Source organism: Corynebacterium gerontici (assembly GCF_003813985.1).
Lineage (GTDB): Bacteria > Actinomycetota > Actinomycetes > Mycobacteriales > Mycobacteriaceae > Corynebacterium > Corynebacterium gerontici.
This window is the reverse complement of the sequence record NZ_CP033897.1, coordinates 1,379,438-1,437,108: the sequence shown is the minus strand read 5'-3', so window position 1 is coordinate 1,437,108 and position 57,671 is coordinate 1,379,438. Positions and strand designations below refer to the sequence as shown.

Genomic DNA, 57,671 nt, shown 5'->3' with positions numbered 1-57,671 from the left:
CAGCTCGATCTCCTTGCGGATGTGATAGAGCGGCGCGTGGACGTAGACAAGCTCTTGGACGAATTAGCTAGCTAAAGTCTAGGCCCAGCAACGCGTTCTCAGTGAGCTCGGGCAATGCCGGGTGGATCCAGTACTCATCCTTGGCCAGCTGCTCGGCGTTGATGCCAAAGTTCATGGCGGTGATGATTTGCTGGATGAGCGTAGACGCCTGTGGGCCCATGAAGTGCGCGCCGAGGATCTGCTTGCTGTGCTTATCGGCAATGATCTTGGCAAAGCTCGTCTCATCCTCCATGGCCCAGCCATACGCCACATCGCCGTAGCGCTGCACCTTCACGGTGATGTCCAGACCCTGCTCGCGGGCTTCATCCTCAGTGATACCCACAGAGGCGATCTGCGGATTAGTGAACACTGCGGCGGGGACGTGCTCGTGGGGGAGCTTTTGCAGGTCATCGGGGTGCTCAAGGTTGTGCTTGATCGTGCGCATCTCTGCGTTGGCAACGTGCTTGAGCTGGTAGGGGGAGGACACATCGCCCAGAGCCCAAACGCCGTCGACATTGGTGCGCCCGTACTCGTCCACTTTGATGCGGCCGCCGTCCATCTCGATGCCGGCGCGGTCAAGATCCATCTGGTCGCCATTGCGGGTGCGGCCGGTGGCAACGAGCAGCAGATCAGCTTGGACCTTGGTGCCGTTTTCCAGCGTGACCTCAACGCCCTCTTGTGCGTTCTCGCCCTTACCTGCGCCTGCGCCTGAGCCCACAGCGGCAACCGATGCCACATTCGAACCCAGATGAGTTTCCATGGCTTGCTTGGTCAGTTCGGTGAAGGCATCAGAGACCTCGGAGTCCAAATGGCGCAGTAGCTTTTCGGAGCGGTTGACGATCTTGACCTCAACGCCGAGTGCATCGAACATGTGCGCAAACTCCATGGCAATATAGCCACCGCCGTAGACGATCATCGACTTCGGCAACGCCTCTAAACGCATGATGTTTTCGTTGGTGTAGTATTCCACGCCCGATTCCAGCACCGCCTCCGGGATGAAGGGGCGTGCGCCGGTGGCAATCACGATCTCGTCGCCACTAATTTCCACTTCCTTGGAACCCTGGCCGGTGAGAATCGTCTTCGGGCCAACAAAGCGGGCGTGCTGGTCGTAGACGTCAATGTTGGGAGTCTTGGGCCCGCGTCGGTATTCCTCGCCGCCCTCAGCAATGGGATCGACGCGCTTATCGAACACACGGGAGACAATCGAGGGCCAGTCAATGTGCTCAATCTTGGCGCTGATGCCGTATTTTTTGGCTTCCTTGATCGTGCGTGCGACCTCTGCTGCGTAGACGAACATTTTGGTGGGGATGCAGCCAACGTTGAGGCATGTGCCACCAAAGCGTCCCTTTTCAACGATGGCAATGGATTTATCGTGATTTTCCACGCCGGGGATCGAATTGCCCGATCCGGTGCCGATGATGATGAGGTCGTAATGCTTGCTCAAGGATGCTCCTTCTTACAGCTTTATTGGTGCGTTCTTCAGGCCAGTGTGCCAAACTTTGCCGAGCTTAGGCAGGCAGCGTTTTCTTCAACCAATTAAGGCACGCTTTTATTGCCTCCTCGCGCGGTTGGGGTTGTGACAGGAACACGTCATGCACCGCATTATCGATGGCCACGACCGTGACGTCTTGGCCCAAAAGTGGTGCGCGACGGCTGATTTGTTCCACGTCAAGGACAGTATCGGCGGTCTTCGCTGCTTCCGCATAGCGCGGCTTGAGAAATGATCTACGCGCATGCAGCGTGAGCACAGGCTTTTCGACGTCCACCGCCCCCTCATGGATCCGTCGCTGAGAGGAGTCAACAGTTTTCAACCACTCGGGATACTTTTTGTGGCCCCGGATCGGTTTGAGGGAGAGGTCATAATCCCATTCACCCTCGGCGCTGGCGTGCAGCGATCGACCATAGTTGCTAGGTAGCCTGCCACCGATTCCTTTGCGCAGCAGCGCATGGCCAGCACGCGAGTGCAGCAGTGCCCTCAACCCCTTGACCAGTGGGGTGGGGAATTGCATATCCAGCCAGGGCGAGTTGAGGATAAGCCCCGCGATCGCATCCGCAAACTCCGGCTTTTCGCGGTTGAGTTCATCCAGCCAGAGCGCTGCAATCAAACCGCCGGTTGAGTGGGCAACGGGAACGAGTGCTGGGTGGTCGTCTGCCAAGAAGAAGGCAACGGCGTTGAGTTCCTGGAAATACAGCCGAAGATCACTGACGTAATGCCAACGCTGACCGGCGATGTGGGCGCGTCCAGATTTGCGCAGATCGATGCCGTAGACCGCGTAGCCTTCCTCATGGAAGTGGTGCGCAATGTGCTGGTGAAAGAAGTAATCCGTCATGCCGTGGATGAACAGCAGTGCTGGGCGCTGCTGCCAATCGGAGCAGGCGGGTTGATAGCGAACCAATACTGCAGCAACATCACCTTCGCCATCTGGGTCGGTGCCCAAATGGAGCGTGCTTGCTTCGAAATCGTCGCCCAAGGCGTCGGGCTGCCAATCGAGGTGATGAGGTGTTGAGTGATTGCCGCTATTGCTCATGGCAGCCCATGTTAGCGCCTTGCTGCTGGTTAGGGATGGGGGCGTGGGCGTCGAAAAGCCTCCCCAAATGGGGGTAAGGGGTGTGGATCTTGTTCTTCCTTATCAGCAAAGGAAACGCGCTCATGCGCCGAAACTGCGGTGGGCGGGTGCCCTCGCGAAAGTAAATGAGGGGTAAACTAAGGCAGCGATAAACGTCCACGCATCCCGCTGGCGCAGTTTCCTACGGCCAAGTGGCTCAGCGCTTGGGGTGCGTGGACGTTTGAGAGAAGTTCGGGATTACCCAGGCCGTACGCGGTTTCGAATACGCAAAGAGTTCAAGGAAGTTTGAAGATGTCAGTTTCCAAGAAGACCACCCCTAAGGTGAGCGACGAAGTCGACGTTGTCCTCATCGGCGCCGGCGTGATGAGCGCGACGCTGGGCGCCATGCTGCGTACCCTGCAGCCCGATTGGTCCCAGATCGTATTTGAGCGCCTCGATCGCCCGGCCGAGGAATCCTCCTCACCGTGGAACAACGCCGGCACCGGCCACTCCGCGCTGTGCGAGCTGAACTACACCCCTGAGGTCAACGGCAAGATTGACATCTCAAAGGCCATCGGTGTGAATGAGAAGTTCCAGGCCTCGCGCCAGTTCTGGTCCTACCAGGTCAAGCAAGGCGTACTGCCCAGCCCACGCGAGTGGATCAACCCGGTGCCGCACGTGTCCTTCGCCCGCGGTGAGGATCAGGTTGCCTACCTGAAGAAGCGCTACGAGGCACTCGCCGGCCATCCGCTGTTCCCCGGCATGCAGTACACCGAAGATCGCCAGAAGTTTGAAGAGATGCTGCCGCTGATGGCCGAAGGACGCCCCGCTGATGAGAAGGTAGCGGTGAGCTGGACCGATGTGGGCACCGACATTAACTATGGCGCGCTGACCAAGCAGTTCCTCAAGGACGCTGAATCGAAGGGCACCGAGCTTCGCTACGGCCACGAAGTTCGCGACATCAAGCGCGACGGCTCCGGCTGGAAGGTGGAAGTCAAGAACGTCCACACTGGCGATACCCAGGTGGTTCGCGCGAACTTCGTCTTCGTTGGCGCAGGTGGCATGGCGCTGCCGCTGCTGCAAAAGTCCGGCATTCGCGAGATCCGCGGCTGGGGCGGATTCCCTGTCTCCGGCGAGTGGCTGCGCTGCACCAATCCTGAGATCATCGAGCGCCACGCCGCCAAGGTGTATGGCAAGGCCTCGGTGGGAGCGCCCCCAATGTCCGTGCCTCACCTGGATACCCGCGTGATCGACGGTGAAAAGGGTCTGCTCTTTGGCCCCTACGCCGGTTGGACCCCGAAGTTCTTGAAGCAGGGCTCCTGGTTTGATCTGCTGAAGTCCATTAAGCCCACGAATTTGCTGTCCTACATTGGTGTGGGCGTGCAAGAAATGGCGCTGACCAAGTACCTGGTCACCGAGGTGCTCAAGGGCCGTGAGGCACGCATGGAATCTCTGCGCGAGTTCATGCCCGATGCGCGCGATGAGGATTGGGAGCTGGTTACCGCTGGTCAGCGCGTTCAGGCGATCCAGCCAGTGGTTGGCCCGAGCTTCTCTAAGCTCGCATTCGGCACCTCCCTGATTAACTCCGCCGATGGTTCCATCGCCGGCCTGCTGGGCGCGTCACCGGGCGCTTCCATCGCTCCCGCCGCGATGCTTGAGCTGCTGGAGCGTTGCTTCGGCGATCACATGGTGGAGTGGGGAGACAAGATCAAGGAAATGGTGCCGTCCTACGGCGTTAAGCTTGCCACCGACCCCAAGCTCTTCAATGAGATGTGGGAGTACACTCAAAAGACGCTGCAGCTCGACCAAGACTAAAGCGTTTGGCCGGTTGCGTTTGACCCGTACTCGACCAAGGAGCCCGCACTCGTGGCAGACTCGCGCACACTCTTTCCCTTCTCAGCAGTAGTGGGGCAGGACCGCCTACAATTGGCGCTCATCCTCACCGCGATCCAACCCCGCATTGGTGGGGTGGTGATCAGAGGCGAAAAAGGCACCGCGAAAACAACCACGGTGCGGGCTTTCGCGCGCTTGCTTTTCGACGCCCCCCTGATCAATCTCCCCATCGGCGCCACCGAGGACCGCGTGGTGGGGTCCATCGATATGGAAACGGTGCTCACCACCGGGCGCGCCGAGTATCAACCGGGTCTCATGGCCGCGGCCGATGGCGGCGTGCTGTACGTGGATGAAGTCAATCTGTTGGCCGACCACCTCGTGGACGCCTTGCTCGACGCCGCAGCCACGGGTGTGGTGAGCGTGGAGCGCGACGGTGTTTCTTATAGCTCGCCCGCCAATTTTGTGCTGGTGGGCACGATGAACCCGGAGGAAGGGGAGCTGCGCCCCCAATTGCTGGATCGCTTCGGTTTGGCCGTGGATGTTGCCGCTTCGCGCGATGTGGAAGTGCGCGCGGAAATCATGCGCCGCAGGCTCGCCTTTGAGGACGCGCCCGAGCACTACGCAGCGCAGTGGCAGACGCGGGACCAGGCGCTGGCGGAACAGATCGTTGCTGCACGCGAGCGCCTGGGGGCATTGGCACTGTCGGAGGTAAACCTGGCGCGTATTGCGCACTTGTGCGCTACCTTCGACGTCGACGGCATGCGAGCAGACCTCGTGATTGCCCGCACGGCACTCGCTCATGCTGCGTGGCGTGGCGCTTCCCAGGTGGAGGACGAAGATATTCGCGTGGCCGCCGAACTCGCCCTGCCGCACCGCAAACGGCGCAATCCCTTCGACGAGCCCGGCCTCGATCAAGATCAGCTCGACGATGCCATGGATCAAGCACAACAAGAACACCCCGATCCGCAGGAATCTGATACGGAGCAGCAACCGCAGCAGCAGGATTCACCGCAGCCGAATGAGCCGGGTGACACCCCCACGCAAGACGGCAAGGAGGACAGCGCCGCCACGGGCGCCCCCTTTCGCCCCTAAGGTGTTTCAACGCCGAGGCCTCGGGGAAGAGGGGATCCCGGGCCGGCGCTCCAGGGCGTACTCCGCACAAGGTACGAGTGTGCGCGCGATCAAGGGAGGACACGGCCTTCACCTGGTGGGCACAGTGCGTGCGGCAGCAGAACGCGGCGCGGTCATCGACGGGGAGATGCTGCGCTTGCAGGCCCGGGATCTGCGCGGGCAGTTGCGTCGTGGCATGGAGTCGAACTTGATCGTCTTTGTGGTCGACGCCTCTGGCTCCATGGCGGCACGCGATCGCCTGGAATCGGTGACCGGCGCGGTGGTGTCGATGTTGCAGGACGCCTATCAACGCCGCGACAAAGTGGCGGTGATTTCTGTACGTGGCGCACAACCGGAAGTGGTGCTGCCGCCCACCGGCTCTATCGACGTCGCAGTGCGCCGCTTGGAAGGGCTGAAAACAGGTGGCCGAACACCGCTTGGCGAAGGCCTCATGCTCGCCCACGAGATGATACAGCGCGAGCACCGCAAGGAGCCGGGCCGCAGGGCGCTGTTGGTGGTGCTCTCCGATGGTCGCGCCACCGGTGCCGCTGGGCTGGATGGCTCTCGCAATGCCGCAGCATTGATTCAACAGCGCGGTTTGGCGGGCAGTGTGGTGATTGACGCCGAACAGGGCAAGCGCATCAAGCTCGGTTTGGCCAAGGAACTCGCTTGGCAGCTTGGCGGCATTTGTGTGCAACTCGAGCACCTCAGTGCCGATGCACTCAGTGAAGTAGTGGCTGCCGTTTAGCCTCGCTGAACTGGGCTCACGGGCGCCTCGGGGGGCGTCCCCTATACTTTCGAAGCGTGGAAGAAAAGCCCCTGAAAGAACAGTCCAAAGCACCCCTGGAGCACGGTGAGGAGCAGCGGCGTGGGGCGTCGGCAAGCGAGGAAAACCCGCTGGCGATGCTCACCGCCAACCCAACCAAGGCCGACTATTGGTGTTTAGGGCTCATGCTTGTGGCGGGTGTCTATGGTCTGGCGATCATGCCGCTGCGCGCTTGGATGCTCGCAGAACTTTCACGCCTGCCGTGGCTCGTAGCGCTTACGGGCTCGGGAACTGGTACTGCGGCGCTCGGCTCTGCCATCAAGGTGGGCGAGAATTTGCCGGTGCTATGGCCGATCGTGTTGGGCGCTCTCATGTTGATCAAGTTCAACTTTGTGTACTGTTGGGCTGGCAAGCTGTGGGGCCGCAAGATCATCAACATGTGGGCGAGCTCTTCCAAACGCTCCGCGCGAAACTATGCCCGTGCTGAACGCGTAGTGGACAAGGTGGGGCCTTTCGGTTTCTTCCTGGCGTACCTGCCCATTCCGCTGCCCATTGGGCTGGTGGTATTCACGGTGGCCGGTATCCGAGGGATGAAGCTCTGGTGGTTCATGGTGCTCAACTACATTTCGGCACTGCTGTGGCGCGGGGCGTATTTCTGGTTCGGCTACGCCGTGGGTGAACCGGCCGTTGATCTGCTGAAACAATACGCAGAGATTTCAAACTACGTGGTGATCGCTATCGTGGTGTTCGTGATTTGGTCCGCCCGGAAGAACCCAGCGGGCGGCATGAAAACAACAGGCGCACAGTAGGCGCAGGAGGAACCGTGGCACAAGGCAAACTCGATCCAGCAAACATTCCAGATGACGGCCTGACCACCCGCCAACGTCGCAATCTTCCCATCACTGCGGTGCACACCGGTCCTGGCAAGGGCAAGTCCACAGCAGCGTTCGGCATGGCAATGCGCGCCTGGAATCAAGGGCTGAATGTGGGAGTATTTCAGTTTGTGAAGTCCGCCAAGTGGCGCGTGGGCGAAGAAAGTGTGTTCAAGCGCTTAGGGGAGCTGCATGAACTGACCGGCGAAGGCGGTGCCGTGGAGTGGCACAAGATGGGCGAGGGGTGGTCCTGGTCCAAGAAACAGGGCTCCGAGGAAGATCATGCGCGCGATGCCGCCGAAGGCTGGGAGGAGATCAAACGCCGCCTGGCCCAGGAAGCACACGACATCTACGTGTTGGATGAGTTCACCTATCCCATCAAGTGGGGCTGGATTGACGTTGATGATGTGGTGGAAACCCTCAAAGACCGCCCCGGTAAGCAGCATGTGGTGATGACGGGGCGCGATGCTGACCCAAAGCTCGTGGAGATCGCCGACCTCGTTACCGAAATGACCAAGATCAAACATCCCTTTGATGCCGGACGCAAAGGCCAAAAGGGGATCGAATGGTAGTTGCTGCACCTGATTGGAAACATGGAGCGGCGACCGGCGTGGTGATTGCGGCGACCAGTTCCGGCTCGGGCAAAACCACCATCGCAACAGGGCTGATCGCCGCTCTAGCCAAACGCATGCAGGTGGCGCCGTTCAAAGTGGGCCCCGACTACATTGACCCCGGCTATCACGGTATGGCCGCCGGGAGGCGAGGTCGCAACCTAGACACCGTGATGTGTGGCCGAGAGCTTGTCCAAGGGCTCTACGCCCACGGTTCCTCCGGTCTCGACATTGCGGTGGTTGAAGGGGTGATGGGGCTTTTCGACGGCCGCATCACCGCCAATCCCACCCACACCGAGGCCCTCGCTGAAGGCTCCACCGCCGAGGTGGCAGCGCTTTTAGGGTTGCCGGTGGTGCTGGTGGTGGACGTGCGCGGCACCAGTCAATCAGTGGGCGCTATTGTGCGTGGCTTTGCTACCGCAGAAGATTCGGTGCGTATCGCCGGGGTGATCCTGAACAAGGTGGGCACGTCGCGCCACGCCGAAGTCTGCCGCCAGGCGGTTGAGGCGCAAGGAGTACCGGTGCTTGGGGCGATACCTCGCGTGGACCATGCCGAAGTGCCTTCGCGGCACCTTGGCCTCGTAACTTCCGGTGAGCTTGCCCAAGCGCGTGAGGCCATCGACGCCATGGCGCAGATGGTCGAGCAATATGTGGATATTGATGCCGTGGTGCAACTTGCCCGGCGGCCTCATGTGGAGGCTATGTGGGAGCCCGGCGCTGCTGCTGTCACGCAGCGGCCGGTCATTGCTATGACGGGCGGACCTGCGTTTTCCTTCACCTACGCCGAGCACGTTGAGATGCTGCAGGCAATGGGCGCGCAGGTGGTGGATTTCGACCCCCTCCATGAGGATCTACCCGCGTGCGCTGCACTCATTATTCCCGGTGGTTTCCCCGAGGAGCACTGCGCTGCGCTGGCGTCTCGAACGGCGCTTCGCGAGCAGGTTCGCGCAGCGATCGAGGCAGGCATGCCGGTGCATGCGGAATGCGCTGGATTGTTGTGGTTGCTGGATTCGCTCGGCGATCACGAGATGCTCGGGGTGATCGGCACTTCTGCTGCGATGGGCCGCAGGCTCACCCTCGGCTACCGCGAAGCGGTGGCGTTGTCAGATTCGCTGCTGTTTCGCGCAGGCGAGCGCGTGATGGGCCACGAGTTCCATCACACGCAGCTCGAATCTCAATCAGTTCCGGGTTTTGCACCTGCTTGGGGCTGGCGATTGTGGGATGGCAAGGCTGCTCAGGAGGGATTTGTGCGCGCTCATGTGCATGCGTCCTATCTGCATGTCCACCCGGCGGCGATCCCAGAGGCGATGCGCAGATTTGTGCAAGCCGCCGCTGATTTCCACGCCCGAACGGCCGCGAAAGTTTAGGTGCCGCAGTAGGTGACGTAAGGCGCGGGATCCTTCGGCGGGGATGCCACCGGTGCGTTGAACGGGTCGCGCGCATATGCGAGCTGCTGGTGAACGAAGCCCCAGTCATCGGCGAGCCCGGCCTGGATAACCTCCTCAACGATGTGGTTGCGGGGAAACCAGTTTGGGAAGTGCTCTCGCATGAGTTCGAGGTCGGGTTCCATCGCGCGCCAGCTACGCAACCACGGCTCCTGCCAATTGGAGGATCGCATCGGATCGACACGCAGACCACGAATCAGCCCGTAGTAGTCCGGCTTGTGTTCTTGGAGTATCTCAAGCAGATCGTCGAGCAACGTCTCTACTTCCGGCGAAGGCTGCAACCCGATTGCCGGTGCCATTACCTCAACCCAAGCGCGACGGTAGAGAGCGGGAAATTCCTGAACCAAGCCGTTGAGGGTGTCCACATCCACGATGCCTACGAAACATTCGGCGAGGCGCACCATGTTCCAGGCAGCCATCTGGGGTTGATTGCGATAACGGTAGCGCCCCTGGTGGTCAATGGAGGAAAACACTGCGTCACCATCGAAATCGTCGAGGAAGGCGCACGGGCCGTAGTCGAGCGTTTCGCCCGTGATGGAACAGTTATCGGTATTCATCACCCCGTGCACAAAGCCCATGCGCATCCACTTGGCCACTAGCGTCGCCTGGGAGTGCATCACGCGGCGCAGGAATTGCTCAGCGAGCGCCTCTTCGGTTTCCGCCTCCAGCCCAAGCACTCCCGCCGAATATCGAAGCGCTGCGAGAACATGCTCACGCCCGCGCGTTGCCGCAAGCTGGAAGGTGCCCACCCGCAGGTGCGAATCAGCCCCACGCACCAAGGCCGCGCCGGGTTGCACTTGCTGGCGCGCGATCTTTTCTCCCGTAGTGATAACCGCCAGCCCGCGTGTGGTAGGCACGCCGATGGCGTGCATGAATTCGCTGATGAAGTACTCCCGCAGCACTGGGCCAAGCTGCGCTTTGCCGTCCCCGCCGCGCGAGAAGGGAGTGGGCCCGGCGCCTTTGACGTGCACCTCTTTCAAGCCCTCGGGCGTATTCATGGCGCCAAGGAGCACCGCGCGTCCGTCGCCGAGCATCGGCACGAATTGGCCGAACTGGTGGCCCGCGTACGCCTGCGCGTGTCCGGGGCGGGAAAGGATGTGGAGCAGGGTGCCGTCGGCAAGCTGAAAATCAGGGTTGAGCAGCTTGATATCCGGATCTGGCCACGCCTCAACGCGCCAGGGAGTTGCGAATTGTGGCAGGGCGTCGGCGAATGTGTGGGAGAGCATGACAGCCAGCCTAAGCCAGCGCGTTAGAATTACAACCTATGAACGATCCATTGCAGCCCATCCATCCCGTGGTACTCATCGGCGGCGGTCCCGGCGCCTGGGACCTCATCACGGTGCGTGGAATGCGCAGGCTGCAAGACGCTGAGGTGATCCTCGCCGACCACCTCGGTCCCACGGCTGAGCTTTCCCAGCTTGTCGACGTCACCACGAAGCACATCATCGACGTATCCAAGCTGCCCTACGGCAAGCAAGTGGCGCAGGAACGCATCAACGAGCTGCTGATTGAACACGCCCGGGCGGGTAAGAAAGTGGCGCGCTTGAAAGGCGGCGATCCATACATTTTCGGGCGCGGCTTTGAGGAACTGCAAGCGTGTGCAGAAGCCGGAGTGCCCTGCGAAGTGGTGCCGGGTGTCACCAGCGCCGTGTCGGTACCAGCGCTTGCCGGAGTGCCCGTGACGCAGCGAGGCGTGGTGCATAACTTCACCGTCATTTCCGGGCACCTGCCCCCAAGGCATGAAAAGAGCCTGAATGATTGGGAGGCGCTGGCGCGCACCGGCGGCACCCTGAGCGTGATCATGGGCGTGAAGAACGCACCGAAGATCGCCGATGCGCTCATGCAAGCAGGACGCGATGCCGAGACACCAGCGGTGGTTATTCAGGAAGGTTCCACCGAAGCCGAACGCGTGGTGCGCTGCACGCTGGGAACTCTTGGGGCGACGATGCGTGAGCACGAGATCAAGCCGCCTGCCGTGTACGTGATTGGGGAGGTCGCGGGGTTGTAGTTGGGGCTTCGTGCGGCTAGCACCCATGGGATATTGCTGCCTTGCTAGCTAGAATGACCATAGACACCCCAGACCGCGAAGATCCCGAAGAAGGAGGAATTGATGCACCGCGAGAGCACAGCCCTGTTGGTGGTGGATGTTCAGGCAGGATTCATCAGCCCTTATACGCAGCGCGCACTTCCTCGAATCCATGAATTGATCGAAAGCGATGCTTTTGATCTTGTGATTGCGACGAGATTCCATAACCCTGAGGGGTCTCCCTATCGCAAATTCATCAAATGGGATCGCCTTTCTACGCCCGAAGAGATCGCCCTGGATCCAAAGGTCGAACAAAGCGCGGACGTCGTTATCGACAAAGCGACGTATATGGCCGGAGACGAGATCGCAGCTTCCCTCAAAGCCTTCGGTATAGCAAAGGTGTTAGTCGTAGGAATCGACACGGATGTATGCGTCTTGCAAAACGCTGCCTACCTATTCGACCACGGCTTTGAGGTCTCCATTGATCTTGAAGGATGCGCGACCAATGGCGGTGCCGAAGCAGATGCCGCGGCCGTCAGGCTGTTGGAGCGCACCATCGGCAGGGACCACGTATTGGGGTCTCAACACCAAACGCTGGCTTCCACAGGCTAGGGCCACCAATGGTGGGGCAGGTGGTGTATCGCTATGAGTTCGCGCCTTTTGATTTAGGCTCGAGTCTCAACCTTGAGCGTAATAGGAAGAAAATCAAAACCACGGCTCGAGATCTGGGGTGGGTGGATGCGAGCGAACATTTTGCTGGCCGCGATATCTCCCACATCATCCCCAACCACGTCGCGCTGCTTGAAGCCGACGATGTATTGGTCTACATTCCTGAATCCGGATTCGGAGTAGCGCGATACCGATTCGAGCACCGCGGTGGCACAAGTGATGACGTGGTTGCCGATGCTTTGCTTGCACGCCGGGAATTTCAAAAAGAAATTGACGAAGGCTCTTTTGAACAAAACGCTGTTGACAGCAACACCCGCGTTGCGTTTTTAGTTGCAACGTTGCGCGAAGAGCTTCAACGGGGAAACAATCCCGAGAAACGCCTGCTGATCCCGCATAAAAATCTGCACTTCTACTCCTTAAGCGTGTTTGCGGTGCCGGACCATCTACCTGATTGGCTCGGTTGGTGTTTGCTGCAACCTCGTGCTTTGGGATGCTCGGTAAGCACCGATCAGCCGCCCACCAGAGAAGCACTGGGTGAAGCCATCAAGGGGTGTCGCGATGCGGAGTTGACCTTGACCGAAATACAAGAAGATATTGCTGCTGCAGACGGCGTGTTTTCGAGTTGGTCGGCTGTGCTGGTGGATGCAACAGCAATGAACGACAACCTGGACTTAGTCACACTGTGCGAGTTTCGTGTTCAATCAACCTGGTACGCAGCGAATTGCGCCTCTGAGATCGCCGCGCTGTCACCGGAAACTTCCAATCTGAACCGGCGCAGAATGATGATTCGCTTGTCTCAGTCAGCCTTTGAACGCACGCGTTGGCTCACCGAACGCCGCCTTGGAGCGAACGACCCGGAGAAGCCGAAACAGATCCTAGACCAAATCAGTGCCACCAGCGACGTACAACGAGAAGTGGAAAACGCCGAGGCAGCGCTGAGCCAAGCACTTGCTCATGCGGAGCTGGAAATCGAACGTCGCAGCGCATACGGAAGAAAGCTGCTCCAGGTGTTTAGCCTGATATTCGCCTCGGCAGGCCTAGCCCAAGTGATGCTGCCTTTGCCCATTACCTCGGAAGTGTTCCAAGAGCATCTCCTTGCGATCCTGATATGGCTTGGAATGACGCTGCTTGGTGCAGTCCTTGTGATCAGGCAAGAACGCTAGGCGCTATAAGCTAGCCTTTCACCACCATGGTGAGTTCCAGTGGTTTCTTTTCGTTTTCTTCGATCACAAAGCCGGCATCCCGCGCCGCGACAGCCACCTCGGAAACATTTTGAGGCTGCGCATCAGACAATGCCAGCTCCCTAGCTAAAAGCCCTTTGTAGTGCTTATTAAAGTGGCTGACCACCTTGCGCGAGCCATCGGCTTGTACGGATTCCACACGCACGGTCACAGCGCCCGGTACGCGACCAAGTTGCTGATAGGTGCCTGAACGTAAATCCAAGATCAGTTCCTCAGATGCCTGCAGCGCCTTAGTGATTGCTTTACCCCAGCGCTTCTTCATAGTGGGTAGTTGCCCGTCTGAGGTGGGCAACTTCGTGCCCCCGGAAAGTCGATACTTGGGGATCATGTCCTGAGCACCCACCACACCAAACAGCGCCGAACCAATAGCGAGGCGTACCCAAGATTGCTCGGGTAGGGAAGGGGCATCGAGGGCGTCGAAAAGCACCCCGGTGTATCGCAGGATTGCGGGCATGGTTGGGGCGCTCATGAGTACGCGATTAGCTTCGGCCTCGGGGCGAAGTTTTTCTGAAATGCCCAAGACTTCCAAGGCCTGATCAACGGGAAGCGCGGCGAGGTCGCGGGCGATTGCGCGGCGGGTTTGGTTCAGGCTTGAAAAGGAAAGCGACTCGAAATCCAGAGGTGCGCCTTCGCCACCGGAGGCCTTGGTTTCTGAGGGAGGAAGGACGATGAGCATGCCACCACAATAATTGCCTGCTTCAGGGGTGCTGTGAGCAAGGCATCTTCTCAGTGGTCGAGCCAAGCAGACCAGCACCTTAGCGTCGGGTAGAATTCCCAACCATGATTACACGCCTTTCTAACCTGTTTCTGCGCACGTTGCGCGAGGATCCCGCAGACGCTGAAGTTCTAAGCCACAAGCTGCTGGTTCGCGCTGGTTACATTCGCCGTGTCGCCCCAGGCGTGTACACCCTCCTGCCGCTCGGTCTGCGCACAGTGCGCAACATCGAAAACGTTGTCCGCGAGGAGATGGATCGCTTCGGTGCCCAGGAGCTACTCTTCCCTGCGCTTCTGCCCCGCGAGCCCTATGAGAAGACCAACCGTTGGACGGAGTACGGGCCGAACCTTTTCCGTCTGAAGGATCGCAAGGACGCTGACTACCTGCTCGGCCCCACGCACGAGGAGATGTTCACCACCGCGGTGAAGGACATGTATTCCTCCTACAAGGATTTCCCGGTCACCCTGTACCAGATCCAGACCAAGTATCGCGATGAAGAGCGGCCCCGCGCCGGCATCCTCCGTGGCCGCGAGTTCGTGATGAAGGATTCCTATTCCTTCGACATGACCGATGAGGGCCTCGAGCAGTCTTATCAGAACCACCGCAAGGCGTACCAGGCGATTTTCGATCGCCTTGGCGTGAACTACGCCATTTGCTTTGCGACGTCCGGCGCCATGGGTGGCAGCGCCTCGGAGGAATTCTTGGCGATCTCGCCTAATGGTGAAGACACCTTTGTGCGCGCCACCGAGGGCGATTACGCGGCCAATGTGGAGGCTGTGGTGACGCAGCCCGGTGTTGAGCGCGATCCCGCTGAGGCACCCGAGGCCGTGGAGCACGACACTCCGCAGTCCGAGACAATTGCTGCCTTGGTTGAGTGGGCCAACAATGTTGGCGTGCAGGTGGAAGGCCGCGCCGTCGAGGCTTCTGACACCCTGAAGTGCATCGTGGTGAAAATCAAGCAGCCTGGCGCCGAGGAGTGGGAACTCGCGGGTGTGCTGCTGCCCGGTGATAGGGAAGTGGATATGAAGCGCCTGGAGGCATCCCTTGAGCCCGCTGAGGTGGAGCTCGCCTCCGAGGCTGACTTTGCCAAGAACGACTTCCTGGTCAAGGGCTACGTTGGCCCAAGGGCGCTGGCTGCTAACGAGGCGAAGGTGTACGCAGATCCTCGCGTTGTGCGTGGAACTTCGTGGATCACCGGCGCTGACGCACCGCAGCTCCACGTGGTTGGCTTGACCGTTGGCCGCGACTTCGAGATCGACGAGTACATCGAGGCCGCCGAGGTTAAGGAAGGTGACCCGGCACCCGAAGGCCAGGGCGTGCTCACCCTGGAACGTGGCATCGAGATCGGTCACATCTTCCAGCTTGGCCGCAAGTACACTGAGGCCTTTGACGTGCAGATTCTGGACGAAAACGGCAAGCGCGCCGTGCCCACCATGGGGTCCTACGGCATCGGCGTGACCCGGCTGCTGGGTGTGCTGGCCGAACAGCACGCCGACGAGAAGGGCTTGAATTGGCCCGTTGAGGTTGCGCCCTACAAGGTGCACGTGGTGGTGGCCAACAAAGACCCCGAGGCTGCTGAGGCTGCGGAGAAGCTGGTTGCCGAGCTTGATCAGGCCGGCATCGACGTTTTGTTTGACGATCGTCCGAAGGTGAGCCCCGGCGTGAAATTCAAGGACGCCGAGCTGCTCGGCATGCCCTATGTGGTTGTGTTTGGCCGCGCCTTCAAGGAAAGCAAGGTAGAGGTGCGCCGAGCGGGGCAGGAGGCTGAGGAGCTGCCGGCGGATAAACTGCCCCAGGCAGTAATTGACCTAGTGAAGTAGGAAAACGGTGGCGGTGCTTTATAAGCCACCGCCATTTTCTTTTTCACCACTGCTGGCGGTTTCAGGTCTATATGTAAACGCGCTGTGAGGATGGTTGATCACCAGCGGTAATAGATCACGACGTGATGTGGTGATGTTCACTGCGACGGCGCGACGCAAACCAAACGCCCACGAGTGAAAGCAGACCCAAGGCGGCGAGATAGACCGGAATCGGCCACCAATGGCCACCGGATGAATCCACCATCCAGACGGCGAGCATTGGTGCGGTGCCACTGAAAAGCGCAGCACCAATTTGATAGCCGAGCGTAATGCCGGTGTAGCGCACCTCTGCTCTAAACAGCTCGGACATCATCGTGCCAAGAGTTGCTGTGACAAACGACCACGCGATACCCAGGGCCAGCACCGAGGCGATGATGAGGCCAACTACGCTGGACTCTGCCAGCAAGAAGTAGGGGCCCGAAACAGCAATCAGGAGTATGACTCCAAAGGAGTACACGCGCTGGCGCCCAAAGCTCTCCGAGAGTGCACTCGCGAGGGGAATCATGAGTGAGGCGACGACCGCGCCCACCATGATCGCGGCGAGTGTGGTGTTGCTGGAATAGCCGAGGTTTGACTTGGCGTAGGAGATCATAAATGCCGCGTAGATGTAGAAGGGAGCGGTTTCAACTGCCTTCACCACAATAGCGACGAGCACCTCGCGCCAGTGCTTGCGCAACGTGGCACCGAGGGGGTTTTTCTGCACATTGCCAGATGCTTGTACCTCGCGGAAGGCCGGCGTTTCATCGAGTTCTTTACGGATATAAAGGCCGACGAAGATGAGAACGAACGACAGAATGAAGGGGATGCGCCAGGCAAACGACTCGAAAAGTGCGGGGCCTGAAACCAACATCGCAGCAATCAGTGCAAGATTGCCGAGAATTAAGCCGAAAGTCACACCAGTTTGCGGCACCGCACCGAAAAATCCTCGTTTTTCTTTCGGAGCGTATTCGTAGGCTAGCAGCAGTGCCCCTCCCCATTCACCGCCTACCGCGAGGCCCTGGGCGATGCGACAGCCAAAAAGCAGGATTGGAGCCCACACCCCGATCTGCGCGTACGTGGGCAACAACCCGATGGCCATGGTACCAATACCCATCGTCGCCAGGGTGACTACAAGCGTTTTCTTGCGTCCCATTCGATCGCCAATGTGTGCGAAGAAGATACCGCCGAACGGGCGGATCAAGAACGTGAGTGCGTGTCCAAAATATGCCAGAAGCACGGCCACCACTGGATCCGATTGAGGAAAGAATTGCGGTGCGAACACGATTGGCGCTACGGAGGCGTAGAGCAAGAAGTCGTACCACTCAATGGTGGAACCTGCCAGAGAACCCAATAATGCTCGGCGTTGAATCTGTCGCTGAGATGCAGCATTTGATGGATGGGGCACGTGCACAACCTTTCCTTGCTGAGGGAGCACATCACTTGGTTTGACGAGCAAGCGGTAGGTGATTTCAATCGCTCTAACTCACTGGTTGTGATTTCGGCAAAGAAATATTTCAGCCGGTTGGCCAAGGAGGGATCAAATCGTCAACACCAACATCCACTCGCAAGACTCAGTGAGCTTGCAGCAAAGATAGTTGTAATACTGGTCATCTTTGCCAAGGTACCGTGGTGTAAGCTCGCGATGATAAAGGCAAAATCCGTCGTTGTCAGTTCCCATCGATAAGACACCGCTTTTCGTCTGAGTCGAGTGGCGTCTGCCGCAGGCAGCTTCGGCGGCTATATCTGTGTACTTGTAGGAACCGTGAAGTTGAGCCACTGTTCTTCATGCTTCCCGCTAGAGTGCGAACAGCGATAAGCCACATCGTGCCTGCTCAGAAGATTCAAGACGCCGCAAGCGTCGAAAAGCTATTTCTTGGCGTGTACACCCAGCCCCTTGGAAAAGCGCAGGCGTTCCATTACCAGCGCAATCCATGAGCAGATGAGCAACGGTTGCACTGCCAGGTTGATGTTCTCGGGGGAGAGCACAATGTTGAAGATTTGTTGTGAGGTCTCGGATGCAACCAATTCCTTCGCTACGTCTTTGATGCCGTCGAACATGAACTGATACACCGCCAGGTAAATCGTGGACCACTGGATCAGGTATTCGTTGATCACGTATTCATCGGCGTTGAAGTGGAAGAGTAGGCGGCGTTTGAGCAGCGTTTCGCGGAAGCGGAAGTGGAGGATCGCGGCCACAAAGATAATGACGAAGATGAAAAAGAGCATTTCGGTGCCGTCGATGCGTCCAAGCAGTTCTTCTTGAGAGAAGCTGTGGATAGTTACATCCAAAATTGCCAGCGTTGCCAAGATGAGAAAGATCACGAGCAGCAGGAAAATTGCGCTGGTTACGCCCATGATAATGAAGTTTGCCAACACCTTGAGGAAAGTGGTGGGGTTCAAATCACGCTGACCACGGTAGACCAGCAGATCGATGAGATAAAAGATAATGGCGATCGTGGCGATCGCAAATAACGCCATCACTGCTTTTAGGCTCGTTTCTCGTTCAATAATTGGTTTCGGCGTTCGAGTGTAGCTGCCAGTCGTTGGGTAGTAACTGGCATGCTACCTGGGCCGGCAAGAGCACCCTGTGGCAGGCCTGTGTCAGGGGCGGTGAAGCAGTGTTAGCCGCGGGGTTGGATGATGTCTTCGAGCTTCTTGACCTCCACGAACGGGCGGTCTTCGCTCGCGCCTTCAGTGTTCTGCTGGGCCTTATCCTCGGCGTTGGCGGCGTCAGACTTCTCGGCCTTCGCCTCTGCGCGCTTGCCGGCTTCCTTCTCGGTGGGCGCACGATGCAGCGTGACCGTTTGCTCACCTTCGGGAGTGTTGTCCTTGTCGGCTTTCTCGCCTGCAGCTTTTTCCTCGCTGATGGCCGCGTAGTAGGTGCCGTATTCGCTGCCACGAACCTCCACGGCACCAAAGCCGTAGTAGCGCATCTTCGGGTGAAGCAGTTGGATGAGGTGCTCGTTGTCGGAGTTCCAAGCGCCCTTGTTCTTCTTCAATGCCTTGAGTTCGCTTTCGCCCCACGTCTTCAGGATGGCCTCGGATAGGGAATCGACGTCGGCGGCAAGCGATTCGTTCTTCGATCCGTGGCCATCGATCGTGGCGGTGTCGATGCCGCTGCCGTCGGGACGCTTGTGCGCGAAGACTTCGGATGCCTCATAAGCGCGTTGAATCGCGATCCAGGTGTAGTCGGCGTCGATGGTGACGTCCATATATTGCGCTTTGGTGTAGATGCCCTCTTTGAACGCAGCGGCGCGCAGGTCATTGTCATACCCTTCGTAGCCGTAGCCACGGAATGCGGGGTTTTTGTCCCACATTTCGCCGCGCAATTCGCGAAGCGCTTCGAGTCCTTCGGTACGCGCCAGGGAGGGGTCGAAGCTGGCTTTGCTGCTCTCGAACAGCTCTTTATCCGAGTTGATCTGAACGTGGGTGGTCGGCTCCGGGGCTGCGTGCGCAATGCCGGTGGGTAGAACCATCGTGGTCGCGACCATTCCGACGAGCCATTTCTTTGCGTTCAAGGGCATACTCCAAACTTCTCCTGGCACAAGTGCCTCACAATCTTAACCTCTTTTGCGGGGCATTGCTCGACACGACGCAGATCTTGCTTTTCGACGCCCCATCAGCATCATTGGTAACGTCAGCAACGCAAAAACCCGCCCTCGGCGGATGCGCCTGGGCGGGTTGAACTGCTTGTGAAGAACTAGCGCAGATCGTTGTTGAGGTTGCTGGTCGGAGTCTGTTCGGCAATCACGGTGTGGCCTTCAGGCTGCGGTGCGGTGGTGCGGTGCACCGGCTGAGTGGGCTGCACAGGTTCAGTGTGCTGCACGTGCTCAGTGGGCTGAGCGGTGTGCTGCGTGGTCACCTGCTGAGCAGCGGCGCTGTCAGCAGGCAGGGTGACGGAACCGTCTGCGTGCTGGACTGCAATGCCCTTCTCGTTGGCCTCTTCGATGCGCTTATTCTGGCGACGCTTACGCATGGGGCCTGCGATGAGCTGGTCGATGCTGATGCGGCCAGCGCCAGCAGCGGAGATGGCCAGACCTGCTGCAGCGATAACGCCCACAAGCTCCCAGCCAGCCTCGTCGATGAAGACGCCGTTGCCGCGGTGGGCGAACCAGTAGGCGCCGATCATTTGCACCAAGAGAACCGGGCCGACGAAACGAACCAGGAAGCCCAGAATTAACAGAGCGCCGGCGACGAGTTCAAAGTAGGTGGAAAAGGTAGCGGCAATCTCAGGGCTCGGCACGCCCATCCCGCGGAAAGCTTCGGTGGTGCCTGCAATTCCCCAGGTGTTGAACTTCTGCCACCCGTGGGCGATGAGCACGACGCCCAGCAGAAGGCGGGAAATCAAAAGAGCGATATCGCGTAAAGTTGTCATGTCCACTCACGCTACCGGTTGCTAAGTGTAAGTGCATATTTATATGTGGAATTGTGTTGAATACGCTGTACATTTCTTTAAGTGAAGCACGTCACTTACCTTGCTTATTGGCAATGGGCTGGCCGCGGTGGCGTCGAAAAGCAAAAGGCCCAGCAGGCGTGCAATGCTGCACGTCACTGGGCCATTGTGCTCGAAAACTTCGAGGCGCTACTGCTTCTTGCGTCGCGCTGTTACGAGGGCGAAGCCGAGAGCGATCAGGGCCGAACCGGCGATGAACAAACCGAGTACGGATGCGCCGGTATTAGCGAGGCTACGGCTGCTTGAGCTGGAGCTGCTCGAGCTTGATCCGCCATAACCGCCATTGCTGCCAGCAACCGCGTTGGAGGTCGAGGACTCCGACGATTCTGGCGCATCAGAGGATTGAGTCTCAGAAGCATCGCTTGAGGAGCTTGGCGCCTCAGAAGCGCTCACCTCGACGGAAGCGCTCACGCTCACCGAAGGCTTGGCGGGAACTGTGGTTTCCTCGGAAGTTTCCGGATCCGTGGGGTCGGTGGTTTCCTCGGAAGTCTCCGGATCCGTGGAGTCGGTGGTTTCCGTGTCTGTAGGGTCGGAAGGCTCGGTGGGCTGGCATTCCTTGCCGTCGGTAGTTTGATCCAGGATCGCGATGTTGCGGTCGCTCATACGAACCACGTGCTGCTTTGCGGGATCAGTGACAACATTTGCGGTGTCAATCGAAAGACTCCGGGAGTCCTCGTCGAAATTGACCTTGCCGCCTTCGTAAATATTCCATTCAGCACCCAAACCGTCGCGTTCGAACACGTAATTGGTGCTATCCACGGCGTAGCCGGTGGGCGCCTGAACCTCGTGGAACTGGATAATCTCATGTTCCACATCGGGGGTCAAAAGGATGTCGCGGGTGTAGAACCTGCCGTCGCCAGTCATTTCAATGATGTCGCCGCCGGGGTTGGTGAGCTTCCAGTTGCCATCGGCATCCTGGAGGTATTGCTCGAAGTACCAATAAGAACCGGACAGCACGCGCGAATTGTCGCGACCAACTTTGAAGATGGGTACGATCATGTCTTCTTCGCGGCTGCTGTAACGGTAATTGGGGTCATGCTGGGTTACGAGTCCATCATCGGCATCGCAGATCGGCACTGGCTTGCAATCGGTGGGGATCGCGTAGACGGGGTTTTCGGCGTCGCCAATCGGTCGAGTACCCATCTCGTAAACGCCTGCGCCGTATACGGAGGTGGTGCCGGTATCGCCGTCGTACTTGTACCACACTGGTTCGGTGATGAGCTCACAGTTGGGGGCGGCCTGCCTATTGCGCAGCTCAATTTTCATCTTGTCTTTGGTCGTTGGGTTTACCAATTCAAGGTTTTGATGTAACCACAGGCCGTCAGTCCGCATGGGCAAATCGTAGTAATCTAGACTCTCGCAGACGACTTCTCCGCTTCCTTCTGGGGCAACACAGCTCTCGCCGCCCCAGAAGGAACCGCCGATGACTTCACCGGTGGCTCGATCCACATTGACAAAAAGGGGAGAGACCCATCGGTCGCTTGTGGGGGCTTATCCTCGGTTCCGGCAACGCGGTCGGCTGGTGAGTCTTGCTCCATCTCGATCACGAATTGGTTGGGTGCGATCTCCTTGATTGCGCCGGTGGCATCCCAGCCGTTGTCGGTGGCCTTGATGGAACCGCTGGAGTTCTCCGGCGCCTTATAGCCAGCAGGTGCATTCACCACCTTGATATCGAAGACATCGACGGGCTCACCGTTTGATTTCCCATCGGGGTAGTTGAAAATGAGCTCCCGAGCGAGCTGGGCGCCATGATCTTCGATTACGAGCTGGTTCATTTCCTCGCTCGCGCCCGTAGAAGTATCGGTGACCGTCACGCTCGCGGTGCCGCCTGGCAGAGCTTTGCCCGTCTTGGCGTCGACATAGTAGAAGGATGGGTAGTCGATCGCGGGAGCCGCGCTCGAGACAGCGGACTCCTGTGGGGCATCATCTTCGCTGCTCGAGGGTGTCGCTGATGTAGTGGGCTCGTCAGGCTCGGCATCCTGGGCTTCTGCGGCTGGCTTGGCCGTAGCCGTTGGATCTGCAGTAGCGGATTCCACTGCATCCGTGTTGCCAGAATCCTCGGACTGTTCTGGCTCCGATTCAGTGGTGCTCGTTGGTGCAAGCTGTGATTCTGAGGTTGGGGTGGCCTCAACGGTTGGGTCGTTGGGGGCCGCGTGAGCAGTTGCTGGGAGCAAGGCTGCGGCGAGGGTGCCGGCGCATAGGGCCGCACTCAGACGATGCTTCATACATTCCTTCTTGTTGGAAAAACAAAAACGTTTTGGGCGTATATGGTTTATATCTCGACCGTCTGGAATGTTACAACGAAAAGCTAGCAGGCACTTTTCCTATGCAATGCTTCTCGCTTTTCATTGCGAAAACGTTGTACTTGCCTCCCCGTTTGCCCCATGATCTCCAAAGCAATCGATCTTTCATCCCCGGCAGCCTCAGCTCACGTCTCCGAGCCGCGACCTCACCCAACGCAAAAAGCGGGACACCTGAGCGTCCCGCCTTGGCTGCAATTCCTACATTGCCGCGATAATCGCGTCAGCCATACGTGCCTGGCCAACGCCCGTTGGGTGGAAGCCAACCGCGTTCTCCGTAACACCCAGCAGCGAGGTGGATTCGGTGCACATGTCACCGTCGGTAAGTGCAGCCACAAAAGTTGCGCCGGTAGCTGCGGCGGCTGCTGCAAGCTGCTTGTTCAGCGAGCCGATGAAATCCGCGATGAACTCGCGGTCGGCAGCGCGGGTGGGGACGTTGGGGAAGCATTGCACATTGGCGTTGGTGAGCTCGTAGTAGCCGGCGACCATCACTTTGGCGTGGGGTGCGCGAGCTTGCACGTCGCGGATCACGGCTTCAACTTTGCCTCCGATGGTGCTCACCGCCTGCTCGACGGGGGTGGCAACTAAGTCCTTACAGGTGGGGCCTGCGCCTGCCACGAAAGTGCCCATGCAGGCCGCGAGGTACTTGTCGGCAAAGTTGTCGTTTCCACCGAATGTGAGCGTGACCAGATCAGTGTCTGCTGTTACTGCCACCTGCTGTGCTTGTAGTGCGGTGGCGGGTAGTGGATGTTGTTGCGGGCCCCAATTATCTTCGGTGGTGGCCCATCCGCAGGTGACATCGTTGAGTTCCGGACCCAACTTTTCTGCCACGACGTGTGCGTAGTTGTTCTTTGCTTGCCCGCACATCACGCTCGGGGGCACTTGAATTTCAGTGAGGCTGCCAACTGCTGCGAAGGAATCACCAAGCGCTACATACTTTGCGCCCGGTGCGATGGCGGCGTTGGCGGCGGGAGCCAGTTGGACGAATGCGCATGCAAGGGTGCCGGCAATGGCGACACCCGCACGGAGGGAGTGCTTCATGTTGAGGTCCTAAGGGCTTCGGGGGGGGGGGACAAAAGCAAACCTATTGTAAGCCCTGAAGTTGCTACAAGAAACTCGTTATCCTTGACAAAACCACTGCTCAGATGCCTTTTTCTGCAAGTGTAGAATCGATATTCATGAAATCCCATGTTCTTCAATCCTCCGCTTTCGCGGCAATGTCTGCCCTTCACTTTCTTAAGCCTGAGCCTTTCGACGCCATCATTCCGCCCTTCATGCCGGGTGACCGCAGAACCTGGACTTACGCCAGTGGGGTTGCGGAAGGCGTGGTGGCGGCCCTCATTGCCAACCCTGAGACCCGCAAATTGGGTGGGCGAAGTGCAGTGGCGCTGTTGTTGGCCGTCTGGCCGGCGAACTTTGAAATGGCGCGTCAGGCACTTCAGGGAGATGGCAAAAAGCGGCAGATCATCAGCGTGTTGCGTCTTCCTTTGCAACTTCCGCTCATGATGGCTGCCGCCAAGTTGGGAAAATAAGGCCTTAGAGGTTCTCGAGCTCGTCCTCGGTGACCCACTTGTGGTTGGTGTAGTGCTGACCGTTGGCGTCGAAATCGATCATGTATACGTTGGTGGTTTCGGCGTCTTCGACGGTGCCCTTTGCGCCCTTCATGCCCTTCATGTGATCGGCGTTAATGACGATGGGGGTGTCGTCGCGAAGCGGGGCGTCGCCAGGATTGTCGAGTTCTTCGTGCACGACCCACTTGTGATCCTCAACTCGAGGGGATCCATCGGTGGGCTCGTAATTGACCTCATAAGCGGTGGTGGCGTAAGCGCCCTTAATGGTGCCGATGGCGTCTTCCATGCCTGGCATGTGCTCAGCGTCGATGCGCACTTTGTCGCCCACGTTGAACTTTGGATTCACTGCGTCATTCATTCCGGCGGGAGCTTCACCACCGTCGGTGTTGTGCTGCATCGCTGCGTGATCATGATGAGCGTCGTGATCTTCGGTCTCAACCACGGTGGTGTCGGTGGAACCATCGTTGGCGGTGGTGGTAACTACGACTTCGTCCTCGTCCTTGTCGTCGCCACAAGCAGTCAGTGCGAGTGAAGCGACTGCGGCGATAGCGATAGCGGTGCGGCTAAAACGGCGCATATCCTAAATCCCTTTCAAATTGGTGAATAAAGCTCGTAGAAGTATAAGGAATTTATAGTAAGTAACTCAAAGGGAGCAGCACCTGGCGGTATTGGCGCTGCATGAAAAAACCCGACCCAGAACATGGGCCGGGATATGAAACTAGTGATCCTTCTGATCGTCGTGATCGTCGTGATCGTTTTGATCATCGCGTTCATTCAGATCGTCGCGATCGTTTTGATTATCGCGATCATTCAAGTCATCGCGATCGTTTTGATCGACACGGTCGTCACGGTCGTCACGGTCGTCGCGGTCATCGGTCTCGATCACGGTGGTGTCGGTAGAACCGTCGTTGTTAGTGGTGGAAACAACCACTTCGTCTTCATCTTTGTCGTCACCGCAGGCGGTCAGCGCCAAGGAGCTGGCGGCTGCGATCACGAGTGCTGCACGGGTAAAACGGCGCATTGAAAGGTCTTCCCTCCAGTTGGTTACTCAAACGTCCGGAACTATATGCAATTGTGCATATTTCGCGCAATCGGCGGGGGTACCCGCCCTAGGCTGCGGGCGCGTGGCGTCGAAAAGCTTCTTTGACGAAAGCAAGCTCACACACCATTCTCAGGTTGCGCGACCAACATATGTGGGGTGTGGGTCTAGGATTGGCTGAGAATAAGACTTCCTAATGATTCGGAGCATGACTATTGAGCAGCACAAATGAAGCTGTGGCAGGGATGGGTGCCATCCCGCTCAACAAGGAAAACGGCAAGGGCTACGCCTTCCGTGTCTGGGCGCCCAACGCAGACGCCGTTTCGGTGGTGGGAGATTTCAATGACTGGGACGCAAACGCCAATCCTTTGGAAAGAGAAGGTGAATCCGGCAACTTCTACGGTGAAGTTGCGGACGCAACAACCGGGCAGGAGTATCAATTCTCCATCACCAACGGTGAACAAACCTTCATGCGCATCGATCCCCGCGCCACAAAAGTTACGAACTCCGTAGGCAACGGCGTACTTTACAATCACGCGGATTTTGACTGGTCTGGCGATGAATTTGCCACCCCCAACCAGCACGAGCTCGTGATTTATGAAACCCACATCGGCTCCTTTGTTGACAACGGCGACGATAACGCTCCCGCCAACTTGGAGGACCTCACCAAGAAGCTCGACTACCTGGTAGGACTCAACATCAACTGCGTGGAACTCATGCCATTGATGGAGTTTGCTGGAGACTACTCGTGGGGATACAACCCCGCGAACATTTTCGCGGTGGAGTCTTCTTACGGGGGACCGGATGCGCTCAAGCACTTCATCAAAGAAGCGCATGCCCGTGGCATCGCCGTGATTATCGACGTGGTGTACAACCACTTCGGTCCATCTGATTTGTCGCTTTGGCAGTTCGACGGCTGGCAGGAAAACGACAAGGGCGGCATCTACTTCTACCAAGACTGGCGCAGCTCCACCCCCTGGGGCGACACTCGCCCCGACTATGGGCGCCAGGAAGTTCGCGACTTCATCTCGGACAATGCGCGCATGTGGTTGCGTGACTATCATGCCGACGGATTACGCCTGGACATGACGCCCTATATGCGCTCAAAGGATGGCTTTTCCGACGACATCCCAGAGGGCTGGACTATGATGCACGAGGTGGGGCGCGTGGTGCGTGAAGAATTCCCCGGACGCGTCGCGATTGCGGAGGATCTGCACAATCTCGCCGCCGTGTCCTCAACTGAGCCAGACGGTGGCAACATGCACGCCCAGTGGGACTCTCAGTTCGTGCACCCCGTGCGTGAAGCGCTCATCACCAACGATGACGCTTCCCGCAACGTTGACTCAGTGGCCAACGCCGTGACCCACGAGTACCTCAATCCTTTTGATCGAGTGATCTATACAGAGTCCCACGATGAGGTGGCCAATGGCTCGGCTCGAGTGACCACCGAAGTCGCCGGCGACAACCCCGACGGCTGGGATGCCCAAAAGCGAGCAACTTTGGGTGCGGCGTTGGTGCTCACCGCACCGGGTATGCCCATGCTCTTCCAAGGACAAGAATTCTTGGAAGACGAGTGGTTCCGTGACACCGTGCCGCTGGATTGGGGCCAGGCGTGGGCCTTCCGCGACATTGCAAGAATGTTTTCTGACCTTATTGGCCTGCGTCGCAACCTCGACGGCACCACACCCGGCCTTCAGGGGCCGGTGACCCGCGTGCATCATCAGGACAACGAATCGAAATTGCTCGTGTTTAGCCGCGAAACGCTCGACGGCAACGCTGTGCTCGTAGCAGTGAACTTCTCCCGCTACGAGTGCGCAGCCAACGTTCACATTCCTGAAGGGCATTGGCGAGTGCGGTTCAACTCCGACGCCAACACCTACTCCGCGCTCTTTGGCAATCACGAGACCTCCGACATGGAAGGGCCGGACGCTTACCTGTCAGTTGGGCCGTTCTCCGCTGTGATCTTCACTCGCGCATAACCTGAGCACGAGAAAGCCCCCGCACCACGTAGATTCGCTGTGGGTCGGGGGCTTTGCTGTTAGGAGGAGCGATTGGTTGGCTGAGCGGGCCACCAGAACTTTTGCCCAAGCACCATCATGACTGCTGGTAGCAGGATGGTTCGCACAATCAAGGTGTCGAGCAGAACACCGAGGAAAATGACCACACCGATCTGCGCAAGGGCCACTAGCGGCAGTACGCCTAGCGCAGCAAACACCGCGGCCAGCAAAATACCTGCAGAAGTGATCACACCACCAGTGGTTGATAGCGCGGTGCGAACATGGCCTTCCATGCCTGCACTAGGGTTGCGCTCTGCTTCTTCCTTAGCCCTAGTGACCAGGAAGATGTTGTAATCCACGCCCAGAGCCACCAAGAATACGAAGGCGTAAAGCGGAGTCAATTCGGCGAGCGAATCGAAGCCAAGCACGTGCTGGAAAACCCACCAGCCCAGTCCCATCGCGGCCACGTTGGTGAGCAGCACGGTTGCCACCATGATCAACGGTGCCACCACGCTTCGTAGCAGGAGCATCAAGGCAACGAGCACGATGGCGAGTACAGCAGGGAAGATCTTCATGCGATCCTTGGCCGCGAAGTCCGCCTGATCATACAGCTCTGCATCCGGACCACCGACGAGGGCAGCAAGCGATTCTTGCTGGACGGTTTCACGCAACGTCTCGGTATCCAATCCGGAGGCGTAGACCACTGCCACGCCGTCTTCCACTGGACCCGGGCGGACAGTGGCTCCCGCCTGCTTGAGCGCCGCGGTCGTGGCGTCACCCTGTGCAGGATCTTCGATGAGGACGGTGGCAGGTGTTGCAGCCTGATCCGGGAAGTGTTCGTTCAGCGTGTCAGTTGCGGCAATGGATTCCGGGGTGTCAATGAATTGCTCAGCTTGCCCCAGACCGATCTTCATGTTGAGCGAACCAGCACATGCGATGCCAAGAATTACCAGCGAGCCCACGATTACCGCGAGCTTCTTCGAAGCGACGAAAGCCCCGATCTTGTCCCAGAGCTTGTGCTCGGGTTTTGTACCAACCTTCGGCGCTTTTGGCCAGAAGATCCAGCGGTCGAACGTCACCAACGCACCCGGTAAGACGAACAGTGCAAACAGCAACGCGATGGCCACACCAACCATCGAGGCCACACCCAAGCCGCGGGTGTTGGGCGCTGCCGAAAGCAGAAGACACAAAACGCCAAGTGCTACCGTACTGGCGCTAGCTGCGCAGGCTCGGGCCGTTGGCTTCCATGCTTTCGCCATAGCGCTGAAGCGGTCAGAGTCTTCACGCAGCTCATCCCTGTAGCGGGAGATCAACAGCAGTGCGTAGTTGGTGCCTGCGCCAAAGACCAGGACGGACAAAATACCCGCGGTGGACTCATCCCAGCTCATGCCCAAACCACTGAGCACCCAGGTGAAGACGGTTGCGGCGAGGCGGTCCGCCACGGCGATTACCAAAAGCGGAATGAGCCACAAGACGGGGGAGCGGTAGGTGATGATCAACAGTACTGCAACGATGAGCGCAGTGACGCCGAGCAGGAGGAAGTTGGCACCATCAAACACATTCGCAAGATCAGCCTGGATGGCCGCTGGGCCGGTGACCTCGACGGTGGTGTTTGCCGGTGCATTGCTTTGGAGCTGGGTGCGGATCGCGTCAACTTGGTTAGCAACCTCGGTGCTCGTACCACCTTCGATGGTGGTCAAGAGCAGGGCCGCCTTGCCGTCCTCAGACGGTACCGCTTGACCGCCGAGATCTTGGGCGAGCGGCTGGATCGCCTTGAGGTTGATTCCCTGCTCATTGGAAAAAACAGCGATGGCAGTGTTGTCAGACTGCTCGTCTTCGAAGCCTTGCACGGCTTCCGCCACCGCTCTTGATTCTGAGCCCTCGGGTAGATTGCCGAAGGTGTTGGAGGGAATGTCTTTGTCGCCGAGGCTCATCAGCGTGATGCCAACGATGAGGAGCAACAACGCAAGCCATCTTGATCGACGCATTGTGTGAGCTGGAGCTTTGCTCGAGGAAGCTGTCATGGCCGCTACCTTACAGGATGGGCTCCGAAGTCAATGTTGAGCGAGAACAACGGAGCGCTGTTTAACCTCGTAGGCTCTGTGACGCCATGGCCAGGCAGAACATGCGCCATGAAGGCGTGCGCGCCTGCGCCGCTAAGTGGGCGTAAGTATCCACCATGTGTTGATGAAGTTCGTCAACGAGCACCGCCGCGGAACCAGGATTTTCGGGCACGGTGCCAGCGATCTCGTAGGCGGGTTCGGCAACGGGCACATCCTCGGTGGGGGCGAGGCTAGACTCCAGTAAGTCAATGCGGCTCTGGTGCGCAGCGCGCAACTCTGCGATGGCTCCGGCGGTGCCGGGCTCGGCGTATGCCTGAGCCACACCCAAGGCATAGCGCGTTGCAAATTCTTCCTTCAACGCGCTTCTGGCGTCTTCAGCGTCGGCGTTCACTGCCTCGCTACTGATGCCTTGGCTTTTGAGCTCTTTGTTCATCCTAAGTTCTGCCGCGCCAGTGTTTGGGGTAGCGGAGCCCGCGGCAACCAGATCGAGCACTTGCTGCACGATCACCGGCATTGCGTCCTGCGGTGCTGTGGTGGCTACGTTTGCAATGTTGGACGCTGAGACGTCGAAAAGCTCCAAGCCTGGGCGTTGATCTAGTGCGGCTGCACTGATCGCATCATCAACCGTGGCGCGATCACAGCTTTCGGGCTGCTGACCATCATCGCGGTGGCCGCACTCGCGCAAGATCTCTGCAATCAGTTCCTCGGCGTCGCCAGTGCGGAGTTCCTTCAAGGAAGGCGTTTGGTACGTCTGTGATTCATACTGCGCCTGGGCGGCAAGTTCCACCAATGTTGCGTTAGGTTCGGGCTGCGAGATGAGACTGCAGCCCGCAAGAGGTAACAACAAGCTGAAGGGAAGAAGGTTCGAATGGCGCATCGATTGCAAAGTATAGCCTTGCGCCACCTCCGGCTAGCATGAAGCACATGGCATTTCCTACTTCCGAGACGCTCGAAGCACTCATCAGCCCGCTCGTAGCCAGCCACCACCTGGACGTTGAGGGAATCAAGGTCAATAGAGCTGGCAAGAAATCTTCCGTCACCATCCAACTCGACGGCGACCAGCGCCCGGGGCTCGACCTGCTTGAAGTGGTGTCCCAGGAAATTTCGGAGCTTTTCGACGCCACCGAAGAACGCGGCACGCTGAACTTCGGTGCAGGTTACACCCTAGAAGTCACCACCCCCGGAGTGGATCGCCCGCTGACCCTTCCCCGGCATTGGCGCAGAAACCGGGGGCGGCTAGTCAAGGTGACGCAAGACGAAAAGCAAAGCACCTGGCGTATTGGAGCGCTGGATAAAGAAGAAGCCAGGGTCGTCCTCGTGCAAAAGCAGGGTAGGAATTTAGTGGTGGAATCCCTGGTACTAGCCAACACCCCTCGGGCAGTGGTAGAAATTGAATTTGCCCAAGCTCCCGAAGAGCAATTGGAGCTTACGAATATGAGTTACGACGAAGCCATGCAATGGCGAGAGGATCACGCATAAGTGAATATTGACATCAAGGCGCTCCGCGCGATCGAGAAGGAACACGGCATTGCCGTCCAAGAACTGCTGTTAACGATCGCAGGGGCGCTTCGTCATGCTTACCTTGAGTACAAGGAAGAAAGCGACACCGAGGGTGAGCGTGCGCGGGTGGAAATCGATCGCGACACTGGTGAAGTTGCTGTCATCGTGTCCACGCTGGATGAAGAAGGCAACGTGCTCAGCGAGCGCGACGACACACCTTCGCACTTTGGACGGATTGGCGCCAAAGCAGTACGCGACACCATCCTGAGGCAACTGCGCGAGGCAACCACCGCCAAGGCATACGATGCCTATTCGGAATACGAGGACACGATCGTCTCGGGCATCGTGCAAGCAGATGCTCACGCCAAAGAAAAAGGCATCGTTGTTGTGCATCTCGGTACTGAGCTCGATGGACAAGACGGCATCTTAATTCCGGCAGAGCAAATTCCTGGAGAGGTGCTTCGCCACGGTGATCGAGTGAAAGCATATGTGGTGGGTGTGAATCGCAATCCCACCAACCTGCAGATCAACCTCTCTCGCACGCACCCTGAGCTTGTCCGCCACTTGTTCCAATTGGAAGTTCCCGAGGTTGCCGACGGCTCCGTGGAAATCGTCTCCATTGCCCGCGAGGCGGGGCATCGCTCGAAAATTGCGGTACGTGGGATGGCGAAGGGGCTCAACGCCAAAGGAGCTTGCATCGGGCCGCGTGGTCAGCGAGTGAACAACATCATGAAGGAACTCGCGGGGGAGAAGATCGACATCATCGAATACTCCGAGGATCCTGCAACTTTCGTGGGAAATGCTCTGGCACCATCTAAAGTGGTACACGTTGAGGTGCTCGATGAGGAAGCGCAAGCAGCACGAGTCACCGTGCCCGATTACCAGCTCTCGCTGGCGATCGGTAAAGAAGGGCAGAATGCTCGCCTTGCGGCCCGCCTGACTGGTTGGAAGATCGACATTCGATCAGACAAGGACGATCAGGAATAGCCGTCGGGGAGGTGGTGATTCGCCAAATCACAACAATGGCGTACACTGGCCGATGGTTCTCGAATCGTTGCGCTGTGCCGAAAATCGGTTACAACGCTATTGCCCAGATCAATAGCGTGCGCGGATGTGCCGGGGCGAAGAATCGTCTGTGGATCAGAAGAAAGGTGGCTCGAGCTCAAGCGGATGCCTGAACACACAATCCAACGCACCTGCATTGCCACTCGAACCACCACCGATCCGCAGCATCTTTTGCGCCTCGTGTCGCAACCTATCGACGGCACCTGCTTCATCGTTCCTGACCCCCAGAGAAAATTGGGTGGCAGAGGAGCATGGATCACGCCAACGGTCGAGGCATTGGAAGAAGCGACGCGCAGGCGAGCATTTGCCCGCGCGTTTCGGGTGTCTATGCCAATAGACACAGGTCATGTGAGGGATTATCTCCTCCAACACGACCCTGACCCCTGTAAGGAAGACACAACACTGATGAGCACACCATGAAGCATCAGCGATGAACGTCAACGAAAACAGGTAAGGAATCAGCCTTTTGGGCCTTTGATTCCTTGCCTTAAAACCCAAGGAGAGAAGTGCCCGGAAAGCTACGTGTACATGAGCTCGCAAAACAGCTTGGTGTAACCAGCAAAGAACTTCTTGCCACGCTCAAAGAGCAAGGCGAATTTGTTAAAACTGCTTCTTCGACCATCGAACCCCCGGTGATCAAGAAGATGAAAGCACACTACGAGGCTCAAGCTTCCAAGGCAGAAGGTGGCGAAGCGAAAGCTGAAGCGAAGCCCGCTGCCAAGGCTGAAACGAAACCTGCGGCACCGTCGGCAAAGCCCGGCCAAGCTGCGAAGCCCGCAGCTCCGAAGCCCGGTGCAGCCGCGAAACCAGGCGCAGCGGCGAAACCTGCCGCGCCCAAGCCTGCTGCGGCGAAGCCTGCGGCACCCAAGCCAGCTCAGCCCGCAAAGCCCGCAGCGAAACCAGGCGCAGCGGCGAAACCTGCGGCGCCCAAGCCTGCTGCGGCGAAGCCTGCGGCACCCAAGCCAGCTCAGCCTGCAAAGCCTGCGGCAAAACCCGAGGCAGCGCAGCCGGCAACGTCTGGCACCACGCCCGCGTCGATGCCGCGCCCTCAAGCCAAGCCTGGCCCGAAGCCCGGCGGTCGCGCACCACGCGTGGCCAATAACCCGTTCTCCACGGGTGGCGGCGAGCGTCCAGCGCCTCGCCCCGGCGGTGGTCCCCGCCCCGGTGGCCAGCCCCGTCCCGGTGGTGGGCAACGCCCCGCCGGCGGCCGTGGTGGACAGCAAGATCGTGCGCCTCGTCCAGGTGGTCGCGGTGGCGCCCCACGTCCTGGCGGACAGCGTCAAGGAGCTCAGGGCGGTCAGGAGCGCCAGGGCGGCGGACGTCGTCCAACTCCGGCAATGATGCCTACGCATCCGAATCCCGCGCAGATGCCCACTCGTGCATCCGGTGGCGGCAACCGTGGTGGTCGCCCAGGCGGCGGTCCCGGTGGACCGGGAGGTCCCGGTGGCTTCCGCGGAGGCGGAGGTGGCCGCGGCGGTCGACGTGGCGGTACCGCTGGCGCATTCGGCCGTCCAGGCGGCGCACCGCGTCGCGGACGTAAGTCGAAGCGTCAAAAGCGTAACGAATACGAGTCCATGCAGGCACCGAACGTCATCGGCGGCGTACGCCTGCCCGATGGCGGCGGCGCAACCGTGCGCCTGGCGCGCGGCGCATCTCTGTCCGATTTCGCGGAAAAGATCAACGCCGACGCCGCAGCACTGGTGCAGGCACTGTTCAACCTCGGCGAAATGGTGACCGCTACCGCTTCGGTGAGCGAAGAGACCCTCCAGCTTTTGGGCGAGGAAATGAACTACAAGGTTCAGGTCGTATCCCCAGAAGACGAGGATCGCGAGCTGCTTGAATCCTTCGACCTGCAATTCGGCGAGGACGAAGGTGACGAGGAAGACCTCGCCCAGCGTCCCCCAGTGGTGACTGTCATGGGTCACGTCGACCACGGTAAGACTCGCCTGCTTGACTCCATCCGTAAGGCGAATGTCCGCGAAGGCGAAGCCGGTGGTATTACTCAGGGCATCGGTGCTTACCAGGTCAATGTGGAACTCAACGGCGAAGATCGTCGCGTGACCTTCCTGGATACTCCTGGTCACGAGGCCTTCACGGCGATGCGTGCCCGTGGTGCGAAAGCGACCGACATCGCGGTGCTGGTGGTTGCAGCCGACGACGGCGTGATGCCGCAGACCGTGGAAGCCATCAACCACGCCAAGGCAGCCGATGTGCCAGTCGTGGTTGCCGTGAACAAGATCGATAAGGAAGGCGCGAACCCGGATAAGATCCGTGGTCAGCTCACCGAATACGGTCTGGTTCCCGAAGAGTATGGCGGCGACACCATGTTCGTGGACATTTCCGCAAAGCAAGGTCTGCACATTGACGAGTTGCTCGAAGCCGTGCTGCTCACCGCTGACGCTTCGCTGGATCTGCGCGCCAACCCGGACATGGACGCCCAGGGTGTTGCTATCGAAGCGCACCTCGACCGTGGCCGCGGCCCCGTGGCTACTGTGATCGTGCATCGCGGTACTCTGCGCGTCGGTGATTCCGTGGTAGCAGGCGATGCGTATGGTCGCGTTCGCCGCATGGTCGACGAGCACGGCAATGACGTGGACGAAGCAGGTCCTTCACGCCCCGTGCAGATGCAAGGCCTCAACGGTGTTCCCGGTGCCGGCGACAACCTGCTCGTTGTGGAAGACGACCGCGTGGCTCGCCAGATTGCCAACCAGCGCAACGCCCGTAAGCGCAACGCCCTGGCTGCTAAGAGCCGTAAGCGCGTGTCCCTGGAGGATCTGGATTCCGTGCTCAAGGAAACCTCGACCCTCAACCTCATTCTCAAGGGCGACAACGCCGGTTCCGTGGAAGCACTGGAAGAGGCTCTGCTCAAGATCGAGGTGGACGACGAGGTGCAGCTCAACATCATCGACCGTGGTGTGGGTGCTGTGACGCAAACCAACGTCACCTTGGCTGCTGCATCGGATGCTGTGATCATTGCCTTCAACGTTCGTTCCGAAGGCAAGGCAACCGAGGAAGCCAACGCCGAAGGCGTGGATATCCGCTACTACACGGTGATCTACCGAGCCATCGAAGAGGTGGAGCAGGCGCTCAAGGGCATGCTCAAGCCGGTGTACGAAGAAAAGGAGATTGGTCGGGCAGAGATTCGCGCCATCTTCAAGGCTTCCGCGGTCGGCCTCATCGCAGGTTGTATGGTCGAGTCCGGCAAGGTTCGTCGCAACGCTCAGATTCGTCTGCTGCGCGACGGCGCCGTGGTTGCCGAAAAGGCGAAAATCGAATCGCTGCGTCGTGAAAAGGACGACGTCACCGAAGTCGCCGCAGGTTATGAATGCGGTATGGTGCTTTCCTACCCGGACATCCAGGTAGATGACATCATCGAGGTCTTCGAAATGGTGGAAGTCCCCCGCGACTAACCACCAAAGGCCTTGACGCCGCGCGCATCAAGGCCGAATAGGATCGCCCCCGTGGCGCGTCGAAAAGCTTGCTGCCGAGCCCAAAGACGTCCACGGGGGCGGTTTTTGCCCCCACGCGTTAGATTGAAGATCAACGCATGCGAACATAAGGAGAACATCGTGGCCGACCACGCACGCGCAGCCCGTATGGCAAAGCGCATTCAGACCATTGTGGCAACCGCTATCGAGCGCGAAATCAAAGATCGCCGCCTCGAATTTGTCACGATTACCGACACTCGCGTTACCGGCGATCTGCACGACGCCACCGTCTACTACACCGTGCGCGGGCGCACCGTCGACGAAGAGCCCGACACCCAGCAAGCCGCAGAGGCGCTTGGTCGTGCCAAAGGGCAGCTCCGCAAGATCGTGGGGGACCAGCTCTCGGTTCGTTTCACGCCCACGCTGAGCTTCGAGCTGGACACCGTGCCTGAGGCTTCCGCGCACATGGAGGCGTTGTTGGCTAAGGCTCGCCAGCGCGACGAGGAACTGCGCAAGCTGCGCGAGAATGCCCAACCAGCTGGTGAAGCCGATCCATACAAGCATGCTGAAGGCTAGTTTGCCCAGAAGAGATCGGCATCCAAGCGGTGCCGATTACATCGCGGCGACGCGCAAGTTGAAGAAGGCGCGAACCATTTGCGTGGTGGGGCATAAGAATCCAGACGCGGACGCGATCGGTAGCATCTGCGCGTTGCTTGGCGCCATCGAACAGCTCGGTAACAAGGGCATTGGGGTGATCGGCCAACGCGAGCCCATCGATCCAGGCCTGCTCGGAATCCCCCGCGCCCAGGGAATTCGATGCGTTGAAAAGATGCCAGATTGCGACCTCATCGTGGTGGTGGACTGTGGCGGACTGGGGCGTACCGGCACCCTTCAGCCGGAGGTGATCGCGGATCCTTCGAAGGTGATCCTGGTTGATCATCACGCCTCTAATCGGGGATTCGCTGGCATCAACTTGCTGGATTACCAGGCGGAATCTACCACTACGGTGTTGCACGAATGGTTCCGCTACTTGGGCGTGGACATCGACGACCGCATGGCGCACGCGCTCTACGCAGGCTTGGCCACCGACACCGGGGGCTTCCGTTGGGGTAGGCCGCAGATGCACGAGTTCGCGCAGGAACTAGTTGCCCACGATCTTGATATTCGCCGGATCAGCTCAGAGCTTTTCGACGGCGGCTCCGTGGCCGACCTGAAGATGCTCGGCAATGTGCTGGCTGACCTACGATTGCTCACAGCCGGAAAATGGCGAGTGCTTATCGCCATGGCAAACCATGATCGCATCGAGGGGCATCCGGTTGGTGCTGTGGAAAAGATTGCCGAGACCGTCCGAGGCATGAGCGAGGCCGATCTCGTGGTGGTGCCAAAGGAGTATCAGCCGGGCGATTGGGCTGTGTCTTTGCGCTCTGACGCGCTCGATGTGTCGATGCTCGCGCGCACTCTCGGCGGCGGTGGTCATGTTCGCTCTGCTGGTTACTCAACTTTTGGCACCGAGGATCACGTGATTGCAGAAGTGCTGGCGGCCATCGCACACGTTGAGTAAGGGCCGTTTTCGATCGAAAAATTCTCAGTAGAAAGGTGATCACGCCGACGTGAGCGATCAAGTAACACGCACGAAACCGAAACCGGTGGAGGTTAGTGCCGCTGCCATTCTTGGACTGGCGCTGCCAGCCCTGGGTGTTCTTGCAGCCACACCGCTGTACCTGCTGCTCGATACTGCGGTGGTGGGCCGGCTAGGCACCGTGGCTTTGGCAGCCCTCGGTGCCGGGACCACACTGTACTCGATGGTCACCACGCAATTGACCTTCCTTTCTTATGGCACTACCGCCAGAGCTTCGAGAAAGTTCGGTGCAGGTGATACCTCAGGCGCCATTGCTGAGGGCGTCCAGGCCACATGGCTAGCGCTCATCGTTGGCTCAGTTTTGACGTGCATCATGTTCCTAGGAGCACCGAGCTTCACGTTGTGGCTCGCCCACGATCCGGACGTTGCGGCCACGGCAACCACGTGGTTGAGAGTGACGGCCTTTGGCATTCCCTTGCTCCTCATGGTGATGGCGGGCAACGGGTGGCTCCGCGGGATTCAAAACACTCGCCTGCCGCTGATCTTCACATTGGCGGGCATCGTTCCGGGAGCAGTGCTCGTCCCGCTTCTGGTACACCACTTCGGGGTGGTGGGGTCTGCGTGGGCGAATCTCATCGGCACGACGATCACTGCCAGCTGCTTCCTTGGGTGTCTTTTCCGCCGCCACGAGGGAAATATCCGCCCACAGCCTACAGTCATGGTGCGGCAGCTCGTGCTGGGTCGAGATCTGATTTTGCGGTCGTTGAGTTTCCAGGTGGCCTTTCTATCGGCGGCGAGCGTTGCTGCGCGCTTCGGCCCAGATTCGCTGGCAGCCCACCAGGTGTTGCTGCAACTTTGGAATTTCCTGGCGTTGGTGCTGGATTCCTTGGCGATTGCCGCGCAGGCCCTCACCGGTGCTGCGTTGGGTGCGGGCAGCGTTGCGCTTGCTCGTGCCACGGGGCAGAAATTATTGGCATACTCCACGGGATTTGCCGCAGCATTGGCACTCGTTTTTGCCATCGGACATTCGTGGATCCCGACGTTATTTACTCAAGCAGATGCGGTGCTCAGCACCATTGCAGGTCCGTGGTGGCAATTGATCTTGCTTATCCTGCTCGGCGGCGTTGTGTTTGCCCTCGACGGTGTGCTGCTCGGTGCCTCCGATGCCGCTTTCTTGCGCACCGCGTCCATCGCCTCCGTGGTGTTTGGATTCCTGCCTGGCGTATGGCTCTCCTTGGCCTTCGGCGGTGGCTTGGTTGGCGTGTGGTGGGGCATCGTGGCCTTCATCAGCATTCGCTTGGTAGCGGGAGTGTGGCGCTTTTACTCCATGCGTTGGGCCAAGATTGATACGAGCGAAACCTAGCGGGATGCCCCGGCCTGGTGCAACAATTCGGTTAGCATGGTGATTGATAACCACCCCGCAATGAGCGCAGGAAGGAGGCGGCCTTGGCAACGCTTTGGGCTGTGTCTGATCTGCACGTATCGGTAGCGGGTAATGAAGCGGTGCTGGATCGGCTGCAGCCGCAAAGCGCCGATGATTGGCTGCTGGTTGCCGGGGACGTAGCGGAGCGTCAAACAGACATTCTGAGCACGCTGGCCCTTTTGGCCAGGCGGTACCGCCAGGTGGTGTGGTCTCCGGGTAACCACGAACTGTTCAGCGTAGGCAAGGACGAAGCCACGGGGCGCAAAAAATATGATGCGTTGGTGCGTGGGTGCCGCGAACTGGGCGTGCTGACCCCGGAGGATCCCTACGCCAACTTTCATGGCGTCCGCGTGGTGCCTTTATTTACGTTGTACGACTACTCCCTGCGGCCAACTGCAACCAGCTTGGATCAGGCGATGGAATCCGCCAAACGCAAAGGGGTCATGCTTTCCGACGAAATGTTCATCGCCCCGTACGTGGATATTCGAGGCTGGTGTTGGGAACGTCTCTCTTATTCGGTGAACCGCGTTGGCAGGCTCAGCGAGCCTTGTGTTTTGATGAATCACTGGCCCCTCGAACCAGCGCTGCTCGAAGTGTTGGGTGCACCGGAAATGTCGCTGTGGTGCGGAACGAAGCACACCCGGGGCTGGGCGGAGCGCTATCACGCACAGGCCGTGGTGTACGGCCATCTGCACACCCCGGGGGTGCGGACCATCGCGGGCGTGCCGCACTATGAAGTGTCGTTGGGGTATCCGAAGCAGTGGCGAGACACACTTGAGGCGCGGAGTTGGCCAGCGCCCGTGCTGGAGGTCGGCCATGGTGCTTGACGCCTCCCTCTTTCCACCCTCGGCCCGTTTCAGTTCGCTCGTAGTGCAAAAAGGAGCTTACGATCTGAAACACTTTGAGCGCCTCCACCCCTTGGAACGAACGCTGGTGGCGCACGCAGTTGATGCCCGAAAGTCAGAATTCGGCGACGCACGTTGGTGCGCCCACCAAGCCCTGGAACAACTCCATCGCGACGGTGGTGCCCCTATTTTGCGTGGTGAACGGGGCATGCCCGTGTGGCCTGCGTCAGTCAGTGGTTCACTCACGCACACCGACGGTTTCCGCGCGGCTGTTGTGGCACCGAGATTGATCGTTCGATCCATGGGACTTGACGCCGAGCCTGCCGAAGCATTGCCAGAAGGGATCATCGATTCCATCTCCCGCGAAGGGGAGCGGCGCCAACTTGCCCGCCTCAAGGCCTCAGGTGTGCACTGCGCGGATCGCCTGCTGTTCTGCGCCAAAGAGGCCACCTACAAGGCATGGTTTCCCATGACGCACCGTTGGCTGGGCTTTGATCAGGCAGAGATCGATATTAACGATGACGGCACTTTCACCTCATATCTGTTGGTTCGGCCGACGCCGGTGCCATTCATTGAAGGGAAATGGGTGATCCGCGATGGCTACGTTGTAGCCGCCACGGCAGTGAGTTCCACCTGATGATTAAAGGGTGGAAGGTCGCGCCACAAACACCGTGGCAAGACGTTTACCCTGCTCCTTCACCAATGCCACAGCCTGGCCGTCAGGGGAGATTGCAGCATGGATACCCTGGAGACGTCGCGGTTCAAGCCATTTGCCCATAGCGAGCGCCTCAGCTTCCTCCGCGCTCACGGCAAGCTCCGGGTAACAACGAGGCAGCGCCTCATCGAGGGAGAGTGAAAGCCGAGGATGTTCGCTGAGAGTTTCGAGCGTGAAGGCGTCGTCAAGCAAAAAATTGCCCACGGCGGTACGTCGCAGCGCGATGAGATGCCCACCAACGCCCAGCGCCTCACCCAAGTCGCGTGCGAGCGAGCGGATGTACGTACCAGAGGAGCATTCAACTGACACTTCCACCTCCACATAATCACTCTCATGGCTGATGTTGTTGATATCGAAGCGAATAATCTTCACAGGACGTGCCGGAATCTCAACCGACTCCCCATCGCGTACCCGCTGATATGCGCGTTTGCCATCGATTTTGATAGCGCTGACGGCGGCAGGCCGCTGTAAAATTTCCCCGCGCAGTCCATCGATTGCGCGCTCAATGGCAGTATCACTCAAGCCCCGGATAGCTTCAGTGCTTGCGCGCTCGAGCACTTCGCCCTCTGCGTCATCGGTGCTCGTGCTGGCCCCTAAAAAGATTGTGGCCTCGTATGCCTTAGTGGCAGCAACCATGTGGGCGAGGAACTTTGTGCCCCGCTCGATGCCCGCAACCAGCACCCCGGTCGCCATCGGATCCAAGGTTCCAGCGTGGCCAACCTTTCTCGTGCCAAAAATGCGACGCAAGCGCGACACCACATCATGAGAGCTCATGCCGGCAGGCTTGTCTACAACTACGAGTCCAGAGTTGGCGAGGGGATCAGTCATGCTGTGCAGTCTATGTCGTAGGGTGGTGGGGTGGATATTTGGCAGAGATTCGACGAAATTCCCGACCACACCGAGGCGTCTGTCGTCACCATCGGTGTATTTGACGGCGTGCACCGCGGGCACCAAACTCTCATCAGTGAAGCAACACAGCGCGCCCGTGATCTGGGGTTGCCCAGCATCTTGCTTACCTTTAACCCCCACCCCCTAGCGGTGCTCCGGCCAGATCGAATCCCCCCAATGCTCGGCTCGGTGGGTGACCGTGCCGAATTAGCACGGGCATCGGGAATCGATCACATGTTGGCGATGAGTTTTTCGGCTGACCTCGCCCGCCTGGAACCCGAGGCGTTCTTCCGAGATGTGCTCATGGAAAAACTGCGCGCCAAAGTGATCGTGGTGGGGGAGAACTTCACCTTTGGCTTTAAGGCGGCAGGTGATACCGACACGCTCAAAGCCCTTGGCAAGCAGTATGGTGTTGAAGTCATCGTCCGGGAACTTTTGGCGGAAGACGGCACCGTTTTATCCTCTACCGTCATCCGCGAGGCCCTGCAGCGTGGAGACGTCCAGCGCGCCAATTGGTGCTTGGGGCGCGTATTCACGGTCAATGGTCAGGTGGTTCGCGGCGCCGGGCGTGGCGGAAAAGAGCTTGGATATCCCACTGCGAATCTTTACTTCCCGGACCAGGTTGCTCTGCCTGCCGACGGCGTCTACGCGGGGCTGCTCACTATTACCTCCTCGGCGCCCATCGAAGGGGATATGGAACGAGGAGTGGCGTATCCTGCCGCGATTTCCGTTGGACACAATCCAACCTTCGGTGATGAGCGCAGAAGTGTGGAAAGTTACGTCATAGACCGCGAGGCTGACCTGTACGGACACAGTGTGGAGGTTGCGTTCATTGGGCATATCCGGGGCATGGAGAAATTCGATGGGGTAGAACAACTCCTTGAAGCCATGGGGCGGGATGTAGCAAAGGCCAAAGACATCATCGCTGAGGCCACGGAGATCACAAAGCAGTACTGCTACACAGTGCTGCACGAAAACGACACAAATACCAACTCGGACAACCAATCGCACAAGGGATAATGCCGCTCACCGGCGGCGAAGGAGCAATACATGGCAAAGAAGATCATCCTGGACCTTGACACTGGCATCGATGACGCCCTGGCGCTGGCGTATGCGCTGGGTTCCGAGGAGCTCGATCTCATCGGCGTCACCGCCACCTACGGCAACGTGCTGGTTGAGGATGGCGCGCGCAACGATCTCGCACTGCTGGAACTCTTCGGGCGTTCAGATATCCCGGTTTTTGTTGGGGAGTCGCACGCGCTCAGCCGCGATGGATTCGAGGTTTTGGAAATCTCGGCGTTCATCCACGGCAAGAATGGCATCGGAGAAGCTCAGATTCCCGATGCGCAGGCGAACGTTCAAGAGCAATCAGCCGTGGATTTCCTCATCGAATCCGTGGAGCGCTACGGCGATGAGTTGGTGATCGTGCCAACTGGCGCCATGACGAATATCGCCACGGCGATGCAGCGAAGCCCCGAGTTTGCTGAGCGCGCGCACATCGTGTTCATGGGCGGGGCGCTCACAGTGCCGGGCAATGTTTCGCCCTGGGCTGAGGCGAATATTAACCAAGACCCAGAAGCGGCAGATTATGTGGTCCGACACGGCAAGGACGTCACGATGATCGGCCTTGACGTCACCTTGCAGACTCTGCTGACTTATGAAGAAACCAAACAGTGGCGTGCTTTTGATACTCCGGCTGGCACGGCGCTTGCCGACGCCACCGATTTCTACATCACGGCCTATGACACGGTAGCTCCGCATCTCGGAGGTTGCGGATTGCATGATCCGTTGGCTGTGGCTGTAGCTGTTGATCCTAGCTTGGTGGATTTGCTGCCTATCAACCTGAAAGTGGACACCGAAGGGCCGACCCGTGGCCGAACCATCGGGGATGAGACTCGCCTCAACGATCCTCAGAAGACCGCCAACGTGGCAGTGGGTGTGCAAGTAGAGCGATTCCTCGAAGAACTGATGAAACGCATCGGGCGCGTTGCCCGAGGCGAGGCCGTAGCAGCGCGATAAATAGAGTCTGCAGGGATTAACACTTTCAGACTTGAAGCTGCTACTCTTTTCAAGGTTCAGCATCACTGCAGTCCACAGCAGTCCTGAACTGCCAATACCGGCACTATTTATGTGGCACTGAAATAGGAGATTTCAACACTTATGGCTTTGAGCACCGAACAGAAGAAGCAAATCCTGACCGAATACGGTCTGCACGAGACCGACACCGGTTCCCCCGAGGCTCAGGTTGCTCTGCTTTCTGCACGCATCAAGCAGCTCACTGAGCACCTTAAGGAGCACAAGCACGATCACCACTCCCGTCGTGGTCTGCTGCTGCTGGTTGGACGCCGCAAGGGTCTGCTGAAGTACCTGGCTGCCAACAACGTTGATCGTTACCGCGATCTTATCTCCCGCCTGGGTCTGCGTCGATAAGCAGCTCTCAACTCTCAAATTCCCCATCGCCAGCCTTGCTGGCCGATGGGGTTTTGTGTTTCCGAAGAATGTGGGGCAGTTCGCGTGCTAGGCTTTGGGGCGCGATATGTGAAAGAAACATTTGCATTGACTTGACACAAGCGGCACCGACGACCGCTGAGCACGATATTTTTTTGAGGAGACGTGCATTTTGAGTAAAAACGCAGACCTGATCGAATTCATCGAAGATCCCGATTTCGGCATCACCGAAGCAGCAGTCACCATCGATAACGGTGACTTTGGCACACGCACCATCCGCTTCGAAACTGGCCAACTTGCTCGCCAAGCGGGCGGTTCTGTCACCACCTACTTAGATGATGACACCATGTTGCTGGCCACCACCACCGCATCGAAGCAGCCCCGCGAAGGCTTTGACTTCTTCCCGCTGACCGTAGACGTGGAAGAGCGCATGTACGCCAGCGGCAAGATCCCCGGATCTTTCTTCCGCCGCGAGGGTCGCCCCTCCACCGAGGCCATTCTTGCTTGCCGTCTGATTGACCGTCCGCTGCGTCCCACCTTTGTCAAAGGTCTACGCAATGAAGTGCAGGTTGTGGTGACCGTGCTGTCCATGGATCCCAAGGACATGTATGACGTGGTAGCAATCAACGGCGCTTCGGCTGCCACCCAACTTTCCGGTTTGCCGGTCTCCGGCCCCGTTGGTGGCGTGCGAGTGGCCCTGATCGCTGACGACGAGCATCCCAAGGGTCAGTGGGTGGCCTTCCCAGATGAAGAGCAGCACGAAGCCGCGCTATTTGAGCTCGTGGTCGCTGGCCGCATGGTGGAGAAGGGACGTGGCCGCGGCAAGCGCAGCGACGTTGCCATCATGATGGTTGAAGCCGGCGCGACTGAAGGCGTTGCCGCCAAGATCGCAGAGGGCAAGCCAGCACCGACTGAAAAGGTCGTGGCCGAGGGCATCGAGGCCGCCAAGCCTTTCATCGAATTGCTGTGCAAGGCGCAGGCTGGTCTGGCTGAGCGCGCTGCAAAGGAAACCCAGGAATTCCCGCTCTTCCCCGCATACACCGATGAGGTGTTTGAAAAGGTGGAAAAGAAGGTTTCCAAGAAGCTTCGCAAGCTGCTCACCATCGCCTCGAAGCAAGAGCGGGATGATGCCACCAACGAGTACATGGAAGAGATCGAAGCCGATCTTCTCGATGGCAAGGAGGACGCAGCTGCATCCAAGGAAATTCGCGCAGCCTATAACGCTGTGATGAAGAAGATCGTGCGTCACATGATCCTTACCGATCATTACCGCATCGATGGCCGTAGCGTCACTGCAATTCGTGACCTCTCCGTTGAAGTGGAGCTGATTCCTCGCGCTCACGGCTCCGCACTCTTTGAGCGCGGTGAAACACAGATCCTGGGTGTGACCACGTTGGACATGCTCAAGATGGAACAGCATATCGATTCACTGACCCCAGTGACCTCGAAGCGCTACATTCACCACTACAACTTCCCGCCGTACTCCACTGGCGAGACGGGTCGCGTCGGCTCCCCGAAGCGTCGCGAAATCGGCCACGGCGCGCTTGCAGAGCGCGCACTGCTGCCGGTGATTCCGAGCCGCGAAGAATTCCCCTACGCCATTCGCCAGGTATCCGAGGCGCTGGGCTCCAATGGCTCCACTTCCATGGGCTCCGTGTGTGCTTCCACGCTCTCGCTGCTGAACGCTGGCGTGCCGCTGAAGGCGCCGGTGGCCGGCATTGCTATGGGTCTCGTCTCCGACGAGGTCGACGGCAAGGATCGCTACGTCGCGCTGACCGACATTCTCGGCGCCGAGGATGCTTTCGGTGATATGGACTTCAAGGTCGCAGGTACCTCGGAGTTCGTCACCGCCCTGCAGCTTGACACCAAGCTCGACGGCATCCCATCCAAGGTGCTTGCCGACGCCCTCGAGCAGGCCCGTGAAGCCCGCTTGACCATTCTGGACACCATGGCTGAAGTGATTGATTCTCCAGATGAAATGAGCAACTTCGCGCCGCGCATCACCTCCATCAAGGTGCCCGTTTCTAAGATCGGCGAGGTGATCGGCCCCAAAGGCAAGAACATCAACCAGATCACTGAGGACACCGGCGCTCAGATCTCCATCGAAGATGATGGCACCGTGTACGTCTCTGCCAGCTCCGGCGAAGCTGCAGACGCCGCGATTGACAAGATCAACTCCATCGCGAATCCTCAGCTGCCCAAGGTGGGAGAGCGTTTCCTGGGCACCGTGGTGAAGACCACCGCCTTCGGCGCCTTCGTCTCCCTCGTGCCCGGCCGCGACGGTCTGGTGCATATCTCCAAGCTGGGTGGCTCCAAGCGAATCGAAAACGTCGAAGACGTTGTCAAGGTTGGCGATAAGATCGAGGTGGAAATCCTCGATATCGATAACCGCGGGAAGATCTCGCTGGCCCCGGTGAAGGACGACTAACCCTTCGCCGAGCGCATACAAGGTGGCACAACTTCGAGTGTGCCACCTTTTTGCATTCCACGAAGCAAGCGATCTTGGGTCGGCTGCTACGGTTGAAACTTACAAAACACATAGCTAGTCCTCTCAGAAGAAGGAGCCGGATACATGGTGCAAAAGGTGGGCGTTTTGGGTGCCAAGGGGCGCGTAGGCCAGGCGATCGTCGAAGGTGTTCATGCCGCAGATGATCTTGAGCTGGTTGCGGCGTTGGACCGCGAGGATGACCTGCAGACTTTGGTAGATCAGGGCGCGGAGGTCATTGTCGATTTCACCACTCCAGGCTCAGTGATGGATAACCTTGAGTTTTGCATCCAAAATGGAATTCACTGTGTAGTAGGTACCACTGGATTTGATCAGGGGCGCCTTGATCAGGTGCGTCAGTGGTGCGAAGGTGCTGACGCCAACGTCCTCATCGCACCCAACTTTGCCATTTCTGCTGTGCTGACGATGAGCTTTGCCCGCCAGGCAGCGCGTTTCTTCGATTCAGCCGAGGTCGTTGAATATCACCACCCCAATAAGCTCGATGCCCCCAGCGGTACCGCAATTCACACCGCTGAAGGAATCGCGCAGGCGCGTCGAGAAGCTGGCATGGGCGCACAACCCGATGCCACCGAACAAAGCCTTGACGGTGCCCGTGGTGCGGATGTTGATGGAGTAGCGGTGCATGCCGTTCGTATGACCGGCATGGTGGCGCACGAAGAGGTGATCTTCGGCTCGCAGGGACAGTCGCTGACCATTCGCCAGGATTCTTATGATCGAACCTCCTTTGTTCCTGGCGTGCTCATCGGCGTGCGCGAGGTGGCCAAGCACGACGGCTTGACGGTGGGCCTGGAACACTTCCTGGATATCTAATGGCCAAGGAGTCTCACCTTAACGTTGAGTTAATCGCTTGCTCGCAATTTCAAGCTCCGCAGGACGTGGATTGGCTTGTCGACGCCAACGCGAGCAACTCCGAGGCGCTCATTGAGTTTGCCGGGCGGGCTTGTTATGAAACCTTTCACAAGCCGAATCCGCGCACAGCTTCCAACGAAGCGTATTTGCGTCACATTCTGGAGGTAGGGCATACGGCGCTGTTTGAGCACGCAACGGCCACCATGTATATCCGTGGCCTTTCCCGCTCGGCGACGCACGAATTGATTCGGCATCGTCATTTCTCTTTCTCTCAACTTTCCCAGCGCTTTGTCCATACCGACGAAGCTGAGGTGGCAGTGCCGACACTCATCGCCGAGGATGAAGAACTCAAGAGGATCTTCCTCAATGCAGTAGACGATATTCGTTTCGTCTATGAAGACCTGCTCGCCGGACTGGAAGAGAAGCTGGCAGAGGAGCCCAACGCTCTACTGCGCAAGAAGCAGGCACTACAAGCTGCGCGTGCGATCCTGCCCAACGCTATTGAGTCGCGAATCGTTGTTACCGGCAACTTCCGTGCCTGGCGGCACTTTATCAGCATGCGGGCAAGCGAGCACGCGGATTTGGAAATCCGCCAGCTGGCCCTGAAGTGTCTGTCATTGCTGAAGAAGCAAGCACCGGTAGTGTTCGACGATTTCGAGATTTCGACCCTCTCCGACGGCACCGAAATGGCGACGAGCCCCTACATAATGGATTAGGATGCCGCTAGCGTTTGGAGTGGAACGTGTTTTGGCAAAGTTTTCATTTTCGGCAATGCCAGCAGCGAAAGCACTCGGGCACAAGGTAGTCTGAAGAGTCATGAGCAATGGATTGACAGCTAGAACTGGAAGCGAGCACTTTGGCACCGTTTCCGTCGCGATGGTCACCCCCTTCGATGCCGAAGGTGCTTTAGATCTGGAAGCAGGTCAGCGCCTGGCCAAGCACTTGGTAGACGCTGGCGTGGATTCTTTGGTGTTGGCCGGAACTACGGGTGAATCTCCAACCACGAGTGTTGAAGAAAAGCTGCAGCTGCTCAAGGCCGTGCGTGAAGCCGTCGGGGAGAACATCAAACTGATCGGCGGCTCGGGTACAAATAACACCCACAGCACGGTGGAGCTGTCGAAGCGCTTTGAGGAAGCCGGCGCAGACGCTCTGTTGGTGGTTACCCCCTATTATTCAAAGCCGAGCCAGGAAGGCGTGTACCGCCACTTCGAGGTGGTCGCAAAGTCTACTGACCTGCCCATTTGCTTGTATGACATCCCTCCGCGATCGGTCATTCCGATCGCCTCAGACACCATCCGTAGACTCGCCGAACTTGAAAACGTGGCGGCAGTCAAGGATGCTAAAGGGGACATCGCAGCAGCTACCACGCTGATCGCCGAGACTGGGCTTGCTTGGTACTCCGGAGACGATCCTTTGAACCTCCCATGGTTGAGCGTCGGTGCAACCGGATTTATTTCCGTTGTCGGCCATCTTGCGCCAGCAGCGCTGCGAGCACTTCACACATCGTTTGGCGCGGGCGATCTTGTCCGCGCTCGTGAAATTAACGCCAAATTGGCACACCTTGTAGCAGCCCAAGGACGATTGGGCGGCGTTTCACTGGCAAAAGCCGGTTTGCGCTTGCAAGGCATTGAGGTGGGAGATCCTCGCCTTCCGATTGTTGCTCCAAACGATCAAGAGCTAGAAGATCTCCGCCACGATATGACATTAGCTGGAGTTTTATAAATATGACTGAACCCCGTAACCGCTCTCGTAGGGTTACCCGCAAAGCAGGATCACCAGAGGCTGAGGTGCCGGTTTTCAAGGCACCCGAAAACCAGGGGTCTAGCGAAGAAGCAGCTCGCACAAACGAGAAGAAGCAATCGGCCGACAACAACAAGAGCCGAGGCCGCGGTAACGGCAAGAACGCCAAGAATAACCGGGACAATAACGGCGGTGGCCGAGGCAACCGCAACGGTGGCGGTAATGGAGGCCGAGGTGGCAACCGCAACGGAAACAACCGAAATGGCAATAATCAGGGGTCCAATAATCGTGGGCGCCGCAATGTTGTGAAGTCCATGCAGGGTGCAGACCTCACCGAGCGTCTGCCTCAGCCACCGAAGGCGCCGAGGAACGGCCTGCGCATCTACGCACTGGGCGGCATTTCTGAAATCGGCCGCAACATGACGGTGTTCGAGTACAACAACCGTCTGCTCATTGTGGACTGCGGCGTACTTTTCCCATCATCCGGCGAGCCGGGTGTGGATTTGATCTTGCCGGACTTCGGTCCCATCGAGGATCACCTGGATCGCGTTGAAGCTTTGGTCGTGACCCACGGCCACGAGGACCACATTGGCGCTATTCCGTGGCTGCTCAAGTTGCGCCACGACATTCCGATCATCGCCTCGAAGTTCACTCTGGCGCTCATCGCAGCCAAGACTCGCGAGCACCGTCAGCGTCCCAAGCTGGTGGAAGTGAACGAAAAGTCGGACGTGAATTATGGTCCGTTTAACATTCGCTTCTGGGCTGTGAATCACTCGATCCCGGATTGCCTTGGTGTAGCCATCAAGACGGGCGCCGGCCTTGTGGTGCACACCGGCGATATCAAACTTGATCAGACGCCGACCGACGGCCGCCCAACCGATCTTCCTGCGCTGTCTCGTTTCGGCGATGAGGGCGTAGATCTGCTTCTGTGCGATTCGACCAATGCAACTACACCCGGTGTGTCAGGCTCAGAGGCTGAAATCGCGCCGACGTTGAAGCGACTCGTCGCCGAGGCGAAGCAGCGCGTGATCTTGGCGTCCTTCGCTTCGAACGTGTACCGTGTGCAGGCTGCTGTCGATGCAGCAGTGGCTGCGGGACGCAAGGTGGCGTTCAATGGTCGCTCCATGATTCGCAACATGGAGATCGCGGAGAAGATGGGCTACCTGAAGGCGCCTCGCGGCACTATCGTCACCATGGACGACGCTGCGAAAATGGCTCCCCATAAGGTCATGCTCATCACCACCGGTACGCAGGGCGAGCCGATGGCGGCGCTATCGCGCATGGCACGTCGTGAGCACCGCCAAATTACCGTTCGCGACGGAGACCTCATTATCTTGAGCTCTTCGCTGGTGCCCGGCAACGAGGAGGCCGTGTTCGGTGTGATCAACATGTTGGCGCAGATCGGTGCCACAGTGATCACCGGTAAGGATGCCAAGGTGCACACTTCGGGTCACGGTTATTCCGGAGAGCTGCTGTTCCTCTACAACGCGGCACGACCCGTCAATGCCATGCCGGTTCACGGCGAATGGCGCCACCTGCGCGCGAACAAGGAGTTGGCAATCTCCACCGGCGTGGAGCGAGATCGAGTGGTGCTCGCTCAAAATGGTGTGGTTGTTGACTTGGTTGATGGTCGCGCCCGCGTGGTTGGCCAAATTCCGGTCGGTCACCTCTATGTTGATGGCGTCACTATGGGTGACATCGATGCAGAGGTGCTGGAGGAGCGTGCGTCCCTCGGTGAAGGTGGCTTGATTTCAATCACTTGTGTGATTGACAACCGCACCGGCCAATTGTTGGAGCGCCCCCAGGTTGAGGCAAAGGGCTTCTCCGAAGACGCAGTGGCTATGATGCCCGAGGTTTCCGAGCTGGCGTATAACACCATGAATGACCTTGCCGCGGAGGGTGAAAACGACCCTTACCGTATGGTGGGACAGCTTCGCCGTCGTATCTCGCGCTACGTCGAGCAAACGTGGCGTCGCAAGCCGATGATTATGCCTACCGTCATTCCGATGACGGCAACGGATGTCAAGGCAAACGATCAGGAAATCTACGCTTCTCGCGAAAGCCTCTAGGTTTCCTCTCACTGGGCACCTCTGCTTTGGCAGGGGTGCTTTCTTGTTGGCGCAGCTACACTGGGGCGCTATGAGTTTTGCTTCCAAAGAACGCCACGCACTCGCATCCTCGCTCTTGCGCTTTGGGCCTGATGCGCCAACGTTGTGTGAAGGGTGGACATGCCGTGACATGGCCGCTCATTTGTATATTCGTGAGCACGAACCCTTGGCCACTGCGGGGATGTTCTTCTCCAGGTTCAGTGAACGCCTGGAAGAAACCACCGAACGATACTTGGCGCAGGACTACGAACAATTGTTGCAATCCTGGGAGCAGGGCCCTGGCCTTGTGAATCCAGTGCGTTGGTTGGATCCTTTGATCAATGCAGCCGAGCATTTTGTGCATCATGAGGATGTGCGCAGGGCACAGGGGGAACCTGCCCGAGAATTTTCGCCTGGGGATGCACAAGCGTTATACCGTTCGCTGAAGATGCTTGCGCCACGAATCCTTGGTGCCTCGGAGGTTCCGGTTGTTCTCGAACCGCAAGGATTTGATCGAGTGATCGCCAATGATCGACGGGGCGTGAGCGAGCGTGGGAACCAGGTTGCCCATGTGCGAGGTTCGGTAGGGGAGATTCTGCTGTGGGTGTTTGACCGCGATGTTGCACAGGTCGAGGTTCATGGCCCTAGCGATGCGATCAGAAAGTCAAGCATTTAGACTTGTCAAAAGTAAATGCTGATCTACGGTGTTGCAAATGTGATTGTTGTGATTTGAGCGTCTAGAGTGGAAGGCATGTCTGTCAGGAGCACTACGTCGCCATCGCCACGATCGAGTCGCAAGAAACGAAGCGACTCCACCAAGGCTGCCTCAAACGGTCCGGGCAGAAAACAAGCAACACAGCGGCAACGAACGAACACCACGTCGATGGTTGCCGCTTCACAGCGTGGAGCTCAAACTTCCGGTGAACGCACCGGTTCTGCAGTGAAGCCAGTTGGGCAAGGCATCGCGGCCATGTTCGGGGCCAGCGCGCGGGGCGTAGGCAAGCTCACCCGTGGTATCGGGAAGCCATTCACGCGCAATGCCCAGCAACCCGAAGAAACTCAACCGTCTGAAGACGCTCAAGCACAGCAGGAAACTGCCACTGCTCAACCCATGGATCAGCAGCGCGCCGATGCTATTGGCTTGAGCCTCATCGCACTGGCAGTAGTGCTCGCCACATCGGTTTGGTTCAACATTGCAGGTCCGATCGGGGAGTACATTGCTCGCTTCGCGCACCTGGTCGTTGGTGCAGGCGCTTTCGTGCTCCCGGTAGCCCTGGTTGCGTTGGCCATCGCGCTCATGCTGGGACACCGTCCTGAACCCGAGTCGCGTAATCGGATCATCGGTGGCACGGCGTTGATCGTCGCCTCCATGTTGTCCTTGGTGCACGCATTCGCTGGCAATCCTCAAAGCTGGTCAGCACGAATGGAAGCTGGAGGAGCTATCGGTGCGTTCTTGGGCACTCCGCTCATTGCTGGTTTTAGCAGCGTCATAGCCATCGCCCTGCTGGTGTTAGCCCTGATTTTTGGTGCGCTGAAGGTTTCCAATATTACGGTTCGTGAGCTTTTCGACGCCATCCGTGACTACATTGCAGAGCGCAAAGAAGCAAGGGAAGCCCGTTTCGCCGAGGGCGATGCCGACTACCTCAGTGAGTACGAGCCAGTTGATGAGTTGGACGATGAGGACGAGATTGACGAGGATTTGCCTCCGATCAACACCCGACCGAGCTATCGCACTCGCACCCGGTTCGACGCTGAGCCCACAGAGGTTCTTAACCGAGCCCCACGGATGAGCCCGATGGATGCGTATCCCGTTGAGGAGCCCGAGGAGGATACACAACACACCCTTTTCCAAACTCCACCCAAGCGTGCGCCCCGTGATCCGGAAACCGAGAGCATTCCAGTGGTCCGCCCCGCAGCTACCACTCCCGCTGCACCCGAGTCTTCGCCGGCGCCTGCTAAACCAAGACCTGCGAAGAGCAGCGCAGCGCGTGAGGCTTCCGCCTCCGCTTCGAATCTTGCTTCGGCCGCAGCGAAGGCGGCGGCCACCGGTGCAACTGCGAAGGGGCGTGCCAGTGTGGCAGCCGCAGAAGCGGCCAGCGACGTGGTCGCTGCTGGCCGGAAGCTGGTTGAGGATGCGTCGAAAACGGGTGCGGGGGACGTCGAAAAGCAAACAAGCGACTACAACCTGCCCAGCACGGCGCTGCTGGTACCCGGTGCCGAACCAAAGACGCATTCTGCCGCCAATGACCGCATTATTGAGGCGATCACTGCGGTGTTTGAGGAGTTCAAGGTTGACGCTCACGTGACGGGCTTTTCTCGCGGGCCCACAGTCACGCGCTATGAAATCGAACTTGGTCCAGGCGTGAAGGTTTCCAAGATCACCAACCTGCAGTCCAACCTTGCCTACGCTGTGGCAACAGACAATGTTCGCCTGCTTACCCCAATTCCCGGCAAGTCCGCGGTAGGTATCGAGGTGCCTAACAGTGACCGCGAGGTGGTTCGTCTGGGCGACGTGCTCAATGCGCCAAGCACGACTGGTGATCATGATCCGATGCTCGTGGGACTCGGTAAAGATATTGAGGGCCATTTCGTGGCGCACTCAATCCAGAAGATGCCGCACCTGTTGGTGGCTGGTTCCACGGGCTCCGGTAAGTCGGCCTTTGTGAACTCGCTGTTGGTGTCGCTGCTAACCCGAGCCACCCCAGAGGATGTGCGGCTGATACTGGTGGATCCGAAGATGGTGGAACTTACTCCATACGAGGGGATTCCGCACCTGATCACGCCGATCATCACGCAGCCCAAGAAGGCCGCCGCCGCACTGCAGTGGTTGGTGGAAGAGATGGAGCAGCGCTACATGGACATGAAGTCCGCACGCGTGCGCCACATCAAGGACTTCAACAAGAAGGTGCAAGCCGGCGAAATCGAGACACCGATGGGCTCCGAACGCGAATATAAGGCATACCCCTACATCGTCTGTGTGGTGGACGAGTTGGCTGACCTCATGATGACGGCACCGAAGGAAATCGAAGATTCCATCGTGCGCATTACGCAGAAGGCCCGCGCAGCAGGCATCCACCTGGTGCTGGCGACCCAGCGCCCCTCGGTGGACGTTGTGACGGGTTTGATTAAGACGAACGTTCCTTCGCGTTTGGCATTCGCTACCTCCTCGCTCACGGACTCGCGAGTGATCTTGGATCAGGGCGGGGCAGAAAAACTCATCGGCATGGGTGATGGACTCTTCATCCCGCAAGGCGGCAGGCCACAGCGCATCCAGGGTGCCTTCGTCACCGACGAAGAAGTCTACGAAGTGGTTGCTGCCGCGAAGGCGCAGGGCGAGCCCAACTACACCGAGGGCGTGACCGAGGATAAGGCCGCCGAGGCGAAAAAGGACATTGACTCCGATATCGGCAACGATCTTGAAGATCTGCTTCAAGCCGTCGAGCTGGTGGTTACCTCGCAGTTGGGATCCACCTCAATGCTGCAACGAAAACTTCGTATTGGTTTTGCCAAGGCAGGGCGCCTCATGGACCTCATGGAAACGCGCGGTGTTGTGGGGCCCTCAGAAGGATCGAAGGCGCGCGAGGTGCTGGTGAAGCCAGAAGAGCTTGACACCATCATCTGGATGATCAAGGGTGCAGATCCAGCCGAAGCTCCGAAGGAAAACGACGAAGACACCCGAACTGTCCAGGCCACCGTGAATCCCACCGGCAACGCCTTTTAGCGCACAGGCAGACCCAGGCAACGGCCCCGAGCCGCGCGCGGTGTGCAAACTTTCGAGGGTTGGGTTACACTAACTCGACACTTGGAGGGGAGTACCCCGCCCACGGTATTGATCGTCAGCACGGCGCCAACTTGAGGTTGGTCCCGGTCGTACCGGCTTCGAACCGCATATTCGCGCGTAAGAAGTGGGGGAGACCTCTGGTTCCCTTGTAACGAAACCGGAGGTTTTATTTTTCATGGAAGTCCATGCAATTACTTGGGTGATCACCGCAGTCGTACTGCTGGGTTTTATCACCTTTGACTTTGTATCCCACGTACGGAAACCACATGAGCCCACCATGAAAGAAGCTGGTGGGTGGATGGCGTTCTACGTCATACTCGCTTGTATTTTTGGCGGTTTCCTCTGGTACTTTGGCGGCGGAGATTCCGGCGATCATTCCAAGGGAGTGGAGTTCTTTGCTGGTTACATTACGGAACTTTCGCTGAGCGTTGATAACCTCTTCATCTTCGCGCTAATCATCGGTAGCTTTAAGGTTCCCCGCGAATACCAACAGAAGGTGCTGCTCATTGGCATTGCCCTCGCGCTAATTTTCCGCGGCATCTTTATCGGTATCGGCGCTGCCGCTATCGCCGCATGGTCTTGGGTGTTCTACATCTTCGGCATCTTCTTGCTCTACACCGCCATCAAACTCATCGTGGATGAGATTCGTGACGAAGATGAGACTGAAGTCAATGACATGCTCATGGTGAAGCTCACCCGCAAGTTCATCCCAGTTTCCGAAGAGTTCCACGGAGACAAGCTCTTTACGAAGGTCAATGGCAAAAAGATGGTCACGCCTTTGATGCTGGCGTTAGTGTCCGTGGGGTTCATCGACTTGATGTTTGCCTTCGACTCCATCCCGGCAATCTTCGGCCTGACCAAGGATCCTTACATCGTCTTCACCGCGAACGCTTTCGCGCTCATGGGGTTGCGCCAGATGTACTTCCTCCTCGACGGCCTGCTTGACCGCCTCGTGTTCCTCTCCTACGGTCTCGGCGTCATTCTCGCGTTCATTGGTGTGAAGCTTGTGCTGCACGCGCTCCACGAAAATTCGCTGCCCTTCATCAATGGCGGACAGCCGCTCCACGTCCCCGAGGTTTCCACCGTAACCTCTCTGATCGTGATCGTCGGAGTGCTGGTTATCACCGCAGTTGCCTCTTTGGTGAAAACTAAGCGCGATGAAAATATGGGTGGTGTGCGTCCACACTAATCCTCTGGGGCGTCTCTTTGAGCTTTTCGACGTCCACATACTTCAAATCCCCTGCCCTTTCTGATTAGGCAGGGGATGTTTTTTGTGACTGTGAAGTGATTAGGCTTCAGGTCCGGGGAAGATATTCAACACGGGGTTCCAGCTATGGAAGTTGCGGTCATCGAGCGCGCCTTCAGTATGGAAGGGATCTTGATCCATGAGCTCGCGTGCTTGCTCAATGCTGGAGCCTTCTTGCAGGCGAATCACGATGAGTGCTCCACCATCGCCGTCGGTGTACGGGCCCGAGCCGATCAGCTTGCCCTCTGTTTTGAGTTGACCGAGAAATTCGCGGTGGCGAGGCCGGATCTCCTGAATCGCACTGCTGTTGGGATCGTATGTGTATTCAACTGCGAAGACGTTCATGGTGGCTATCGTAGTCTCCGAGTCGTCGGGGCGGGTAGGGTACTAGGTGGAAGAAAGGGGCCAGATGGGCACACAGCGCGCGAAAAAGCAATCAAATTGGAATCTGCCTAATGTGCTAACCAGCTTGAGGATTATTGCAATCCCAGTGTTCGCCTGGCTAGTGTTGCGCGGCGACGACCAACACACGGCTTGGATGTGGTGGTCCTTTATCGTCTTTGCCGCGTTGATGATTACCGACAAACTCGATGGAGACATCGCTCGTGCCCGCGGGATCGTCACAGATTTCGGCAAGATCGCAGATCCGATCGCGGACAAGGCGTTGATGAGCGCCGCGCTAATTTGCTTGAACATCACGAACGCACTGCCCTGGTGGGTCACCATCGTCATCTTGATCCGGGAGCTGGGCATCACCATATGGCGGATGTTCCAATTGAAATCTGGCCATGTTGTTCCCGCCTCAAAGGGGGGCAAAATCAAGACCACCTTGCAGGCTCTGGCGGTGTCCTTATACCTCATTCCGCTACCGCACTGGCTCGACATCCCGGTCTTCATGGTGATGCTGGCAGCCGTAGCAGTCACTGTGTGGACCGGCATTCAGTACCTCCTGGATTCGCAGCAAGCTCAACGTGACGCAAAGTCGAAACGAAACCTGCAATGAGTCAACACTCACGTTTGACGCGCTCTGAGCTTGACACGCTGCTCTCCCAAAACGCCGCATTGCTTGTTCGTCTTGCGTGCAAGCGGGGTGTGACGGTGGCTACGTGTGAATCACTGACTGCGGGGTTGCTCGCGGCCACCATCGCCGAAGTCCCTGGTGCGAGCGCGGTGCTGCGTGGTGGTCTGATCACCTATGCCAGCAATTTGAAACATAGTCTGGCTGGGGTGCCGGAGGCAGTGATTGAAGAACACACCGTGGTATCGGAGGCGGTTGCCCGAATGATGGCGCGAGGAGCCCAAGTGCGATGTGGCGCGGATTATGGATTTTCACTCACTGGGGTGGCGGGGCCTGAGCCCCAGGACGGGCATTCGGTGGGAACCGTTTGGCTTGGTATCGCTGGACCAGTTGGTGAAAAGGCAATCAGGCTCGGTGGCGAAGAGGGGCTCCACGGCGATCGCGCTTGGATCCGCCAAGTGTCCGTGGCATATGCCCTGGATTGGGCAGTGGATGCCATCGGGGAACAAATTGTGTGATCCGCTCGTTAGAAGAAGTGATGATGAAATACACTGCGGTACTTGATAAGCCAGCCGTTGCTCCAACGCGTAAAGCCGTGCCACAGCCATTGTTGCGTGAAGCACTTGGCGCTGCACTGCGTTCATTCCGTGCGGATAAAGGCATCACTCTGCGTGAACTAGCAGAGACCTCTCGTGTTTCACCCGGGTACCTTTCAGAGCTGGAACGCGGGCGCAAGGAAGTGTCGAGTGAGTTGCTCGCCTCGGTGTGTCACGCCTTGGAAACCACCGTTGCGGATGTACTCATTGAGGCAGCAGGCACGATGGCTATGCGAGATGCGGACCTTGTGGATGTAGAAGGCGCGCTACACTAAACGTCTGGCTTTTAATAGCGTTATTGATATCTCCTCCCGTCCCGCTGATTTCTCCTGTGCTGGGCCGGTGGTGAAAAAGAAAGGCAATAATTTATGGCGAATCCATTCAGCAAGGCATGGAAGTACCTCATGGCGTTGTTCGATACGAAGATCGAGGAGAATGCTGATCCTAAGGTCCAGATCGAACAGGCGATTAGTGAAGCACAGCGTCAGCATCAAGAGCTGTCTCAGCAAGCTGCAGCAGTGATTGGCAACCAGCGCCAACTGGAGATGCAGTTGAATCGACGTTTGGCTGAAATCGAAAAGCTTCAGGCAAACACCCGCCAGGCACTGCAGCTTGCAGATAAAGCACGCAGCGGTGGCGACCAACAGAAAGCCACAGAATACGAAAACGCTGCCGAGGCGTTCGCTGCTCAGCTCGTAACCGCCGAGCAATCTGTGGAAGATACGAAGCAGTTGCACGATCAAGCACTCCAGCAGGCAGAAGCCGCAAAGAAGGCCGTCGAGCGCAACTCGATGGCGCTGCAGCAAAAGGTGGCAGAACGTAC

At 58.4% G+C, this 57,671-nt stretch carries 54 protein-coding genes (2 of these 54 running past the window's edge); 37 read left to right on the top strand and 17 right to left on the bottom strand.

What is annotated here, in order from left to right:
* Positions 1 to 75, top strand: partial view of a cobyric acid synthase gene (locus CGERO_RS06750; protein WP_123934441.1) — the final stretch only. Its footprint begins 1,371 nt before the window's first position; 75 of the gene's 1,446 nt are visible here — the last part of the coding sequence; its start codon lies beyond the left edge, outside the window; its stop codon occupies positions 73 to 75.
* On the opposite strand, the gene mtr is transcribed toward CGERO_RS06750, so the two are convergent.
* Positions 68 to 1,483, bottom strand: coding sequence for a mycothione reductase (mtr, locus tag CGERO_RS06745; RefSeq protein ID WP_123934439.1), 1,416 nt, complete (start codon positions 1,481 to 1,483; stop codon positions 68 to 70). The two genes, CGERO_RS06750 and mtr, sit on opposite strands and share 8 nt — an antisense overlap.
* Positions 1,484 to 1,547: 64 nt before the next feature.
* A complete protein-coding gene (locus CGERO_RS06740; RefSeq protein ID WP_123934437.1) occupies positions 1,548 to 2,567 on the bottom strand; it encodes an alpha/beta hydrolase in 1,020 nt (339 codons plus the stop codon).
* 330 nt (positions 2,568 to 2,897) lie between these two features.
* On the opposite strand from CGERO_RS06740, the gene mqo reads away from it, so the two are divergent.
* Genes mqo through CGERO_RS06710 form a run of 6 tightly spaced genes read left to right on the top strand, consistent with a single transcriptional unit; the run spans position 2,898 to position 9,144 of the window.
* Positions 2,898 to 4,400 (top strand): malate dehydrogenase (quinone), encoded by a 1,503-nt coding sequence (gene mqo, locus CGERO_RS06735; RefSeq protein WP_123934435.1) that lies wholly within the window; start codon positions 2,898 to 2,900, stop codon positions 4,398 to 4,400.
* Between the two features lie 51 nt (positions 4,401 to 4,451).
* Positions 4,452 to 5,510 (top strand): magnesium chelatase ATPase subunit I, encoded by a 1,059-nt coding sequence (locus CGERO_RS06730; protein ID WP_123934433.1) that lies wholly within the window; start codon positions 4,452 to 4,454, stop codon positions 5,508 to 5,510.
* A gap of 1 nt (position 5,511) precedes the next feature.
* Positions 5,512 to 6,276 carry a vWA domain-containing protein gene (locus tag CGERO_RS06725; protein ID WP_245998797.1) on the top strand — a complete coding sequence of 255 codons (765 nt, stop codon included), beginning with the start codon at positions 5,512 to 5,514 and terminating at the stop codon, positions 6,274 to 6,276.
* A gap of 56 nt (positions 6,277 to 6,332) precedes the next feature.
* Positions 6,333 to 7,103: a DedA family protein gene (locus CGERO_RS06720; RefSeq protein ID WP_123934429.1), complete on the top strand. Its 771-nt coding sequence runs from the start codon at positions 6,333 to 6,335 to the stop codon at positions 7,101 to 7,103.
* Between the two features lie 14 nt (positions 7,104 to 7,117).
* Positions 7,118 to 7,738, top strand: a complete 621-nt coding sequence (cobO, locus tag CGERO_RS06715; RefSeq protein ID WP_123934427.1) for a cob(I)yrinic acid a,c-diamide adenosyltransferase — start codon at positions 7,118 to 7,120, stop codon at positions 7,736 to 7,738.
* A complete protein-coding gene (locus tag CGERO_RS06710; RefSeq protein WP_123934425.1) occupies positions 7,732 to 9,144 on the top strand; it encodes a cobyrinic acid a,c-diamide synthase CobB in 1,413 nt (470 codons plus the stop codon). The genes cobO and CGERO_RS06710 overlap by 7 nt, the downstream gene beginning before the upstream one ends.
* Here CGERO_RS06710 and CGERO_RS06705 read toward each other — a convergent pair.
* The gene (locus tag CGERO_RS06705) at positions 9,141 to 10,448 is read right to left on the bottom strand and encodes a protein adenylyltransferase SelO family protein (RefSeq protein ID WP_123934423.1); all 1,308 of its coding nucleotides are present in this window, start codon (positions 10,446 to 10,448) and stop codon (positions 9,141 to 9,143) included. The genes CGERO_RS06710 and CGERO_RS06705 overlap by 4 nt on opposite strands.
* A gap of 38 nt (positions 10,449 to 10,486) precedes the next feature.
* Here CGERO_RS06705 and cobA point away from each other — a divergent pair, with 38 nt between their 5' ends.
* From cobA to CGERO_RS06690, 3 genes are all read left to right on the top strand, one after another.
* Positions 10,487 to 11,230 carry a uroporphyrinogen-III C-methyltransferase gene (cobA, locus tag CGERO_RS06700; RefSeq protein ID WP_123934421.1) on the top strand — a complete coding sequence of 248 codons (744 nt, stop codon included), beginning with the start codon at positions 10,487 to 10,489 and terminating at the stop codon, positions 11,228 to 11,230.
* A gap of 102 nt (positions 11,231 to 11,332) precedes the next feature.
* On the top strand, positions 11,333 to 11,860 hold the full coding sequence (locus tag CGERO_RS06695; RefSeq protein ID WP_123934418.1) for a cysteine hydrolase family protein: 528 nt from the start codon (positions 11,333 to 11,335) through the stop codon (positions 11,858 to 11,860).
* A gap of 281 nt (positions 11,861 to 12,141) precedes the next feature.
* Complete coding sequence (locus tag CGERO_RS06690; RefSeq protein ID WP_123934416.1) at positions 12,142 to 13,080, top strand: hypothetical protein; 939 nt, start codon at positions 12,142 to 12,144, stop codon at positions 13,078 to 13,080.
* Positions 13,081 to 13,090: 10 nt separating this feature from the next.
* Here the strand turns inward: CGERO_RS06690 and yaaA are convergent, their stop codons facing one another.
* Positions 13,091 to 13,834, bottom strand: a complete 744-nt coding sequence (gene yaaA, locus CGERO_RS06685) for a peroxide stress protein YaaA (protein ID WP_123936016.1) — start codon at positions 13,832 to 13,834, stop codon at positions 13,091 to 13,093.
* A 104-nt stretch (positions 13,835 to 13,938) separates the two neighbouring features.
* Between yaaA and CGERO_RS06680 the strand changes: the two genes are divergently transcribed.
* The gene (locus CGERO_RS06680; protein ID WP_123934414.1) at positions 13,939 to 15,693 is read left to right on the top strand and encodes a proline--tRNA ligase; all 1,755 of its coding nucleotides are present in this window, start codon (positions 13,939 to 13,941) and stop codon (positions 15,691 to 15,693) included.
* Positions 15,694 to 15,808: 115 nt separating this feature from the next.
* Here CGERO_RS06680 and CGERO_RS06675 read toward each other — a convergent pair whose 3' ends face one another.
* From CGERO_RS06675 to CGERO_RS06640, 7 genes are all read right to left on the bottom strand, one after another.
* On the bottom strand, positions 15,809 to 17,116 hold the full coding sequence (locus tag CGERO_RS06675) for an MFS transporter (RefSeq protein WP_123934412.1): 1,308 nt from the start codon (positions 17,114 to 17,116) through the stop codon (positions 15,809 to 15,811).
* A 461-nt stretch (positions 17,117 to 17,577) separates the two neighbouring features.
* Positions 17,578 to 18,189 carry an SA1002 family membrane protein gene (locus CGERO_RS06665; protein WP_425455492.1) on the bottom strand — a complete coding sequence of 204 codons (612 nt, stop codon included), beginning with the start codon at positions 18,187 to 18,189 and terminating at the stop codon, positions 17,578 to 17,580.
* A 143-nt stretch (positions 18,190 to 18,332) separates the two neighbouring features.
* Positions 18,333 to 19,235: a hypothetical protein gene (locus CGERO_RS06660; RefSeq protein ID WP_123934406.1), complete on the bottom strand. Its 903-nt coding sequence runs from the start codon at positions 19,233 to 19,235 to the stop codon at positions 18,333 to 18,335.
* Between the two features lie 176 nt (positions 19,236 to 19,411).
* On the bottom strand, positions 19,412 to 20,086 hold the full coding sequence (locus CGERO_RS06655; RefSeq protein WP_123934404.1) for a DoxX family protein: 675 nt from the start codon (positions 20,084 to 20,086) through the stop codon (positions 19,412 to 19,414).
* Positions 20,087 to 20,293: 207 nt separating this feature from the next.
* On the bottom strand, positions 20,294 to 21,496 hold the full coding sequence (locus tag CGERO_RS06650; protein WP_123934402.1) for an LPXTG cell wall anchor domain-containing protein: 1,203 nt from the start codon (positions 21,494 to 21,496) through the stop codon (positions 20,294 to 20,296).
* A 17-nt stretch (positions 21,497 to 21,513) separates the two neighbouring features.
* Positions 21,514 to 22,389 (bottom strand): hypothetical protein, encoded by an 876-nt coding sequence (locus CGERO_RS06645; RefSeq protein ID WP_123934400.1) that lies wholly within the window; start codon positions 22,387 to 22,389, stop codon positions 21,514 to 21,516.
* Between the two features lie 276 nt (positions 22,390 to 22,665).
* Entirely contained in the window at positions 22,666 to 23,505 is an 840-nt protein-coding gene (locus CGERO_RS06640) for an SGNH/GDSL hydrolase family protein (RefSeq protein WP_123934398.1), read from the bottom strand.
* Positions 23,506 to 23,642: 137 nt separating this feature from the next.
* On the opposite strand from CGERO_RS06640, the gene CGERO_RS06635 reads away from it, so the two are divergent.
* Complete coding sequence (locus CGERO_RS06635; RefSeq protein ID WP_123934396.1) at positions 23,643 to 23,996, top strand: DoxX family protein; 354 nt, start codon at positions 23,643 to 23,645, stop codon at positions 23,994 to 23,996.
* A gap of 4 nt (positions 23,997 to 24,000) precedes the next feature.
* Here CGERO_RS06635 and CGERO_RS06630 read toward each other — a convergent pair whose 3' ends face one another.
* Positions 24,001 to 24,612 carry a YdhK family protein gene (locus CGERO_RS06630; protein ID WP_123934394.1) on the bottom strand — a complete coding sequence of 204 codons (612 nt, stop codon included), beginning with the start codon at positions 24,610 to 24,612 and terminating at the stop codon, positions 24,001 to 24,003.
* A gap of 141 nt (positions 24,613 to 24,753) precedes the next feature.
* Positions 24,754 to 25,056, bottom strand: coding sequence for a hypothetical protein (locus tag CGERO_RS06625; protein WP_123934392.1), 303 nt, complete (start codon positions 25,054 to 25,056; stop codon positions 24,754 to 24,756).
* A 233-nt stretch (positions 25,057 to 25,289) separates the two neighbouring features.
* On the opposite strand from CGERO_RS06625, the gene CGERO_RS06620 reads away from it, so the two are divergent.
* Positions 25,290 to 27,053, top strand: coding sequence for an alpha-amylase family glycosyl hydrolase (locus CGERO_RS06620; RefSeq protein ID WP_206423888.1), 1,764 nt, complete (start codon positions 25,290 to 25,292; stop codon positions 27,051 to 27,053).
* Positions 27,054 to 27,112: 59 nt separating this feature from the next.
* Here the strand turns inward: CGERO_RS06620 and CGERO_RS06615 are convergent, their stop codons facing one another.
* Together CGERO_RS06615 and CGERO_RS06610 are read right to left on the bottom strand one after the other, a co-directional pair.
* Entirely contained in the window at positions 27,113 to 29,095 is a 1,983-nt protein-coding gene (locus CGERO_RS06615) for an MMPL family transporter (RefSeq protein WP_123934390.1), read from the bottom strand.
* A gap of 61 nt (positions 29,096 to 29,156) precedes the next feature.
* Entirely contained in the window at positions 29,157 to 30,011 is an 855-nt protein-coding gene (locus tag CGERO_RS06610) for a DUF4439 domain-containing protein (protein WP_123934388.1), read from the bottom strand.
* Positions 30,012 to 30,058: 47 nt separating this feature from the next.
* On the opposite strand from CGERO_RS06610, the gene rimP reads away from it, so the two are divergent.
* From rimP to CGERO_RS06565, 9 genes are all read left to right on the top strand, one after another.
* Complete coding sequence (gene rimP, locus CGERO_RS06605) at positions 30,059 to 30,613, top strand: ribosome maturation factor RimP (protein WP_123934386.1); 555 nt, start codon at positions 30,059 to 30,061, stop codon at positions 30,611 to 30,613.
* Positions 30,614 to 31,621, top strand: a complete 1,008-nt coding sequence (gene nusA / locus CGERO_RS06600) for a transcription termination factor NusA (RefSeq protein WP_123934384.1) — start codon at positions 30,614 to 30,616, stop codon at positions 31,619 to 31,621.
* A gap of 183 nt (positions 31,622 to 31,804) precedes the next feature.
* Complete coding sequence (locus CGERO_RS06595; RefSeq protein WP_245998796.1) at positions 31,805 to 32,119, top strand: YlxR family protein; 315 nt, start codon at positions 31,805 to 31,807, stop codon at positions 32,117 to 32,119.
* A gap of 86 nt (positions 32,120 to 32,205) precedes the next feature.
* Positions 32,206 to 35,109 carry a translation initiation factor IF-2 gene (gene infB, locus CGERO_RS06590; RefSeq protein WP_123934382.1) on the top strand — a complete coding sequence of 968 codons (2,904 nt, stop codon included), beginning with the start codon at positions 32,206 to 32,208 and terminating at the stop codon, positions 35,107 to 35,109.
* A 159-nt stretch (positions 35,110 to 35,268) separates the two neighbouring features.
* Entirely contained in the window at positions 35,269 to 35,703 is a 435-nt protein-coding gene (gene rbfA, locus CGERO_RS06585; protein ID WP_123934380.1) for a 30S ribosome-binding factor RbfA, read from the top strand.
* Positions 35,690 to 36,688, top strand: coding sequence for a DHH family phosphoesterase (locus CGERO_RS06580; protein ID WP_123934378.1), 999 nt, complete (start codon positions 35,690 to 35,692; stop codon positions 36,686 to 36,688). The genes rbfA and CGERO_RS06580 overlap by 14 nt, the downstream gene beginning before the upstream one ends.
* Before the next feature lie 49 nt (positions 36,689 to 36,737).
* Complete coding sequence (locus CGERO_RS06575; protein WP_245998795.1) at positions 36,738 to 38,069, top strand: MATE family efflux transporter; 1,332 nt, start codon at positions 36,738 to 36,740, stop codon at positions 38,067 to 38,069.
* A gap of 101 nt (positions 38,070 to 38,170) precedes the next feature.
* On the top strand, positions 38,171 to 38,956 hold the full coding sequence (locus CGERO_RS06570) for a metallophosphoesterase family protein (RefSeq protein WP_245998794.1): 786 nt from the start codon (positions 38,171 to 38,173) through the stop codon (positions 38,954 to 38,956).
* Positions 38,949 to 39,611, top strand: coding sequence for a 4'-phosphopantetheinyl transferase family protein (locus CGERO_RS06565; protein WP_123936010.1), 663 nt, complete (start codon positions 38,949 to 38,951; stop codon positions 39,609 to 39,611). Before CGERO_RS06570 ends, CGERO_RS06565 begins: the two co-directional genes overlap by 8 nt.
* A gap of 3 nt (positions 39,612 to 39,614) precedes the next feature.
* Here the strand turns inward: CGERO_RS06565 and truB are convergent, their stop codons facing one another.
* On the bottom strand, positions 39,615 to 40,517 hold the full coding sequence (gene truB / locus CGERO_RS06560) for a tRNA pseudouridine(55) synthase TruB (protein ID WP_123934374.1): 903 nt from the start codon (positions 40,515 to 40,517) through the stop codon (positions 39,615 to 39,617).
* 30 nt (positions 40,518 to 40,547) lie between these two features.
* Between truB and CGERO_RS06555 the strand changes: the two genes are divergently transcribed.
* The 11 genes from CGERO_RS06555 (at position 40,548) to CGERO_RS06505 (ending at position 55,177) form a co-directional block, all read left to right on the top strand.
* Positions 40,548 to 41,597: a bifunctional riboflavin kinase/FAD synthetase gene (locus tag CGERO_RS06555; RefSeq protein ID WP_123934372.1), complete on the top strand. Its 1,050-nt coding sequence runs from the start codon at positions 40,548 to 40,550 to the stop codon at positions 41,595 to 41,597.
* A gap of 30 nt (positions 41,598 to 41,627) precedes the next feature.
* Positions 41,628 to 42,596 (top strand): nucleoside hydrolase, encoded by a 969-nt coding sequence (locus tag CGERO_RS06550; RefSeq protein WP_123934370.1) that lies wholly within the window; start codon positions 41,628 to 41,630, stop codon positions 42,594 to 42,596.
* A gap of 141 nt (positions 42,597 to 42,737) precedes the next feature.
* Complete coding sequence (gene rpsO / locus CGERO_RS06545) at positions 42,738 to 43,007, top strand: 30S ribosomal protein S15 (RefSeq protein ID WP_123934368.1); 270 nt, start codon at positions 42,738 to 42,740, stop codon at positions 43,005 to 43,007.
* A 187-nt stretch (positions 43,008 to 43,194) separates the two neighbouring features.
* Positions 43,195 to 45,453 (top strand): polyribonucleotide nucleotidyltransferase, encoded by a 2,259-nt coding sequence (locus CGERO_RS06540; protein WP_206423933.1) that lies wholly within the window; start codon positions 43,195 to 43,197, stop codon positions 45,451 to 45,453.
* Between the two features lie 144 nt (positions 45,454 to 45,597).
* Positions 45,598 to 46,341 (top strand): 4-hydroxy-tetrahydrodipicolinate reductase, encoded by a 744-nt coding sequence (dapB, locus tag CGERO_RS06535; protein WP_123934364.1) that lies wholly within the window; start codon positions 45,598 to 45,600, stop codon positions 46,339 to 46,341.
* On the top strand, positions 46,341 to 47,096 hold the full coding sequence (gene thyX / locus CGERO_RS06530) for an FAD-dependent thymidylate synthase (RefSeq protein ID WP_123934362.1): 756 nt from the start codon (positions 46,341 to 46,343) through the stop codon (positions 47,094 to 47,096). The genes dapB and thyX overlap by 1 nt, the downstream gene beginning before the upstream one ends.
* A 100-nt stretch (positions 47,097 to 47,196) precedes the next feature.
* Positions 47,197 to 48,102, top strand: coding sequence for a 4-hydroxy-tetrahydrodipicolinate synthase (gene dapA, locus CGERO_RS06525; protein WP_123934360.1), 906 nt, complete (start codon positions 47,197 to 47,199; stop codon positions 48,100 to 48,102).
* Positions 48,103 to 48,434: 332 nt separating this feature from the next.
* Positions 48,435 to 50,189, top strand: a complete 1,755-nt coding sequence (locus tag CGERO_RS06520; RefSeq protein ID WP_377017564.1) for a ribonuclease J — start codon at positions 48,435 to 48,437, stop codon at positions 50,187 to 50,189.
* A 70-nt stretch (positions 50,190 to 50,259) separates the two neighbouring features.
* A complete protein-coding gene (locus CGERO_RS06515) occupies positions 50,260 to 50,883 on the top strand; it encodes a TIGR03085 family metal-binding protein (RefSeq protein WP_123934356.1) in 624 nt (207 codons plus the stop codon).
* 75 nt (positions 50,884 to 50,958) lie between these two features.
* A complete protein-coding gene (locus tag CGERO_RS06510; RefSeq protein ID WP_123934354.1) occupies positions 50,959 to 53,928 on the top strand; it encodes an FtsK/SpoIIIE family DNA translocase in 2,970 nt (989 codons plus the stop codon).
* 235 nt (positions 53,929 to 54,163) lie between these two features.
* Positions 54,164 to 55,177 (top strand): TerC family protein, encoded by a 1,014-nt coding sequence (locus tag CGERO_RS06505; protein ID WP_123934352.1) that lies wholly within the window; start codon positions 54,164 to 54,166, stop codon positions 55,175 to 55,177.
* A 99-nt stretch (positions 55,178 to 55,276) separates the two neighbouring features.
* Here the strand turns inward: CGERO_RS06505 and CGERO_RS06500 are convergent, their stop codons facing one another.
* Positions 55,277 to 55,579, bottom strand: coding sequence for a YciI family protein (locus CGERO_RS06500; protein ID WP_123934350.1), 303 nt, complete (start codon positions 55,577 to 55,579; stop codon positions 55,277 to 55,279).
* 64 nt (positions 55,580 to 55,643) lie between these two features.
* On the opposite strand from CGERO_RS06500, the gene pgsA reads away from it, so the two are divergent.
* The 4 genes from pgsA to CGERO_RS06480 all read left to right on the top strand — a co-directional run.
* Positions 55,644 to 56,237: a CDP-diacylglycerol--glycerol-3-phosphate 3-phosphatidyltransferase gene (gene pgsA / locus CGERO_RS06495; RefSeq protein WP_123934348.1), complete on the top strand. Its 594-nt coding sequence runs from the start codon at positions 55,644 to 55,646 to the stop codon at positions 56,235 to 56,237.
* Positions 56,234 to 56,770 (top strand): CinA family protein, encoded by a 537-nt coding sequence (locus tag CGERO_RS06490; protein WP_123934347.1) that lies wholly within the window; start codon positions 56,234 to 56,236, stop codon positions 56,768 to 56,770. Before pgsA ends, CGERO_RS06490 begins: the two co-directional genes overlap by 4 nt.
* 20 nt (positions 56,771 to 56,790) lie before the next feature.
* On the top strand, positions 56,791 to 57,123 hold the full coding sequence (locus CGERO_RS06485) for a helix-turn-helix domain-containing protein (protein ID WP_123934345.1): 333 nt from the start codon (positions 56,791 to 56,793) through the stop codon (positions 57,121 to 57,123).
* 93 nt (positions 57,124 to 57,216) lie between these two features.
* Positions 57,217 to 57,671, top strand: the 5' portion of a protein-coding gene (locus CGERO_RS06480) for a PspA/IM30 family protein (RefSeq protein ID WP_123934343.1). It continues 397 nt past the right edge of the window; only the first 455 of its 852 coding nucleotides appear in the window; the start codon lies at positions 57,217 to 57,219; its stop codon lies beyond the right edge, outside the window.

Coding starts and splice junctions, on each gene's coding strand:
- CGERO_RS06740 (WP_123934437.1), bottom strand. CDS start 2,567: ATGAGCAATAGCGGCAATCACTCAACACCTCATCACCTCGATTGGCAG.
- mqo (WP_123934435.1), top strand. CDS start 2,898: ATGTCAGTTTCCAAGAAGACCACCCCTAAGGTGAGCGACGAAGTCGAC.
- CGERO_RS06710 (WP_123934425.1), top strand. CDS start 7,732: ATGGTAGTTGCTGCACCTGATTGGAAACATGGAGCGGCGACCGGCGTG.
- CGERO_RS06705 (WP_123934423.1), bottom strand. CDS start 10,448: ATGCTCTCCCACACATTCGCCGACGCCCTGCCACAATTCGCAACTCCC.
- cobA (WP_123934421.1), top strand. CDS start 10,487: ATGAACGATCCATTGCAGCCCATCCATCCCGTGGTACTCATCGGCGGC.
- CGERO_RS06695 (WP_123934418.1), top strand. CDS start 11,333: ATGCACCGCGAGAGCACAGCCCTGTTGGTGGTGGATGTTCAGGCAGGA.
- yaaA (WP_123936016.1), bottom strand. CDS start 13,834: ATGCTCATCGTCCTTCCTCCCTCAGAAACCAAGGCCTCCGGTGGCGAA.
- CGERO_RS06680 (WP_123934414.1), top strand. CDS start 13,939: ATGATTACACGCCTTTCTAACCTGTTTCTGCGCACGTTGCGCGAGGAT.
- CGERO_RS06665 (WP_425455492.1), bottom strand. CDS start 18,189: ATGGCGTTATTTGCGATCGCCACGATCGCCATTATCTTTTATCTCATC.
- CGERO_RS06660 (WP_123934406.1), bottom strand. CDS start 19,235: ATGCCCTTGAACGCAAAGAAATGGCTCGTCGGAATGGTCGCGACCACG.
- CGERO_RS06655 (WP_123934404.1), bottom strand. CDS start 20,086: ATGACAACTTTACGCGATATCGCTCTTTTGATTTCCCGCCTTCTGCTG.
- CGERO_RS06650 (WP_123934402.1), bottom strand. CDS start 21,496: ATGCGGACTGACGGCCTGTGGTTACATCAAAACCTTGAATTGGTAAAC.
- CGERO_RS06645 (WP_123934400.1), bottom strand. CDS start 22,389: ATGAAGCATCGTCTGAGTGCGGCCCTATGCGCCGGCACCCTCGCCGCA.
- CGERO_RS06640 (WP_123934398.1), bottom strand. CDS start 23,505: ATGAAGCACTCCCTCCGTGCGGGTGTCGCCATTGCCGGCACCCTTGCA.
- CGERO_RS06635 (WP_123934396.1), top strand. CDS start 23,643: ATGAAATCCCATGTTCTTCAATCCTCCGCTTTCGCGGCAATGTCTGCC.
- CGERO_RS06630 (WP_123934394.1), bottom strand. CDS start 24,612: ATGCGCCGTTTTAGCCGCACCGCTATCGCTATCGCCGCAGTCGCTTCA.
- CGERO_RS06625 (WP_123934392.1), bottom strand. CDS start 25,056: ATGCGCCGTTTTACCCGTGCAGCACTCGTGATCGCAGCCGCCAGCTCC.
- CGERO_RS06615 (WP_123934390.1), bottom strand. CDS start 29,095: ATGACAGCTTCCTCGAGCAAAGCTCCAGCTCACACAATGCGTCGATCA.
- CGERO_RS06610 (WP_123934388.1), bottom strand. CDS start 30,011: ATGCGCCATTCGAACCTTCTTCCCTTCAGCTTGTTGTTACCTCTTGCG.
- rimP (WP_123934386.1), top strand. CDS start 30,059: ATGGCATTTCCTACTTCCGAGACGCTCGAAGCACTCATCAGCCCGCTC.
- CGERO_RS06595 (WP_245998796.1), top strand. CDS start 31,805: ATGCCTGAACACACAATCCAACGCACCTGCATTGCCACTCGAACCACC.
- CGERO_RS06580 (WP_123934378.1), top strand. CDS start 35,690: ATGCTGAAGGCTAGTTTGCCCAGAAGAGATCGGCATCCAAGCGGTGCC.
- truB (WP_123934374.1), bottom strand. CDS start 40,517: ATGACTGATCCCCTCGCCAACTCTGGACTCGTAGTTGTAGACAAGCCT.
- CGERO_RS06550 (WP_123934370.1), top strand. CDS start 41,628: ATGGCAAAGAAGATCATCCTGGACCTTGACACTGGCATCGATGACGCC.
- rpsO (WP_123934368.1), top strand. CDS start 42,738: ATGGCTTTGAGCACCGAACAGAAGAAGCAAATCCTGACCGAATACGGT.
- dapB (WP_123934364.1), top strand. CDS start 45,598: ATGGTGCAAAAGGTGGGCGTTTTGGGTGCCAAGGGGCGCGTAGGCCAG.
- thyX (WP_123934362.1), top strand. CDS start 46,341: ATGGCCAAGGAGTCTCACCTTAACGTTGAGTTAATCGCTTGCTCGCAA.
- dapA (WP_123934360.1), top strand. CDS start 47,197: ATGAGCAATGGATTGACAGCTAGAACTGGAAGCGAGCACTTTGGCACC.
- CGERO_RS06520 (WP_377017564.1), top strand. CDS start 48,435: ATGCAGGGTGCAGACCTCACCGAGCGTCTGCCTCAGCCACCGAAGGCG.
- CGERO_RS06515 (WP_123934356.1), top strand. CDS start 50,260: ATGAGTTTTGCTTCCAAAGAACGCCACGCACTCGCATCCTCGCTCTTG.
- CGERO_RS06510 (WP_123934354.1), top strand. CDS start 50,959: ATGTCTGTCAGGAGCACTACGTCGCCATCGCCACGATCGAGTCGCAAG.
- CGERO_RS06505 (WP_123934352.1), top strand. CDS start 54,164: ATGGAAGTCCATGCAATTACTTGGGTGATCACCGCAGTCGTACTGCTG.
- CGERO_RS06500 (WP_123934350.1), bottom strand. CDS start 55,579: ATGAACGTCTTCGCAGTTGAATACACATACGATCCCAACAGCAGTGCG.
- pgsA (WP_123934348.1), top strand. CDS start 55,644: ATGGGCACACAGCGCGCGAAAAAGCAATCAAATTGGAATCTGCCTAAT.
- CGERO_RS06490 (WP_123934347.1), top strand. CDS start 56,234: ATGAGTCAACACTCACGTTTGACGCGCTCTGAGCTTGACACGCTGCTC.
- CGERO_RS06485 (WP_123934345.1), top strand. CDS start 56,791: ATGATGAAATACACTGCGGTACTTGATAAGCCAGCCGTTGCTCCAACG.